Annotated in this window: 35 protein-coding genes and 1 tRNA gene (2 of these 36 only partly in view); 20 read left to right on the top strand and 16 right to left on the bottom strand. The window is 43.1% G+C overall.

Annotation, left to right across the window (positions count from 1 at the left end):
• Window positions 1–558, top strand: the 3' portion of a protein-coding gene (locus GS399_RS12755) for a hypothetical protein (RefSeq protein ID WP_160845023.1). Its footprint begins 819 nt before the window's first position; only the last 558 of its 1377 coding nucleotides appear in the window; its start codon lies beyond the left edge, outside the window; it ends in the stop codon at window positions 556–558.
• Window positions 559–592: 34 nt separating this feature from the next.
• Here GS399_RS12755 and trxA read toward each other — a convergent pair whose 3' ends face one another.
• Complete coding sequence (gene trxA, locus GS399_RS12750) at window positions 593–892, bottom strand: thioredoxin (protein ID WP_160845022.1); 300 nt, start codon at window positions 890–892, stop codon at window positions 593–595.
• Window positions 893–994: 102 nt separating this feature from the next.
• Between trxA and GS399_RS12745 the strand changes: the two genes are divergently transcribed.
• The 7 genes from GS399_RS12745 to GS399_RS12715 all read left to right on the top strand — a co-directional run bounded on the left by GS399_RS12745 (window position 995) and on the right by GS399_RS12715 (window position 13556).
• Window positions 995–1085, top strand: a tRNA-Ser gene (locus tag GS399_RS12745).
• A 357-nt stretch (window positions 1086–1442) separates the two neighbouring features.
• Window positions 1443–2024, top strand: a complete 582-nt coding sequence (locus tag GS399_RS12740; protein ID WP_160845021.1) for an RNA polymerase sigma factor — start codon at window positions 1443–1445, stop codon at window positions 2022–2024.
• Window positions 2025–2119: 95 nt separating this feature from the next.
• Window positions 2120–3202, top strand: coding sequence for a FecR family protein (locus tag GS399_RS12735; protein WP_160845020.1), 1083 nt, complete (start codon window positions 2120–2122; stop codon window positions 3200–3202).
• Between the two features lie 162 nt (window positions 3203–3364).
• The gene (locus GS399_RS12730; RefSeq protein WP_202409448.1) at window positions 3365–6811 is read left to right on the top strand and encodes a TonB-dependent receptor; all 3447 of its coding nucleotides are present in this window, start codon (window positions 3365–3367) and stop codon (window positions 6809–6811) included.
• Window positions 6812–6830: 19 nt separating this feature from the next.
• On the top strand, window positions 6831–8363 hold the full coding sequence (locus GS399_RS12725) for a RagB/SusD family nutrient uptake outer membrane protein (RefSeq protein WP_160845019.1): 1533 nt from the start codon (window positions 6831–6833) through the stop codon (window positions 8361–8363).
• 65 nt (window positions 8364–8428) lie between these two features.
• Entirely contained in the window at window positions 8429–12004 is a 3576-nt protein-coding gene (locus tag GS399_RS12720; RefSeq protein WP_160845018.1) for a VCBS repeat-containing protein, read from the top strand.
• Window position 12005: 1 nt separating this feature from the next.
• Entirely contained in the window at window positions 12006–13556 is a 1551-nt protein-coding gene (locus GS399_RS12715) for an alpha/beta hydrolase family protein (RefSeq protein WP_202409447.1), read from the top strand.
• Window positions 13557–13628: 72 nt separating this feature from the next.
• Here GS399_RS12715 and GS399_RS12710 read toward each other — a convergent pair whose 3' ends face one another.
• From GS399_RS12710 to GS399_RS12670, 9 genes are all read right to left on the bottom strand, one after another.
• Window positions 13629–15554, bottom strand: a complete 1926-nt coding sequence (locus GS399_RS12710; RefSeq protein WP_160845017.1) for a sialate O-acetylesterase — start codon at window positions 15552–15554, stop codon at window positions 13629–13631.
• Between the two features lie 109 nt (window positions 15555–15663).
• Window positions 15664–16812 carry an endo-1,4-beta-xylanase gene (locus GS399_RS12705; protein WP_160845016.1) on the bottom strand — a complete coding sequence of 383 codons (1149 nt, stop codon included), beginning with the start codon at window positions 16810–16812 and terminating at the stop codon, window positions 15664–15666.
• The gene (locus GS399_RS12700) at window positions 16802–19330 is read right to left on the bottom strand and encodes a glycosyl hydrolase 115 family protein (protein WP_160845015.1); all 2529 of its coding nucleotides are present in this window, start codon (window positions 19328–19330) and stop codon (window positions 16802–16804) included. The genes GS399_RS12705 and GS399_RS12700 overlap by 11 nt, the downstream gene beginning before the upstream one ends.
• A gap of 39 nt (window positions 19331–19369) precedes the next feature.
• Window positions 19370–20128: an SDR family NAD(P)-dependent oxidoreductase gene (locus GS399_RS12695; RefSeq protein ID WP_160845014.1), complete on the bottom strand. Its 759-nt coding sequence runs from the start codon at window positions 20126–20128 to the stop codon at window positions 19370–19372.
• Between the two features lie 266 nt (window positions 20129–20394).
• On the bottom strand, window positions 20395–21630 hold the full coding sequence (locus GS399_RS12690; RefSeq protein ID WP_160845013.1) for a family 8 glycosyl hydrolase: 1236 nt from the start codon (window positions 21628–21630) through the stop codon (window positions 20395–20397).
• A gap of 12 nt (window positions 21631–21642) precedes the next feature.
• Entirely contained in the window at window positions 21643–23694 is a 2052-nt protein-coding gene (locus GS399_RS12685) for an alpha-glucuronidase (protein ID WP_160845012.1), read from the bottom strand.
• Between the two features lie 61 nt (window positions 23695–23755).
• On the bottom strand, window positions 23756–26542 hold the full coding sequence (gene galB, locus GS399_RS12680) for a beta-galactosidase GalB (protein WP_160845011.1): 2787 nt from the start codon (window positions 26540–26542) through the stop codon (window positions 23756–23758).
• Between the two features lie 98 nt (window positions 26543–26640).
• On the bottom strand, window positions 26641–28620 hold the full coding sequence (locus tag GS399_RS12675) for a RagB/SusD family nutrient uptake outer membrane protein (RefSeq protein WP_160845010.1): 1980 nt from the start codon (window positions 28618–28620) through the stop codon (window positions 26641–26643).
• 10 nt (window positions 28621–28630) lie between these two features.
• Window positions 28631–31765, bottom strand: coding sequence for a SusC/RagA family TonB-linked outer membrane protein (locus GS399_RS12670; RefSeq protein WP_160845009.1), 3135 nt, complete (start codon window positions 31763–31765; stop codon window positions 28631–28633).
• A gap of 183 nt (window positions 31766–31948) precedes the next feature.
• On the opposite strand from GS399_RS12670, the gene GS399_RS12665 reads away from it, so the two are divergent.
• From GS399_RS12665 to GS399_RS12620, 10 genes are all read left to right on the top strand, one after another.
• Window positions 31949–32980 carry a LacI family DNA-binding transcriptional regulator gene (locus tag GS399_RS12665; protein ID WP_160845008.1) on the top strand — a complete coding sequence of 344 codons (1032 nt, stop codon included), beginning with the start codon at window positions 31949–31951 and terminating at the stop codon, window positions 32978–32980.
• Between the two features lie 113 nt (window positions 32981–33093).
• Window positions 33094–33726, top strand: coding sequence for a hypothetical protein (locus GS399_RS12660; protein ID WP_160845007.1), 633 nt, complete (start codon window positions 33094–33096; stop codon window positions 33724–33726).
• Window positions 33707–34009, top strand: coding sequence for a winged helix-turn-helix domain-containing protein (locus GS399_RS20840; protein WP_160845006.1), 303 nt, complete (start codon window positions 33707–33709; stop codon window positions 34007–34009). The genes GS399_RS12660 and GS399_RS20840 overlap by 20 nt, the downstream gene beginning before the upstream one ends.
• Before the next feature lie 75 nt (window positions 34010–34084).
• A complete protein-coding gene (locus tag GS399_RS12650; protein ID WP_160845005.1) occupies window positions 34085–34582 on the top strand; it encodes a hypothetical protein in 498 nt (165 codons plus the stop codon).
• The gene (locus GS399_RS12645) at window positions 34575–34976 is read left to right on the top strand and encodes a ribosomal maturation YjgA family protein (RefSeq protein WP_160845004.1); all 402 of its coding nucleotides are present in this window, start codon (window positions 34575–34577) and stop codon (window positions 34974–34976) included. Before GS399_RS12650 ends, GS399_RS12645 begins: the two co-directional genes overlap by 8 nt.
• Window positions 34973–35797: an oxygenase MpaB family protein gene (locus GS399_RS12640; protein WP_160845003.1), complete on the top strand. Its 825-nt coding sequence runs from the start codon at window positions 34973–34975 to the stop codon at window positions 35795–35797. Before GS399_RS12645 ends, GS399_RS12640 begins: the two co-directional genes overlap by 4 nt.
• A 196-nt stretch (window positions 35798–35993) precedes the next feature.
• Window positions 35994–38330 carry a TonB-dependent receptor gene (locus GS399_RS12635; protein ID WP_160845002.1) on the top strand — a complete coding sequence of 779 codons (2337 nt, stop codon included), beginning with the start codon at window positions 35994–35996 and terminating at the stop codon, window positions 38328–38330.
• Between the two features lie 3 nt (window positions 38331–38333).
• Window positions 38334–39545: a DUF4374 domain-containing protein gene (locus tag GS399_RS12630; protein WP_160845001.1), complete on the top strand. Its 1212-nt coding sequence runs from the start codon at window positions 38334–38336 to the stop codon at window positions 39543–39545.
• Between the two features lie 26 nt (window positions 39546–39571).
• Window positions 39572–40846, top strand: a complete 1275-nt coding sequence (locus GS399_RS12625; protein ID WP_160845000.1) for a PepSY-associated TM helix domain-containing protein — start codon at window positions 39572–39574, stop codon at window positions 40844–40846.
• A gap of 165 nt (window positions 40847–41011) precedes the next feature.
• Window positions 41012–43345 carry a S9 family peptidase gene (locus GS399_RS12620; RefSeq protein WP_160844999.1) on the top strand — a complete coding sequence of 778 codons (2334 nt, stop codon included), beginning with the start codon at window positions 41012–41014 and terminating at the stop codon, window positions 43343–43345.
• 94 nt (window positions 43346–43439) lie between these two features.
• On the opposite strand, the gene GS399_RS12615 is transcribed toward GS399_RS12620, so the two are convergent.
• On the bottom strand, window positions 43440–44216 hold the full coding sequence (locus tag GS399_RS12615; protein ID WP_160844998.1) for a 3-keto-disaccharide hydrolase: 777 nt from the start codon (window positions 44214–44216) through the stop codon (window positions 43440–43442).
• 361 nt (window positions 44217–44577) lie between these two features.
• Between GS399_RS12615 and GS399_RS12610 the strand changes: the two genes are divergently transcribed.
• Window positions 44578–45003, top strand: a complete 426-nt coding sequence (locus tag GS399_RS12610; RefSeq protein WP_160844997.1) for an SRPBCC family protein — start codon at window positions 44578–44580, stop codon at window positions 45001–45003.
• A gap of 86 nt (window positions 45004–45089) precedes the next feature.
• On the opposite strand, the gene GS399_RS12605 is transcribed toward GS399_RS12610, so the two are convergent.
• The 3 genes from GS399_RS12605 to GS399_RS12595 all read right to left on the bottom strand — a co-directional run bounded on the left by GS399_RS12605 (window position 45090) and on the right by GS399_RS12595 (window position 54569).
• On the bottom strand, window positions 45090–49259 hold the full coding sequence (locus GS399_RS12605) for a hybrid sensor histidine kinase/response regulator transcription factor (protein WP_160844996.1): 4170 nt from the start codon (window positions 49257–49259) through the stop codon (window positions 45090–45092).
• Window positions 49260–49371: 112 nt separating this feature from the next.
• Window positions 49372–50982, bottom strand: a complete 1611-nt coding sequence (locus GS399_RS12600) for a GH35 family beta-galactosidase (RefSeq protein ID WP_160844995.1) — start codon at window positions 50980–50982, stop codon at window positions 49372–49374.
• A 14-nt stretch (window positions 50983–50996) separates the two neighbouring features.
• Entirely contained in the window at window positions 50997–54569 is a 3573-nt protein-coding gene (locus GS399_RS12595) for a VCBS repeat-containing protein (RefSeq protein ID WP_160844994.1), read from the bottom strand.
• Between the two features lie 342 nt (window positions 54570–54911).
• On the opposite strand from GS399_RS12595, the gene GS399_RS12590 reads away from it, so the two are divergent.
• Complete coding sequence (locus tag GS399_RS12590; protein WP_160844993.1) at window positions 54912–55637, top strand: hypothetical protein; 726 nt, start codon at window positions 54912–54914, stop codon at window positions 55635–55637.
• A 62-nt stretch (window positions 55638–55699) separates the two neighbouring features.
• Here GS399_RS12590 and GS399_RS12585 read toward each other — a convergent pair whose 3' ends face one another.
• On the bottom strand, window positions 55700–57466 hold the full coding sequence (locus GS399_RS12585) for a RagB/SusD family nutrient uptake outer membrane protein (RefSeq protein ID WP_160844992.1): 1767 nt from the start codon (window positions 57464–57466) through the stop codon (window positions 55700–55702).
• Between the two features lie 21 nt (window positions 57467–57487).
• Window positions 57488–57671, bottom strand: the 3' end of a protein-coding gene (locus GS399_RS12580) for a SusC/RagA family TonB-linked outer membrane protein (protein WP_160844991.1). The gene runs 3026 nt beyond the window's last position; 184 of the gene's 3210 nt are visible here — the last part of the coding sequence; its start codon lies beyond the right edge, outside the window — the gene reads right to left on this strand; it ends in the stop codon at window positions 57488–57490.

Here is a 57671-nt window from a genome sequence, read left to right as displayed (position 1 = left end):
ATTAATTTGAACGACGGAGCAAAATTTGATTTTATCGCTAATCATTGGTATAATAGCGACGAGTACTTTACAGATAATTCTCATAACACATCGCCCGATTCCGTGCCAATGGAAGGGCAGGCAGTGGATAGAGTAAGGTTAAAATTTACCGAAGCGGAGCGTACTACATTGGCAGGCTTTTCCGAAATTGGATTTTACGATACCAGGGCGAACCCGGACAATTTAACTGACGCCGAATTTAGGCAACTAATGTATGATAATTATTGGAATGACGCAGACTTTTATATTGAGTATGAGCTATTTAATGAGAAGAAAGCAAGAGCAAGTACGCCATCAGAGGCTACTTTAGGATTGATAGATTCTGATGCTACTGAATATAATGACATCGTTAACAGTTTTATAGCAAGGACACCCTTTCCTAAAACGCCGCAAGTCAAAGGTACACCAAGGATTGATCCTTGTATAGAATGGAGGAGGAATCATCCTTTCCTTAGCAATCTGGGACGTCATCATCATCACCACCATCCTCATCGAAGAAATGATGATGCATGCTTCTAAATTTAAAAAGTTAAAGCCTCCAATTATAGAGGCTTTAACTTTGATATTGATTAATGATTTGCCTCAATAAGTTGGCTTGCACAACACCCGACTGACGCCATTTTACCTGACCGTCTTTGAACAGCACCAATGTTGGCACGCCCTGTACATTTAGTGACGAAGCTGCTTGCGGGTTTTTATCGACATCGACTTTCAAAATGACAACTTCATCGCCCACCTCTTTTTTAAGGCTATCTAAAATTGGTGACATTGTCTTACAGGGCCCGCACCATGTTGCAAAAAAATCAACGAGGACGGGTTTCCCAGAGTTTATGATCTCTTTAAAATTTGCCATTAGAATTTTCTCCTTTTAACCAACCTAACCGAATTTAGTTTAGTTATTTTTACATTGTACGAAGCAATATTAAACTTTTTAATACTTTTGCAGCCTTTAATTGGAGAGTTGTCCGAGTGGTTGAAGGAGCACGCCTGGAAAGTGTGTATACGCCAAAAGTGTATCGAGAGTTCGAATCTCTCACTCTCCGCCAAAAACATTTAAACATACAAAGAGCCTTTTTAATTATTAAGGCCTTTTTTTGCATACCCCAAGATATGCATTTATACCAACTTACTATTGAGTAACACTCAAACTCACCGTACACCCCGCAACACAGCTGGTTTTTTGATTATTACAATAGGCGAATAGCCTACAGGAGAACCGAAAAGGATCGTCCGTTTCCTCAGTTTCAGCTTTTCATTTAATTGTAGCCGATGCCTTTGAATCACCTTCAGTCGCTAATGCAAATTAATTTATGCAATCGATTGCGGAATTGAAATATTTTTATAGATTTGTTTAAAGGACTGTAACGCCAATTTTACAATCCACCGTAACCAAATTTAAACCATTGCGAAAAAACTCTTTTATATCCAGTGAAAGTGCTCTTCAACTATGGAGTGATTTGCGTGCAGGAAACGATGTCTCTTATGGCATTTTAATCCGAACATTCGCCAGTCCTTTGTATAAATATGGCATCCGATTTATTGACGATCCGGGATTTGTAGAAGACTGTATACAAGACGTTTTTTTTGAACTTTGGAACAGAAGAGGAAAGATCAAACAGGCAGAATCTGTTAAGTCGTATTTATTTAAGGCACTACGCTTGCGAATTTTCCACGAAAGACCGAAGTGGAAGAAAATTATACCTATCGATGATAACCCTGACTTCCTAGTTGAGTTTAACGTGGAATCTGCTATTATCCATGAAGAGTTGTCGCAGGAGATATGCGCCAAACTTAAATCGATTTTAATGAACCTTCCTAAGAGACAAAAAGAAATTCTGTACTTAAGGTTTTACGAAGGTATGTCACAGGAGAAAATAGCCGAAGTCATGAACCTAAACCGGCAATCAGTATATAACCTGCTGCATGAATCTATTTTAAGCATGCGCAAGTATTGGGCAAAAAGCCCCGTGTACAACAGCTTATAGCAGTTGGCCTGTTGCTAAAAATATTTTCAATTTATACAGTAGATTTCTGTCTTTTCTGAATATATAATAGTAGAAACCAATTATACCCTTACTTCATGACAAACAATAACTTTCAAGAGGTTGAAGATTATCTATTGGATGATTCATTTATTGAATGGGTATTGGGAAACTCGAGACCGAACGAATTCTGGAATGACTACCTTAAAGCGTTTCCACAGAATGAAGAAAAGTTCCATCAGGCCTGTATAATCGCCAAATCACTCAAAATAAAACCCGAAAAGGATTTATCACAGTCGGCAATTGACAGAATGGTTTCAAATTTCGAAGCAAAAACATCTAAAAAAAATTTTGGTGACCTAATCAATTTTTGGAATTTTCGGCCCTTCCGTATTGCTGCGGCTATTATACTATTTTGTTCAGCTGGCTATATTAGTTATGTATTATTACAGCCGGCCAACGAACAGAAGTCACAAACAGCCTTTCAGCGGATAAAAAATAACCAAAATAAATCCGCCATCATTAAGCTGCCGGATGGAAGTTTGGCTGTCTTACAACCAAATGCACAAATTATTTATCCAAAAACATTTGATTCGCGGCAGCGGGAAGTGAATTTAATCGGAGAAGCGTTCTTCGAGGTGACTAAAAATCCCAACAAGCCTTTTTACGTCTTTTCAAAGGAGATGACCGTTCGGGTTGTGGGAACGAGCTTTAATGTTAAGGCTAACGAGGACACTCATTCATTCGAGGTATTGGTGAGTACCGGAAGAGTTGAAGTTTTTGCGGGCAACCTGAAAAATCGGCAAGCCAACACTTTGATAATGGTTTTAATGCCTAATCAACACGCAGTTCTGGACCGTCGGGAATTGAGGCTGAAGAAAGATGTTCTGGCTAAGCCTGTACTGCTTTCCGAAGTATCTACCGCAATTCATTTTAAATTTTCACAAACGCCTTTTCCAACAGTTATCTCAACCATTGAAAAGGCTTATGGCATACATATTTTATACGACGAAGCTGTAATGAAAAACTGCCAGGTAACCGCATCTCTGGTCAGGCAATCACTCGACGAACGCTTAAAACTTATTTGTAAGGCTATTGAAGCAGATTACAAATATGTAAACGGACAGGTTATAATTGAAGGGAAAGGCTGCGGCAATGAACAGATTGACAACACTAATTAAACTCAGAAAAATATGTAGAAAACTCAACCAAGTCAGAAATAATCATCAGCAGTGCTGATCACACTGCCGATGAAGTCGGTTTCTTCCTTTACTCAGTAGCAAACAGTAGAAAAGGAAGTCAGGTATGGAATTTTATCAAAACCAATTAACCATTTCAAATTTATGAAAAAAAAATCTTCATTAACTGCTATAATGCGTATAACGGTTATTCACATGGCTCTTAGTCTTACCCTGATCAGCGGAGCTCTGGCCGGCAATTCCAGCGCCCAGGTACTTGATCAAAAGATTAGTCTGGATGCGAAGAATCTGGAGATCAGCCAGATTTTGGTAAGCATCGAAAAAATCGCAGATGTAACGTTTGTTTATAGTCCGGTATTAATACCAGCATCTAACAAGGTATCTGTAAACTTTAAAAATATTCCATTGGCACAAGTCCTGTCAAAGTTGCTAACCTCCAGAAATATCAAATATGAAGTTTCCGGTAACGCGATAGTGCTGAACCGAATGGTTTCACCCGACGAAATCAACCTTGCAGAATCAGCTACTATTGATCCAAGGCAGGATATAACTATAACCGGAACGGTCACCGACGAAAATTCCGAGCCTATGCTTGGAGTGAGCGTCCTAGTTAAGGGTGGTTCTGTCGCAGTTGCCACTGGCATAAACGGAACCTTTCGTATAAATGTACCGAACGAAAATGCGGTACTGATTTTCAGATCAGTAAACTATGTATCACAGGAAATACCAGTAGGCCGCAATACAGTTCTTAATGTTCAGCTAAAAAGCGACACAAAGGCACTTAACGAGGTTGTTGTGGTAGGTTACGGATCCCAGAAAAAAAGTACATTAACCGGCGCCATTGCTTCTGTAAGTTCAGCTAAAATTAACGCTTTGCCTGTAGCGAGCGTCGAACAAGCCTTACAGGGCCGTGTAGCCGGATTAAACGTAACCAATAACGGATCGCCCGGCACACAACCAATTGTAACTATCCGCGGTATCAGTTCAATAAACTTTGCGTCTGATCCGCTATATGTGATAGACGGCTTTCCGACAGGCAACCTCTCAAGTTTCGACTCAAGAGATATCCAGTCTGTTGAAGTTTTGAAAGATGCGAGTGCTGCAGCGATCTATGGATCCAGGGCAACCAACGGCGTCATACTCATTACAACGAAAAAAGGAAATTCAAATAACAAACTGCAGGTAGCTCTTGACTCTTACGCCGGCATTCAAAGTCCATCTAACCGGTTAGATTTGCTGAACACGGAACAATACGTACAGTATGCCACCGCATTAAATGGAGCTAATAATTTGCCGCCGCGCTTTAGTCCGGCTAATTTTAACAGCCCTATCTACGCAGGCGCAACCCAAACTTATGCGCAAACCTATACCGACTGGCAAGACGCCTATTTTAAAACGAATGCCTTTTTAACTTCAAACAATCTTTCATTAAGCGGAGGAAATGCAATGTCAAAGTTCTATGCCTCGGGAGGTTACTTTTACCAGGATGGCATTGCGCAGGGATTAAGCTATGATCGATATAATTTCAGAATAAACTCAGAACACAAAATCAGCAAGGTGTTTACGTTCGGCGAAAACTTTTACACCGCGGTGGGAAATCAGCATTACGATGCTACACAAGGCAACCGGACTCCACTGACTAACGTTATCCGCATGACGCCATACATCCCGCTTCATGACCCCACAACGAACGGTGGTTACCAGGGCCCGATAAGCAGTTTTGATGGCTCTGACCCAACCAACCCAGTTGAAGCAGCTTTGATTGGCTCCAATACTGTTAAAACGAATAAAACGTTGGGAACCGCTTACCTGGATATAAATTTTACGTCCTGGCTAAGATTTCGTTCAACGTTCGGCATTGATTACACCAACGGCTATACCCAAAACTATACCCCGATTTACAATGACGGTGGAACACTCAGTGCAACGTCCGCAAACATTGCCAACCAACGGGTATCATCAACTACCAAGTTATTTACTGAACAGCTTACGTTTGACAAATCATTCGGTTCACACCACGTTTCTGCCACAGCGGTATATGAACAGCAGGGATACAAAGTTATCACCGAAACATCTTCGGGTAACCAGTCTACTAATCTGATAAAAACGCTTAACGGCGCGTCAAATGTGGCCGCTAACAATACCAACGAGAGCAATCTTTTGCAATCGCTCGTAGGGCGCGTTAACTATGACTTTGAAGGAAAGTATCTCGTGAGCGCATCAATTCGTCGCGATGGATTTTCAATATGGGCCCCTGACCACAAGTTTGCCAACTTCCCCTCAGCATCTGTTGGCTGGAAAATTGACCAGGAAAACTTCCTTAAAAACAGCAAAGTCATATCAGAACTTAAATTGCGGGCTGGATACGGTTTAACGGGCATTCCTCCCGGCGGGCTGGGCAATTACCCGTACCTGTCTCCGGTTAACTCAAACAAGGCATTTTATCCTATCGGCAACGTTGCTCCAGGAGGCGGGAACGCTTCTTACACCAATGGCCTTACCAACCTGGACCTGAGCTGGGAAAAAACAAAACAGCTGAATATTGGCCTCGACCTGGGTTTCAGCGACAACAAATTCACCGTAGTAGCCGAGTATTTTAAACGTAAAACTGATAACCTGATCCTAACCGTACCCACAGCTCCAAGCCAGGGTTTCCTTGGCGTAGGAACATACGCTAACGTCGGCGCTATGCAAAATATAGGCGGCGAGCTTCAGTTAGGTTACCACAAAAGATCTGGTGATTTCACGTTTGACATTGAAGGCCTTTTCAGTGTAATCCGCAATAAAGTACTAAGTTTAAATACGCCCAATGCTTCGATTTTTTCAGGCAGCGATGCGGATTTCGGTGGCGGTGATCCATTCACAAACACTGTGGCCGGCAGATCTGTTCAGTCATTTTACGGATGGATAGCTGACGGCATTTTTAAAAATGCCCAGGAAGTTGCAAACAGCCCTAAACAGGACAATGCAGCCGCCGGTGATATTAAATTCAGAGATATCGGTGGCCCGAACGGTGCTCCCGACGGTGTGATCGATTCTTATGACCGTACGTTTATAGGCAGCTTTCTTCCGGAATTCACATACTCGTTGAACTATTCGGCGAATTACAAAAATTTTGATCTAACCTTATTCTTCCAGGGCGTACAGGGAAATGACGTTTTAAACGCGGAAAACATCATTGTTGAAGGTATGCCAAGGCTGTTTAACTCCGGCATAAACGTTCTTAACGCATGGACACCGGAAAACTCAAGCTCGACAATTCCAAGAGCAATCGCAGGAGATCCAAACCGAAACGGAAGGCTGTCCACACGCTGGGTAGAAGATGGCTCATACCTGCGAATGAAAAATGTGCTTATTGGCTACACAATGTCGCCTACGGTTTTAAGATCATTTGCAAAAAACACAATCAGCCGCCTGAAATTCTATGTGTCTGCACAAAACCTTTTCACATTTACAAAATACAATGGCTTTGATCCGGAAGTCGGCAATAAAAACCAGAACACTTCCGGAGGTACGCTGACCAATGGGGTAGATTTCGGTCAGTATCCGGCAGCACGATCATTTCAATTTGGCATTCAGGCTGGTTTTTAAACAACGTTAACGTAACATCATGAAAAGTAAAACAATATATAAATGCCTCACCATTTTAACGATAATGGGTGCAGGAGTTTTTTCGTGTAAGAAAGATCTAGACATCAGCAATCCGAATGTGGTACCCACTGAAAACTACTTCATAAACACCAGTGAGCTAACTGCGGGTACTTTTGCCATCTACTCCGCATGGCATAGCGTAAATTTGGTGGGCAGGGAATGGTTTTTCCTGCACGACCTTCGGAGCGACGACGTAGTATCAGGAGGAAGCCAGTTGGAGGCACCCCGTAATCAAATTCTTATTGGGGTAGTGGATCCGGCGAATCCGGTAATGAACTCCGTTTGGAATGGCCTTTATGTTATGATTCATCGTGCAAACACGGTAACTGACGCCGCCCCTAACGTAACCGACAACCCCGCAGAAAGAGATAAGCTTGTTGGAGAAGCGAAATTTGCAAGAGCCTGGGCTTATTTTGAACTGGCAAGTATGTGGGGAAGCGTTCCTGTTTACACAACAACAGTAAAAAGCCCCACGGATTCCCATCCCCGGGCAAAAATCGAAGATGTGTACGCGCAAATAGTAAAGGATCTGAGCGAAGCTGCAAGCGTACTTCCCGGAAAATCAGCAACGGACAAGGGCCGCGCGACAGCCGCTGCCGCTTATGCTTTGCTGGGCAGGGTTTATATGCAGTCGGGCGATTATCAAGGTGCGAAAGACGCGTTGCTGAAAATCCCGACTTCAGGAGCTGACGGTTACTCGCTGACATCACGATTCCTGGATAATTTCGAAGAAGAAACCGAGTTTAATAATGAGTCCATTTTTGAGATGGTTTACTCTGACAAAGGCGACAATGGTTTTAATTGGGGAGCTGTAGGCGATGGTGTTTCCGCTGCACAGTCAACTGTACGTAACCAGGAATATAACCCGATTGCCTGGAGAAACCTTATCCCTTCGGACAAAGTGCTAAATGAGTTTGAAAATACCGCCACTGGCGCTGCAAAAACGGATCCCCGTTATGCCTACAGCTTTTATCAAAGCGGAGACACTTATAATAACGGACAATCGACTCTTGTAGAAACCGATCAAAACGGTAATTCATCAACAGTGAATGGCAAGACATTGAAAGTTGGCTTCCGCAAATTTCAGCTGATTTACAAAGAAGATAAAGCGTTTGCCTCCTTTCATCCGGGAAGTAATAATCAGCGTTTGATGCGCTATGCGGAAGTACTGATCAATCTTGCTGAATGCGAAAATGAACTTGGAAATATTCCGGCAGCTGTAGCCTATCTGAACCAGGTTAGGGCACGGCCAAGCGTAGCGATGCCGTCATACCCGACCGCACAATATCCGGTATCCTCAAAAGCAGATGTTGCAAAAGCTATTATGCATGAAAAGACCGCGGAAATGAGCAACGAGGAAGTCAGAAACATTGACATTTTAAGATGGAGAAGAAAAGGCTATTTCGCTGTAGAACCATTGTCATGGTATACGGCAGCGAAGGAATACCTGCCTATTCCCCAGGCAGAAGTTGATAACAATCCTAATCTCTAAAACCAGAGAAAAAACAATGGCAGCTGTTAAATTACAGAGGCCATTGTTTTTTTACGATACAATCTATGCGGTTTAAACTGTTTTTGGTAGCCTCTTTGTTCGTCGTTATATATAGCTCTTGTAACAGGCCTACCCTGTTTGAACAGATCCCTTCTTCGCATTCGAATATTCATTTCAATAATATTATAACTGAGAACGACTCCATCAACCCAATCGACAATGCTTACACGTACAATGGCGGCGGTGTTGGTGTAGGCGATTTTAACAACGACGGATTGCTGGATATTTATTTCACAGGCAATATGGTCGCGAATAAATTATACCTGAACCGGGGTGACTTCACTTTTGAAGATGTTACCGATGTAGCCGGCGTTGAGGGAAAAGGGAGATGGGCCCGCGGTATCAGCGTTATTGACATTAATAACGACGGCATGCTGGACCTGTATATAAGCAACTCCTTCGTGAACGATTCCCTCAGGCGTACTAACCTGCTTTATATTAACATGGGTGTCGACAAAAAGGGTATTCCTCATTTCGTAGATAAGGCCGGTGAATATGGACTAGACCTTCATGCACATTCAACAATGGCCGCTTTTTTTGATTACGACAATGACGGTGACCTCGACATGTACCAGGCGGTTAACTGGCCAAATTCAAACTCTTATGCTAACAACTTCCGGCCGATTATCACCAACGGATCTTATCCCAGCACGGGAAAACTATACCGTAACGACTGGAATGAACATCTTAAGCATGCTGTATTCACAAACGTTTCGGCAGAAGCAGGCATTACAATTGAAGGTTACAGCCACGGCGTCTCGATAGCTGACATCAACCGAGACGGATGGAAGGATATTTACGTAACGAACGATTTCCTGTCTAATAATCTACTGTACATTAATAACCATGACGGCACTTTTACTGACAAGGCGAAAGAGTATTTCAAACACACTTCGTTCAATGCCATGGGCCAGGATATTATCGACATAAACAACGATGGCCTCGCCGATATTTTCGAGCTAGACATGAATCCTGAAGATAACTATCGCAAGAAAATGATGAGCATGGCCGGCAGCTATCAAACCTTTCAAAACTTTGATCATTATGGATATCAATATCAGTATGTAAGAAACACCCTTCAATTAAATCAAGGTACCAGGTTGGGCGAAAACGACTCGATCGGTGATCCGATATTCAGCGAAACAGCGTTTATGAGCGGTGTGGCTCAAACAGACTGGAGCTGGGCGCCGTTAATTACAGATTTTGACAATGACGGCCTCCGGGATATAATCGTAACCAACGGTTATCCAAAGGATGTTACGGACCACGACTTTATCGTTTTTCGAAACAATCCGTATCTGTCGGCTTCTAAAATGGAAATCCTGAAACAGATTCCTGAGGTTAAGATTCACAATTACGCTTTTAAAAACTCTGGCGGCGCCCAATTTACCGATGTCAGCAACGACTGGGGACTTTCTACTCCCACTTTTTCGAACGGCGCGGTTTACGCAGACTTGAACAACGATGGCGCAATGGATCTGATCATCAACAATATCAATGATGAGGCTCTGATCTATAAAAACAATGCCCGAAACGAGGATAAAAACGCTAATCATTTTTTGCAGATAAAATTCGGAGGCGGCAAGGAAAATGTAAACGGAATTGGTGCCTGGGCCGACATCTATTATGCCAATGGCAGGCACCAGGTTTACGAAAACAATCCTTATCGAGGCTACCTCTCTACAATAGAAAATGCTGCACACTTCGGGCTGAATACTACAAAGATGATTGACTCTGTTATCATCTGTTGGCCTGGTAATAAGAAGCAAATCCTACGAAACATACCTGCGGATCAGGTGCTTCATGTAAACGAAAAAGAGGCGCACGATAGCTTTAACTGGCAGATAGCGCAAACATCCGCTAAAGCGATATTCAGGGAAGCAACAAAACAAACTGGAATAAATTACAAAGACACCGAAGAGGATTTCATCGATTTCAACATTCAGAAACTTCTTCCCCATAAACTGTCGGAATACAGCCCGGCACTGGCCACTGCTGATTTAAATGCTGACGGACGAGACGATATTATTATTGGCGGCAACAGCCAGTCTCCGGCAAAGATTTTCCTGCAAACAACGGATGGAAAATTCAAACAGCGGAATTTATTTTTGGAAAATAGCCAGTCTGCGGAACCGGGTAAAGATGGAGGTGTATTAATATTTGACGCTAATGGTGACAACAAGCCTGACGTTTATATTGCAGGCAGTGGCTATCAGAACCCGCATAACTCGCCCTCGTATCAGGACAGGCTTTATCTGAATGACGGACAGGCTAATTTCAGGCTCGCAGAAGATGCGCTTCCAAAAAATCATACCAGTAAGCTGTGTGTTCGGGCAACTGATTTTAACAAAGATGGAAAACCTGACCTTTTTGTTTCGGGCCGTGTTGATCCCTGGAATTATCCTAAGCCGGTATCAAGCTTTTTATTCCGCAATGATTCACACGATGGTGTGGTAAAGTTTACTGATGTAACAAAACAATTCGCTCCTGTCCTGCAAAAAATCGGGATGGTTTGCGACGCGCTGTTTTCGGATTTCGACAATGATGGATGGCCAGATCTCATACTTGCAGGAGAATGGATGCCCATCAAGTTTTTACGGAATGATCACGGGTCTTTTAAAGATGTTTCGACAGGCACGGGTTTACAAAATAAAACTGGTTGGTGGACAAGCATCGTTGCCGGAGATTTCAGGCATACCGGACAAATGGATTACATTATCGGCAACACCGGGCTCAACACGTTATACCAGGTTAGCGATCAATATCCCGCTTATATCACTGCAAACGACTTTGATAACAGGGGATATTTTGATGCATTCCCATCTCTTTATCTGCCCGACCAGAATGGCACCAAAAAAGAATTTCCAGCCAACGTTCGCGACGATGCGGTTAAACAAATGATAAGCTTGCGCAAAAAGTTCACAAACTATAAATCATACGCGCTGACAACTATGCCCGAGATGTTCACACCTGCTCAAATGAAGGGATCTATCAGGCTTCATGCCAATGAACTAAGAAGCTGCTACCTGCGGAATGAAGGAAATGGAAAGTTTTCGATGATTCCGTTGAATCCGGAAGCGCAGGTTTCAGTAATCAATGGAATGGTGGTTGATGATTTTGATGGCGACAGCAATCTTGATGTCGTGATAAACGGCAACGATTTCGGAACCGATGTTTCTATCGGCCGATATGATGCGCTTAATGGATTGTTTCTGAAAGGCGATGGACACGGGCACTTTAAGGCATTATCTATTGCACAAAGCGGTATCTACATTCCCGGAGATGGTAAAGCCCTCGTAAAACTCCGGAAAAGTGATGGATCACTACTACTGGCGGCTAGCCAGCGGAACGACAAGCTAAAAATATTCGAATCAACTATGAATACTAAATGCTTACCGCTGACAACAAAGGACCAAAGCGCGATCGTAAAATATAAAAACGGAACATCCAATAAACAGGAGTTTTACTACGGTTCATCGTTCCTTTCACAATCAGGCCGGTTCATTTCAGCCGGACCAAACACAGCTGACATAACCATATTTAATACAAACGGCCAAAGCCGAAAAATCAAATTAAACTAGCATGATCCTATTTAATAAGCCGATAAAAAAGATAGCGACATTATACCTTGTATTGATTTTTAGTTTTCCTTTATATGCTCAGCAACTAGCTGAAAAATCGGGCTCTTATCCACCGCCAGTAACGTTTACGGCCGAACAGGATCAGGCTAATATGATGAACCAATTAGGCATTAAGGCGCTTCGTCCAGGCCCTAGCGGCGATGAAAAAGCTCCTAATCATGCAAACTATGACGAAGCTCTTGCTAATCCATACCCAAGGCTTCCGGATGTGTTGACATTAAAAAATGGGGGAAAAGTTACGACCGCCAAGCAATGGATTAATCAAAGACGTCCGGAGCTGATAGAGGATTTTGAATGTGAAGTCTATGGCCGTATACCAGCAAATGTGCCGAAAGTAACCTGGTCTGTAAAAGTTGCCGAAAGGGAATTCGTGGGATTTTTCCCGGTAGTTGCCAAACAACTTATTGGACACGTCGATAATTCAGCCTACCCGCTGATTGACGTAAACATCAAAATGACCTTAGTTCTGCCGGCGAATGCAAAAGGTCCGGTTCCTGTATTGATGATGTTTGGCCGTAGCACGCTGCCTGCACCGGCTCAGCCACTGGCAGAAGATCTTGAAAAGATCAACTCGGCAATCAAGGAACTTCTAATTAAAGAGCATCCCGAACTAAAAGCCGTTTTTGAACGCTATCCGGCTTACAACCCTATCCAGGAAAAGGAATTTCCCGGATTCGGCGCACCACGAGATCCGGGAGATCCGCCCACAAACCAGCAACTCATAGCCGCTGGATGGGGCTATGTACTTATCGACCCGGCGAGTATCCAGGCGGATAACGGAGCAGGACTAACCCGGGGAATTATCGGTTTGGTTAACAAGGGTCAACCTCGTAAACCAGATGATTGGGGTGCTTTACGTGCTTGGTCGTGGGGAGCTGCGCGTGCACTGGATTACCTGGAAACTGAGCCCGCCGTCAATTCAAAAAATGTAGGAATCGAAGGCGTATCACGTTACGGCAAGGCGGCATTGGTAACCCTGGCATTTGAACCGCGTTTTAAAATGGGGCTGATAGGTTCCTCCGGCGAAGGCGGTGCAAAGCTCCACAGGCGTAACTTTGGTGAGTCGGTTGAAAACCTTACCGGGGGTGGTTATTACTGGATGGCCGGCAATTTTTTGAAATACGGTGCCTTAGAAGCTACGTTTGGAGCCAAAACTGCGAATGATATTCCTGTTGACGCCCATGAGCTAATTGCTTTATGTGCGCCGAGACTGACTTTTATCAGTTACGGCATTCCCGAACAAGGAGATGCTAAATGGCTGGATCAGCAGGGAAGTTATATGGCAACCGTAGCCGCCGGCCCGGTATTTAAGCTTTTAGGCGCAAAAGACCTTGGCGTGTCAAATGATTACAACAAAGAGAACATGCCGCCGATAAATACCGGCCTTCTTGACGGTGAACTAGCCTGGCGCCAGCATGACGGTGGACATACCGATGCCCCCAACGTTAAATATTTTATTCAATGGGCTGATAAGTTTATTGCCCATAAGTGATTGGATGTTGAAGTAATATTTGTCGGTTCCAAACGTCCCTGAAACTGGCTTAGTTAAGACTTTATCGGTTTATCATTTGTCTGTTCTGAATGGAGAAGCGGGCAATCCTTCTTTATTGTACAAATTAGGATTAACAGGATTATCAGCCCAGGCATAGCGAACATATAAAGGTTGCTTTATCTCGTCACTCCAAACAATCACCTTTTCTCCTTCAATTTTGGCTTTAGCCCAAACAAATTTTTTATCTGCACCGGCAATTGCAAATTCACTCAGGGCTTCTCCATCATTACTGATCAAACCGCTGCCTATGTGATCAAATGAAAGAATTATCTGGTTGTCTTTAACTTGGGCGTATTGAAACACAGGGCCCGAATATTCTATTTTTTTTCCATAAACTTTGACCAGCGCTGCAAGAGCCAGGCGTTCACCAACAGCTTTTTTATTGTCCGGGTGAATGTCATTCCATTCTCCGGCGTCAATGGCTACCGCCATCGCAGTTTGAGGGATGCTTAACGCTTTCAATTGCGCTTCCCTTAACCTGGCCCACTGACTTTCTGAAGGCAGGTAATTGTAATCCATAAACCCCGGCAACTGCACATAAAAAAATGGCAAGTTCTGGTCCTGGTACTGATTACGCCAGTCCTTGATTAATGCGGGTAACAGCTTATCGTAAAGCTCCGGCTGATTCGCGTTGGCTTCCCCTTGGTACCATGCGGCACCTTTAATGGCGTATCGGGTAACAGGCGCTATCATAGCATTATACAGCGCCGACGGCTGGTTTTGAACATTAATGCCGTCTCCCAGGCTGCCGGCAAAGGGACGATTTACCAATCCAACTTTATAATCCCAGTAACCTTTAAGGTCTACCGTATCCTGACCTGCGAAAATACAATAAGGCTTATCAGGAACGAAGCCACCTTTACCGGAGTTATTTGTCACCCGGATAACGAACAGATTTTTGCCTTCCTTAAGCAGATCTGCCGGCACAGGATATCTTCTTTGAGGATACAGATAGGTAGTATTACCTACTTTCGCCCCGTTGATGTACAATTCGTCGGCATCTACTATTCTTCCCAGAAATACTTTCGCAGGTTTGCCCGTCATAGATTTAGGGATAGCAATTTCCCTGCGATACCATACGATACCATTGAGATCTTTGACACCCTGGTCTTCCCAGTAACCAGGAATATTAATTCTGTGCCAGCCTCTTGGCTGGTAAGCGGGATCAAACCATTTAAGTGCCGCTGACATTCCAGCGTCAACAGGAGGAGTAATGACAGGATTGGATGCCGGCCGTTGCGATTTTTTTTGCAGGCTTATATCCCTGTTTCTTTCAATCGTTTTTTCTATATTTTGAAAATCTTTAAGCCCTGTCTCGCTTATCCAGGCTTCGATCGGTGTGCCGCCCACACTGGCATTGATAATGCCAATCGGCACCTTGGTTTGTTCATACACTTTACGGGCAAAGAAAAATCCTACAGCAGTAAACGGCCTTACCTGATCGCCAACAGCAACCTGCCATTTTCCCTGCAGGTCTTCGGCTGGCCCCTGCATATTCGTTAAAGTAGGAATTAAAAATTGCCTGATCTGCGGGTAATTGGCTTCCTTAATGTCGTTGGCATAGGTAATATCATGGATATTCATCTGGTGTACCATATTAGACTGCCCGCTAAACAGCCACATATCTCCGAAAAGAATATTGCTCAAAAGAATGGTATTTTTTTTACCGCTAAACTTCATGGTATATGGCCCGCTGGCTTTAACCGCTGGCAATGTCAGCTGCCATTTACCGTCAGTGCTGGTATTGGCGCTATACCTTTTTCCTTTGAAATCGAGTGTAACCTTTTCCGCCGGGCTCGCCCATCCCCAAACCTTAATTTTTTGATCGCGCTGAAGAATCATGCTATCGCGAATGATTCCCGGAAGTTTAATTTGCGCTTGCAGCGAAAAACAACCTATTGTAAACCAAAGGAAATACAGGTATTTAAGTTTCTTCATTCCATTCAAGTTTACCGCCATTTCAATATAGTTACCTGTTGTATCAGTTGTCTTCTGGGTTGTGCAAAAAGCTTTTGCAAAGTGTAGTTCATATCGAATCGAAGATATTTCAATTGGTTTGAGCTTTTAAGCTCATTATTTTATCATAAGCAGGCTTAGGCTTGTATTGCCTGTCAAAAATTAAAGGATAATTGGTTCTTCCCATTATCGGCCAATTATTCAGCCAGCTTTGCCCATCATTCACGCCCCAGAAGGTTACCCGGCTAAGCTTATCTCTATGCTTCAGGAACAGTTTAAACAGGTTCTCATAGTCTGATGCCAGCTGTTGCTGCACGCTATCCGGCAATCTTTTTGTATATGGATTTGTATCTGGTGTGCTTCGCATCCGCTGGTTTACATCGGCTTCTGAAGAGTTCCTGGGCAATACTTCAATATCCAGCTCCGTGACCATCACCTTAATACCCAACGCGGCAAACTGTAAAATGCTTTCCTCGATATCTTTAAACGGTACCTTACCTACATGCCAATGCCCTTGTATACCCACACCGTCTATCCGGGCTCCGGTCTCCTGTATCTTTTTTATCAGCGTAATGGCTCCGGCCCTTTTTGCCGGCTGCTCAATATTGTAATCGTTGTAATATAGTTCTGCCCCAGGTGCGGCCAGCTCGGCTAATTTGAAGGCGTAAGGAATATAATCAAACCCCAAGATCCTGTAGAAAACAGAGTTTCTGTATGTGCCGTCTTCATTCAACGCCTCGTTCAGTACATCCCATCCATTAATCCTTCCCTTGTATCTGCCAGCCACCGCGTTAATATGCGTTTTCATGAACAAATTCAGCGAATCTTTCGTACGGATCCGGTGCACAAAACCGGGAAGCTGACGATGCCAGATGAGCGTATGCCCTACGATAAACATATGGTGGCGTTCGCCGTAGTCTACATATTTGTCGCCTAAAGTAAAGTTGTATCGATCCCACTGCGGGTGTACTATTACAGCCTTGAGAATATTTTCGGAAGTGATAGCGTTAAATTGCTGACTTATGAGCTGTTCGGCCCGACTGTCTTTTTCTTCTATCTGAGCGGCATTGAGCGCTGTGCCTATTAAAAAATCTGCGTGATAAGCCTGTTTAAGACTTATGCTATTATTTTGCTTCTCCTGTGCAGAGCTTACCCATATTATGCTGATAGAAATGGATATCGCACCAAAAAATCCTCTTACTTTAGATTTAATGGCACCCGGTTGAGTTCTATTTTCCATTTGTCTCCTCCGCTCCGAGATAACTGGGTTTTAATCCCCCCAGATCCACGACCAGCTTTTGCAATACAATTCCGGGATCGATCATCCAGTATTTCAGTGTATGTTCGCCTGCCTTACTGATCGTGTGATTTGTTGTTTTGATGATGATGTTTTCAGCCGCCCATTTATTCCATACTTCGGTATTGTCCTCTTTATTTAAACTTATGATCTGAGGTTTGTCATCATCAACAGATATGGCGAATTGCAATCCATCAGGATTGTGAAGAAAATTCAAGGTAGGTGAAAAATAACCCTGAATTTTTATTTCGCCCGGCTGACTGGTTTTGAAAGTATAAGTTAAGTAGGGCGATGTAACGGACAATGGTATAGAAGAGCTGTTTACCGGCCAGCTGGTCACTGCGTTTCCTGTTCTACCCAGGTCCGGAAGAATCTTCCATGAAACTCCTTTACTGCCATGAGAGGAAGAAAAATGATCAGCTTCTATTGCAATATATCCTGCCCGCTCTCTGGAAATATCTGCGTTGTTTAATGAAGAAGTAGCAGATTCATTCTTCCCAGTTTTTAGTGTTCCGGCGCCGCCGGTATCTATATAATTTACGGCCGGCATTTTCTGTTTTTCCGGCTGCTGCCAGTAAGTGTAACCTATATGTGTCTGACTCATCATATGATTCCATTTGCCTCCGTTAATCTCATGGTACTGCCGGGTGATCACCGAGTCCATTCCATAAGCAGCCTTTACACTATCTGCATAGGCATTCGCCTGCGTATATTTGTTATTATATGCCTCTTTATTTAGGGTAGTATAATAATACATTTTATACAAATTGGCACATGCCATAACAGGATGCAAAACCAGCTGAAAGTAAGCATCGCGGCTGGCTGATGGTATTTGTTCTTTTAAGACATTTGCCTCTAACCACAAGTCCTGATATTCGTTAAAAACCCGTTCCCACTCATGGTAATTGGTTAAGCTATAAGTGCCGTCGTCCAGCAATTCAGGTTTTCTCCGCGAATTATATTTGGAATAAAGGCCGATAATACGGGCAATTTCTGCAGCATGCTTGCTTCCAAACTGCTCAGCAGCCCATTTTAGGATATAAGGCTGAACATCGTCAGGCCCGATTGCTTCGGGGTTCCAGGCATAATCCAGGAAAAAAGAAATAGGCGCTTCCATCGGCTTCAGGTCGCCCACGTTTACAATCCAGATATCTTTTACTCCGTATTCGTACGCGAGGTGCATTTGCTCCCATATCCGCGGAAACTGATTGGTATTAAGCCATTTATAATTCCGGGGGCCACCAACATAGTCAAAATGGTAATAGATACCGTAGCCGCCTTTTCGTGCAGGGTCAGTTAATTTAGGCAGCTTACGAATGTTTCCCCAATTGTCATCACATAATAAAAGGGTTACATCGTCTGGCACACGCATACCTTTATCATAATAATCCTGCACTTCTTTATACAGCGCCCATAATTGCGGAGTTTGTGAAGCCGGCTTGCCGGTTACTTTATTAATGATCACACGTTGATCGTCAACAATTTTTTCCAGCAAGGCTGTCGCAGTCTCCCGGCTCATAGGCTCGTCGCCATCCCCTCTCATTCCGATACTTACAATTTTTTCATTCCATGCCCTCTCCATCCCCTTTTTCCAAAAGTCCTGCAAGCGGTCTTTATTCTTTTCATAATCCCAGGGCCCTGAACCGTAACGTCGCCATTCGTCATGCGCACGCATCAGCGGTTCATGGTGTGAGGTGCCTACAACGATGCCATACGCATCTGCCGTTTTTATATTTTCGGGATCATCATCATAAAAAGCGTTACCCCACATTGCCGGCCAGATATAATTGCCTTTCAATCTGAGAACCAGTTCGAAAACTTTTTCATAAAACAGGTGATTAAACCCGCCGAATTTTTCCTTGCTCCACCCGCTTAAAGCAGGCGCTTCATCATTCAGGAAAATGCCACGGTATTTCACTTTTGGTGCGTTCGTTTGATTCAAACCGGCTTTAACGAACAGCCGTTCAGATTTTTTAACCGGAACATCTGCCCACCAGTACCAGGGCGAAACCCCTATTTCCCTGGAAAGATCGAAAACCCCATAAGCCGTGCCCCGACGGTCTTCGCCGGCGATGATCAGCGCATTGCTTATACCATTTGAATTCAGTTTAATATTTTGTAGCTGATACGCCTCCCACTTTCCCGGATTCTGATTTTTAATCTTTTGGCCGGCAACAAGTCTCTGCAGTAGTACAGAATTGCTAAATGAACCTATAATAATCAGATTCTCATGTTTCTGATTCAGGCCATGAACTATCGCAGGCCTGTAGCCAGTCACTGCTTCAATATCCTTTTGAAATAATTCAGCCGATTTCTGCACTAACGCCTGCTCTTTCAGATCTACGTAAATGGCAGATTTATGAATTGGGAAAGCACCGGTGGATGACTTTTCACTTACCCATTGTCCAAAAGCATTTACGGCAAATGCCAAAAAAATCAGTAGCAGAAATGGTCTTCTCATCGAATTAAACTGGGCTATCGTTTGCTTTAAATTAGTTAATTAAAATCCTATAGCATTACCTCCATCAACCCGGAGAATTATACCAGTTACATATTTTGCACCTACTCCCGCGAGGAAAAGAGCTGCGCTCCCGATGTCTTCAGGCTGACCCATCTCGCCCATAGGTGTTCTGCCAAAAACTTTTGCTTTTCGTTCGGGATCATCATCCAGCGCCTTGGCAGACATGGCTGAGTAGATAAAGCCCGGCGCTATAGCATTCACTCTGATTCCCTTAGGTGACAATTCTACGGCCATGGCTTTCGTCATGCCCTCGATTGCACTTTTGCTGGCTGTATAGGCTATCACTTTCGGAATTCCGTACTGCGCGGCCATCGAACTTATGTTGATGATACAGCCTGATTTCCTGGGGAGCATGTGCCTTACAATTTCTCGGCTCAGGGAAAAAACAGCATGAACATTAGTGAGCATGACGTCGCTAAAGTCAGCATCTGTAACTTCCTCGAAATCCTTTTTCATGTTGACCCCGGCGTTATTCACCAGAATGTCCACTGGGCCGAATTGCCCTACGATATCATCCGCCAGCTTAGGGATAGCATCCAGCTTAACGAGATCGGCAACGAGAAATGCACAATTTTCACCCAGCGTTTCGGCAGCAGCCTTTAACTTATCCCCGCTCCTGCCAATAATGATCGTAAAAATGTCGTTTTCGGTAAATTTTTGCGCAATTGCAAATCCTAAGCCAGAGCCTCCTCCGGTTACTACAGCTATCTGTCTACGGTTTAAATCTGTTCGGTTCAATGGATATATTTTATAAGTTTCGATAAAAAAGAGTGTAACTCATTCTTTAATTCTAAATATCTATTTGACTATCAATATTTTATTACTCTCTCAAGTTGTTGTCAAACTGCATTGCTTTAAATAAATAAGTCGGTGATTTATATCGGTTGGGCTAGTATAATTTTTAAAAAAGTTTATTGCAACCGATTGCATAACAATGACGCAACCAGGTTGCGCTGGCGATGTATTGAAGATCGGTTGAGAATATGTCACTATGCAATCTTTCATTACTTCTGAGGCGTTATCAATTGATATTTGCCGCTAAGATGCATCAGACTAAAAAGATATAGCAATCCATCGTAATAGGGATCGAAATATCCATCCTCATAAGGTTCCAATTTTGCATTCCAGAGGGCATTCACAAAATCAAAGTCCTTATTCCGGTTATAGATCATTTCCGTTGTTGCCGCGGTGGAAACCAGCCCCAAAGAATGCCGCAGTTTTTTAAACCCACCTGCTTCTAATATCCAATCCGGCTTTGTACCATCCGGGTTATACTGATCATCAAAAGTGCTGATACCTTTTGATCTTAAAAATCCCTGAATTCTTTTCGCATAACCGCTTTGCCATGCTTTATCCTTTTTAAACCAGGCATAATCCATTGAAATGTTCATTGGCACCCGCCACGAATCATAACGAAAAGCTACAGGCATCCAGCGCGCGTTGTGCGGTGCGCCGCTGAACTCCGAATAATCAGGAGTAAGGCCGGTAACAGGGTGTGTCGCTCTTTTTAGATACGCTCTGGATGTATCGGCGCAAGCCTTATAAAAATCCTCATGACCGTCTTTGGCATACATCGCCCACACTTCATAAAATGCCGGAAGATGATAAGACGGATCGGTCCAGTTATAATTATCGCCCTCAGGTACAAACGTGATTTGCTTATGCCCGGTATTGATTAGATTATAAATATTACCTGTGCCGTCCTTTTTCCACATCGCATCCAGGATATACCTGGCTTCGGCGTAATAATTTATCCCGGTATTGTTCCCCCATTTATTACTCGCGAAGAGTAAGTCTGTAATATAATATAATTCGCCATCAGAAGCCGAACCTTCAGAATTCTTTTTCATGGTTTCAGGGTTGATACTCCAGGCAAAATATCCCTTCCTGGGGCCGTCCTGGTGCTGCAAGTATTTTTTCGACCATCTCCAGATTCTGTCAAACACCTCTTTTTTATTCAACTGCACAGCCACCATCATTCCATACGACAGTCCTTCTGTCCGGGCATCATGATTCTTTATATCGGACACATAAGCCATGGAATCGCCAACTTCAAAATAAATTTTGTTGGGCCCTTCGAAAAGCGCCGTATATGCCCGGGCAACTTTCTTATCGATATCCTTTTCTTTATATCCGGCTTCTTTAAAGTAGTTCCGGTACTTTAATTTTGCCGGATCTGTTTGCGCAAAACTTTGCAATCCTACTGTGATGAAAACGATGAATGTGATAGTTGCTTTCATATGGTTTCTTTTTTACTTGCTGTATTTATCATTAGCTATGATCTCATCCAGATTATTGACCGGACGTTCCAAATCATAAGGAATAGGCATATGGCTAAATTTCTGGAAGTAAAGCAAACAAGCGTCCTTCCAAAGAATAGCGTTCGTAGCCTGCTTTCTAAGCTTTCGCTGAACCTCTGTAAATCTTGTTTGGTCAACATAAGGCTCAACCTCGTCCCAAACTTTTTGAAAATTCCGTACCTGGCTGACACCTTTATCGTAATGGAGACAAAGCTCATTCCATAAAGTCTTCCCGCTTTTCATTTGATAGTTCCAGGGTATATGATGAAACCAGAGCAGTAACTCCTCCGGGCAGGTTTTCGGATCATTGTATTGCCCGGCCAGGGGTTCATGATACTGACTTACGGCATCACTTCCCTTATGCGTTCTGTCGAAACCAACGCCGTCTTCTCCAGCTTTGTGATAATATAACGGCGTCCAATCCGCACGCACGCCTTTGGGGCCCCACCAGGGTCCAGGACCGTAATGCTCATTAGCCGCCATAATATGATGCAATCCAAGCGGCGTCATATAATTTACAGCGGCTTCCCGACTATCCATCATCATCTGTTTTACAGGTGCTAAGAATTTGCTTTCCCATTCCTGCTTTTTTTCTTTCCCGGCAATTGACAGAGAATTATAAAACGTAAGTTTCAGCCATTCATCCGCTATTTGCTCGCTGCTTAGGTTATTATTCCAGGCCAGTCTGCCAAACGCGTACCAGTTTGCCTGTCCGAATTGGTGGCCTGTCCAATTGGTATCTAAACCGATATTTGAAACACCCGCAATGGCTGTAAGAGCTTGCTTAAAAACACTTCCATCAGTCACTTTTGCTACGGTACTTCCTTTTCCCGCCTGGTAAGTATCCGCCTTAAGACATTCCTCCCACATCGTTGACAGGTAAACCAGGTAAACGGAGTGCCCAAGATATTCCTGGGTGATCTGAAACTCCGGCATAACCGCGTTCTTTTTCATTGCTCCAAATAATGGGCTAAACGGCTCACGAGGCTGAAAGTCGATGGGCCCGTTCTTCACCTGGACTATGACATTGCTTCTGAACTTACCATCCAAAGGCATAAACTCGTTATAGGCTTGCTTAGCCCTGTCCATGTCGTGCGGGCTATATACAAAGGCCCTCCACATAATGATACCACCGTAAGGCTTTACCGCATCGGCAAGCATATTGGCACCGTCTGCATGCGTGCGTCCAAAATCCTGGGGTCCGGGCTGGCCTTCACTGCTTGCTTTAACCAGAAATCCGCCAAAATCGGGAATCACAGTATATATCTTTTTTACTTTTTCATTCCACCATCTAATGACTTCAGGATTTAACGGGTCTGATGTTTTTAGTTTCCCTAATAGTGCCGGAGAGGAAAATTTGACCGACAGGTACGTTTTAATCCCGTAAGGGCGAAGTTGTGCAGCGATAGCCTTAACCCGTTGCAAGTATTCCGGAGTAAGTATTAATGGCGATGCATTAACATTATTCAGTACCGCAGCATTTATGCCTATTGAAGCGTTTGCCCTCGCATATTCCTTCCAAAGCTTTAAGTCGTTTTCGGTTACGTTAACGTCATTATTTCGCCAGAATATAGAGTTTCCGGCATAACCACGTTCTACTGATCCGTCGGGATTGTCCCAGTGGTTCAGTATCCTTACCTGGTAAGAAGGATTTTCTTTTATATCGGATATAGTTTCGCCCGTATTTTGGCGGCGCAGCAGATCAAATACGCCATATAAAATTCCTTTATCCGTGTTTGCTGTTATAACATTACTGTTGATCGTAAATCCATCTGCAGCCAGGCTTTTATCTTTTTTAAGAACAAATTTCACAGTCGCATTTGGGTTTCCTTTCCAGCCCTGCGTGAGCTCTTGTTTTGCGGTTGCCAAAATAACCGAATGGTGGGAAGACAAAATTTTAACCGGATTTGGATTGTATCGATACAACCACAGATCATGGCCATCCTGTGCAAACGTAAAGGTGTTAAGCAACATGAATAAAATCGATAAATAACTTATTTTCATAGATAGAATATTGCTATAACTGTAAATTTCATATCCCTAACCTGCTAGCAGTTCTTTGTTATCATTTACCGGATAATTCGAGCTTCGCCGGAACGAGATTTTTCGCGGCAGCCGTTATGGTAAATTTACCCGGCTGCTTATCTTTCGATCTGACGATCACCAGCGCCATACCGCTAAGTGCCTTACGCTCTCTGGACGGAAAAGCAACCAAATCCGCAGGATCACCATTATCTGTCGCAACGATTTCTCCTGGACCGGCTATGGAAAATGCAATATTATTATTAGCCTGCGGTACCATATTACCATTTTTATCCAAAACTCTCACGGTGATAAACGAAAGGTCAGAGCCATTGGCTGCGATCTCATTTCGGTCGGCCTTAAGTTCTAATTTAACGGGTTCACCAGCAGTTTTCACCGTTTCCGTTGCCCAATCCCTGCCATTTTTATAAGTTACTACCTTAAGTTCACCGGGTTCGTATTTTACATTGTCCCAGCGGAAACGGTATTCATACTCACCCCGTTTTTTTCGCCCCGCTGATTTGCCGTTAATAAATAGTTCGGCCTCATCCGCCGACGAGAAAACATGAACCGGCGTAATTTCTCCTTCCCTGCCGGGCCAGGTCCAGTGCGGCAGAATATGTGCAAACTGGAGATCAGGCCGCCAGCGTGATTGATACAGATAAAACCGGTCTTTTTTAAATCCTGCAAGGTCAATGATCCCCGAATAGGAACTGCGAGCACCGTAATAAGGTGTCGGTTCCCCCAGGTAATCCCAGCCAGACCAGACAAACTCACCAGCCACAAAAGGATGTTTGTCCTGTGAGGCAAAAACTTTGTCCGGCGAAGCGCCGAACTGAGCTGTATATAATTCGTACCCGCTTACATATTGATTTTTAGGATCACCGCCGGTAGAATCGCTTACCGGCGCGCTGTATCCATTAACTACCGGAAAAATATATGTTCCGCGTGTACTTAGTGTCGATGCCGTTTCGCTGCTGACAATTAACTTTTCTGGAAATTTCTCTTGGAAGGCGGGATATAACGGCGATGTTCTGATTCCTTTCAAATGGGCATATGCCGTCGCATCCCGGATACCTTCGCCCTGGTAATTGAGTGAAAGAATATCCATGACCGCCGGAAATGGCATATTGGGTTTAGCGAAGTTCATCGAAGCAGTTGCAGGTCTGTCAGGATCTTCATCTTTTACTATCGCACTTAATTTAGAAGCCAGTTTCGCTCCTGCTTCAGCCGTGTATTGTTCGCCTACCTCATTGCCGAAACTCCATGCAATAACGGAAGGATGATTTTTATCGCGTCTGATAAATGACCGGATATCTGCCTCGTACCAATCAGGAAAGATCAGGTGAAAATCTAACGGTGTCTTGCCCTGCTCCCAGCAATCAAAAATTTCGTCGATCACCAAAAATCCCATTCTATCCGTAAGATCCAACAATTCAGGTGCGGGCGGATTATGGGACAAGCGAATGGCATTGCAGCCAAGTTCCTGTAACATTTCGAGCTGTCGTTCAGCGGCTCTGTAATTAAAAGCTGCTCCGAGAGCGCCGAGATCGTGATGCTGGTTAACACCCTGTATTTTAACCGGCTCGCCGTTAACCATCACTCCTTTAACAGGATCAAACCTAATATCCCGGACACCGAATGGTGTTTCATAAGTATCAACCTCATGTCCACCCAGAAATAATCGGGTTACCGCTACATACAGGTTAGGTTTTTGTTTAGGCAAAGGCCCCCATAGAGCCGGATTAGTCAGCTGAATTTGGCCTTTAACTGAATGCTTTGTGTGTTTATCAAGATTTGCGGTTAACGGAGTGAAACTGCTGATCTTTCTTACTTTTTCAAATTTCTCGTTCAGGCTATAAATATCTGTAAGTACCTTCACTTGTCGGCTGGTAGTGCCTTTATTCTCAACAGTAACATCCAGATCTACGGTTGCAGATGATTTGGAAACAGCTGACGTTCGAATACAAGTGCCCCACTGCGCTATCTGCACAGGATTAGTTTTTGTAAGCCAGACATTCCTGTACAATCCGCTGCCTGGATACCACCTTGATGAATTCGTCGGATTATCTAAACGAATGGCAATTTGATTGTCTTTGCCAAATTTAACATACGGGGTAAGATCGAGTCGGAAAGAGTTATAACCGTACGGCCAACCACCCACCAGACTTCCGTTTAACCACACCATTGCATAAGACATGGCGCCGTCTATTTCCAGGTAGATAGATTTGCCTTGGTCTGCCGCCGGAATATCAATTCTCTTCCGGTACCAGGCCACACCCTGAATTGGCAGTCTTCCCATCCCTCCGCCAACAATAGCATCGGCTTCTTTATAGAAAGGGCCTTTGGCGGCCCAGTCATGAGGGAGGTTTATGTGCTCCCAGTTCTTGTCATCAAAGTCTGGCCCGACAAATGGAAATTTACTGCCAGGGTTTCCCTGGGGCCTTACAAAATGCTTCGCGGGATCTTTAATAAAATCATTTGCCGCAGGCAATATCCATTTTTTGAGCACATTCTCTGATGTGCCTTCGAATGCGGTTTGAGATGGTCTACTATCGGCTACAATGTCATCTTTCCGGTTGGTGACAGCGGGTCGTTCGTCATACATCAAATCATCAGCTTTGCCATCGTAACGCATGAACATCCAGCCTTTATTTATATTAATCCTTTCCCTGGCATGAGGTTGATCGGTTCCTTTTCTTTGTGCGGCACATGAAAAGTGAACTAACAGTATAATTAACGATAACAATTTCAATCTGCCTTTATATCGTTGATAAAGTTCTTTAAAAAGAATTAGTTGTTTTAAAAATAAAGGGATTGACTGTTTCATATAAGATAGTAATGATTTCGCCAGGTATTAAAAATAAAGGAGAGATGAGACATCTCTCCTTAGAGTAATCCCAAAGATTACGGCAAACACCTAACCAATTAGTATCCAGGATTTTGATAAGATTTCTTTTCTTCAGCGGTCATATCCATTCCGTCCAGCTGAGATGTCGGGATTGGGCGGAGATAATAATTCGCTGAAATAGTGCGGGTAACCGTTCCGACGGTATGATCCTTCCAGTCGTTAGGATTTGTTTTACCTGCTATCACGAATGAGCTGCTCAACTCAACCCACTTTTGCGTACGAACCAGATCTGTCCAGCGATAACCTTCACCAAAGTATTCACGTGATCTTTCTGCTAAAATGTAATTGATATCAATTGCAGCAGGCGTAGCAGCGATCATTGCAGCGCTGTTATCCTGTATTTTGGCTACGTTTCCGCCATTATCCCAACGCCATTTACCTGCACGCGCACGGATAACATTAATTAATCCTCTGGCGCTGCCGTCGTTTGCATACGCACCGGCAATACCTCTTGTAGGAGCGCCCTTAACAGCTGCTTCGGCCGCGATGAAAAATAACTCAGAAAACTTAGCTACAGGGAAGGGACGGGTAAGACTTGCATTAGGCTGTCCTAAACCACCGTTATTATCGGTGCGGTAAGGGCCTAATTTCCAGTTACCCGGATAACAAATGCGGCTATAGGCGCTTGGCTCAACAACAAAATCTGCTCTTCCAGGCAAAACTCCTGCGCCGACGTTACTATTGAATTTTGAATTTGAATAGTCTACGCCAGCCACATCTTGGTCTAAAAAGCTAAGAATCGGATCACCATTGGCCACTGGCAGAAAATTGGCATTGAACATTGTTTCGACCTTCATTCCGGCTTCTTTCCAGTTGCTGCGGTAGCGTGTTACGAACGTGCCATCATAACGCGAATCGTTCGTTTTGTCTGCGAAGGTATTTTTAAATATGCCTTGAGGCGGCGCCAGCATAGTCCATGGGCGGCCCAATGACTGGACTGCTGCACGCTGCACAGTGCTTACTGCAGCCCAGCTTGAATTAGAACTGCTGCTTCTGATATTTGTATAGTTCCATTGCTCAAACCACTGGGCAAAGCTATCGGTACCAAAACCGCCGCCGCTATAACTCAGATCTCCACCATTGTAAATACTGCTTTTTTCTGTGTGATCAGCATATAACAGCACTTCATTATTACGGTCGTTGGTGGCGATACTCACATCATAAAATGTAGGCTGAAGGCCTGCCGAACCAGGGCTTTCAATAGCAGTTGCTGCAACATTATAAGCTTCCTTGAAATACCATGCCGCATCGTGCCCGGCCGGGTCAGTTCTTGGCGCCTCCGGGTAAGTTGGGATGTTATTTGGATTTTGTAACCACCAGCCGTAAGTTAAATAAGCTTTCGCAAGATACAGGCTTGCAACTGTTTTGGTAACACCGCCTACAACGCGTCCTGCAGTTGGTAATTTGTCAATTGCGATTAATAAATCAGGAAAGATTGCCTTGGTGTATACATCCGGCACCGTATTACGTTTTGACGTCCGCACGGTAGAAGTATTGAATTTTAACTCGCCGGCACCCAGATCCAATGGCACGCCACCGAAAGTTTGAACCAGCAAAAAATAATCAAACGCCCGGAAAAACCTGGCTTCAGCGACAAGTGATTCGGCAACGCCAACCGCCGCTCCGTTTTCAATTACACCGCTGGCCGTATTGATATTGGGAAATGCCGCTCCCCAAAGTATACCTGTATTGCTGCTTGCAGGGTCGATATTTCCTACCCCTGAAAAATCCAGGTTTTTTACATTTCCATCAGAGTTTTGTCCCCAGGTAGACTCATCCGTACTGATCTGGTTGGAATTGATGAAATAGCCGTTACCGAACATTAAGCGCAGGTGAGCATAACATGATGTGATACCGCCCTGGACGCCTGCTTCCGTTTTGAAATACTCCGGGGTAAAAATGCTTCGCGGCTCTTCATCCAATATTTTGGTGCATCCTGTAAGGAACAATGCAGCCAGAACTGAAAGTCTTAATGATTGTGTGAGAATTCGCTTCATTGTCTTATGTCTAAAATGTTACATTAATACCTAATAAATAATTGCGGGTTGTAGGCGTGTTATATCCTACAGTCAGCAACCTTCTTTGTCCATATCCATAAGCAACGGCCATATTTGCACTGTCGTTAGCATATGAATTACTTTCAGGATCCATGCCCGACCCTTTATAATATGGAGAGAACAGAACGAATGGATTTTGCGCCGTTGCGTACAAGCGCAATCTCTTTATTCCTGTAGAACCCATCCATTTTCCTGAAAAATTATAACCAAGTGAGATGGTACGTATTTTCGTAAATGACCCGTCGAAGTAGCCTAATGTGGAACCATATTTTGGATTGTTACTGTTTTTAGGCCCTAATGGATCCGGGTATTTGGCGCCAGGATTCTCCGGGGTCCAGTAGTCAATATCAATCTGTCCGCGACGGCCATCTTCAAGATTCAGATAACCGTTTGATCCATAAAGCGTGCTGTTTAAAAGACCACCGCTCTGGAAAGTTCCTACAATGCTAAGATCAAAAGACTTATATCCAACGCGGGTATTGAATCCACCCTGAAAGTCAGGATCAGCATTCAAAATTTGCCTGTCATCGGATCCAATAACACGGGTAGGCGAGCCATCGGCATTGTAACCACCCGTATAAAGTACTTTTATCATACCAACCTGGCCACCGCTGCCTTCATATTGCTTTACAGCCGTAGCCTCATCAGCCTGCCAGATACCTACTTTTTTATAGTCGAATATCACGTTCAAAGGCTGCCCAACAAAAAGCCAGTTACCCTCATCACGTGTTTGTCCTGAAGCCAGACTGACAATTTTATTTACGTTGCGATAGACATTTACACCAGCTTCCAATGTCCAGCCGTTCAGATTGTTTAATATTACACCATTAAGCGAAAGCTCCCACCCTTTATTTTGAGTGGATCCAACGTTCCCGGTATAACTGCTTACGCCTGATGTAGGCGGAAGGCCCACGGCAAGTAAAAGATCTTCGGTTTTGGTGTCGTAATATTCTGCCGTACCCGAAAGCCTGTTTTGGAATAAAGAGAAGTCAACTCCAAAGTTTTTTGTTTTAGAATACTCCCACCCCAAATTCGGGTTAGGCAACTCAGTTACATAGTAACCGTTCGCGTTTGTGGCTCCATAATTATACGGCCTTACACTTAAACGTCCCAACGTAGCGTATGGTGCTACCGACTGGTTGGAAGTTTGTCCGTAACCTGCACGTAGCTTCAAAGAGTTTAACCATGTTACATTCTCCATGAACGACTCTCTGTGAAGGTTCCATCCCACAGAAACTGCCGGATAGCTGTGCCATTTATGCCCCTCGGCCAGGCGCGAAGAAGCATCACTACGGAAAGTAGCACTGATCATGTAACGGTCGTCATAAGAATACATAACACGTCCCATGAACGACATCAGGCCACTAACCCAGTAATTCTGATTGTTAGGATCTAACGAGATATCATCGTTGCTGCCTGTTGATGTCTGTCCCAGGTTAAAGTATTGGAAGTTATCCCCCGCGATATTTCTTCTGCCTATAGACGAGCTATTGAATCTTATTTGTTCTGATGAGTACAGACCCACTACGTTAAGTGTATGTTTTTTCGCAAAAGTCTTATCGTAAAATAACAAGTTTTCGATGGCCCATTGGGTGGTAAGAGAATTATTAACCGAAGCGGTGTTAGGATTCGCCGCATCCGCACTGAAAACTCCGATTCCGGTATAGCTTCCGGTATTACCTGTACGATAGTTCGCTCCAAGATTTAAACGATATTTCAAGCCGTCAACTCCTGGAATTTTCATCTCGCCATAAGCTGAATTGTATGTACCGAATTCCTTTGTTTTATTGACGTATTTATCTCCCAACGCATTCATCGTTTGTTCGGTATAAACCCACTGATTATCCTGCGGCATGCTCACCACCCTCTTAAACGTTCCGTCAGCAGCATAAGGATTTGCCAGCGGAGACATGCTTAAAACCCCATACATTCCCAGGTTTGCGCCATTGGTAATATTGAAATTGTTATTTGTGGTAAATCCTATGCGAAACAGTTTACCTACTTCCTGATCAAGGGATGCGCGTAAAGAAAGACGGCTATAATCAGACAATGGTATCGGAGCCTCATCTTTATAGTAGCCGGCACCAACCTTATAGGTATTGTTAGCTCCGCTTCCGGTTAAACTTATGTCGTGGTTTTGTACGTTAGCCGATCTGTAAAACAAATCCTGCCAGTCTGTATTCGTCGCTCCCGAGATGTCTTCATCAGCTCCCGGATTCATATTTAAACCTGCTCTTTTTCTTAACGCGATGTACTTATCGGTGGTCATCATCGGATATTTCATTACATCCTTTGCGCCGTAGTAACCGCTGTAAGATAACTGTGACGCTTGTCCTTTGTTACCTTTTTTTGTTGTGACAAGTATAACTCCATTGGCTCCGCGTGATCCGTATATAGCAGTTGCAGAAGCATCTTTGAGTATATCCAGGCTCTTTATATCGTCCGGGCTGATATCCGCGATTGTTCCGGCAAATGGAATACCGTCCAACACAATCAGCGGATCGTTTTCAGCATTTATTGATCGTGTTCCGCGGATGCGGATCTGCATGGTAGCTCCAGGTTTTGTTGAAGTTTGTGCCAATTGCACGCCTGCTACACGGCCTTGCAGAGCTTGCGAGATATTGGCCGATGGAACTTCGTTTAGCGTAGCTCCGCTGATAGAAGCCACAGAACCCGTCACCGCTTCTCTGCGACGGCTGCCGTATCCCACTACCACCACATCCTGCAATGTCTGGCTGTCTGCCAATAACTTAATAGTAATATTGGTACGGTTGTTTATCGACATTTCCTGTTTGGCCAACCCCACTGACGATATCTCTAATGTGGCATTTCCGGGAGCCGAGATCTGGAAACTTCCATTAGCATCGGCAGAAACGCCATTCTGTGTACCTTTTACCTTGACGGTAGCGCCCGGTACTGGCTGACCGGAAGAGTCGACAACTTTTCCGCGGATTGCAAGGTTTTGTGCATAAAGCGACACGGAAAAAAGAGTTAACAGGGCTACAAACGCAACAGTAATTGCTCGCTTGACAAGAAACCCGCTAAATCCGATTACCTTCTCTCTTGAGTAAACAGTAATTCGCATAAGATTACTTTTAATTGGTTAATAAAAGGTTAAAAAAGATTTTGGCTATCAAACCAGATATTTCTTCTGGCCGGTTTATAATTTAAGACCAAAGTAAAAAGATTTGTTAAATAATGCAACCGATTGCAAAAAATTTTATTTTTATCAGATCGGTAGATCTATAGCTAGAAATTAAACCTTTTTATGGCGATCAAAGGAAGAGAGATAACTATTTATGACCTTGCAAATGAGCTTAATGTATCAACAGCGACGATCAGTAGGGCTTTAAATGATGATTCGGTTGTTAGTAAAAAAACGCGAAAAAAGGTTTTTGACCTTGCAGAAAAACTAGGCTATCGCTCAAATCACTTCGCCAGGAACCTCAGAACACGGGAAACAAATACAATCGGTTTCATGGTTCATGAGTTACATAGTAACTTTATTAATTCTGTATTGGCCGGGGTTGAAAAGGTTGCTGCCGAAACGGGCTACAATATTATTATTGCCCACTCTTCCGAACAATACATTAAGGAAGCAGCCAACGCTAAAAATCTTTTTCACCGCCGAGTGGATGGTATTATTGCTTCTCTTTCATTCGACTCCCAAAACCTCGATCATTTTAAACCCTTCATTGACAAAGGTGTTCCAGTGATCTTCTTTGATCGTGTAGAAAAAAGCTTTGGCAACACAACAGTGGTTATTGACAACTACCGATGCGGATACCAGGCAACCCGGCATTTAATTGAGCAGGGATGCAAACGAATTGCACATGTCACCTCGAGCCTCGAGCGTAATGTGTATTCGGAAAGATTTCGTGGTTACCGTGATGCACTGTCTGACAACAAAATACCCATCGAAGACAACATGCTCATTATTAACGACCTGAGCGAGAATGCTGGAATAGAATCCGCATGGAAAATACTTAAGATGAATCCCCGCCCGGACGGCGTATTTATTACTAATGATTTTGTTGCCGCAGTGTGCATGCGAACGTTGAAAGAAAACGGAATCAGGATCCCTAAAGATATTGCTGTGGTGGGTTTCAATAATGATGCTATAGGAAATCTGATAGAGCCTTCGTTAACGACAATCAATTACCCGGGTAAACATATGGGTGAAGTAGCTGCGAGAAGTCTTACTGATCATCTCAAGGGAATCAGTGATATACAAAACATCAATACAATAGTTATCAGCGCTGACCTGGTTATTCGTAAGTCGTCGCTTAGAAAGGGGTAACATTTTAAGTAACTTCCGGATAGAGATAATGAAGTTAAAGCGTAAAACATTATTTTAAAAGATTTGGATATTTGACATAATTCCGCTTACTTTGAACTACAAAGTACTTTAAAATGGAAGAAAAAGATTTGTACGCTGAAATAAGTTCGATCAGAACGCTGATGGAGCGTTCGACGAAATTTATTTCTTTAAGCGGTTTATCGGGCGTTTTGGCAGGAATTTATGCGCTGATCGGCGCCGTTATAGCATACAATCTAATTACTATAAACAATGATTTCAAGCCATTTTCTGATCCGGATTATGGGCAGGCTTTACTAATTAAACTTGTTATACTCGCCCTTGTTGTTTTAGTTCTGGCAATCTCGACCGGCGTTTTACTTACTATTCGCAAGGCCAGAGCAAAAGGCGAAAACGCATGGAATCAAAGCAGCAAATTATTACTGAGGAACGGAATACTCCCGCTAATCACCGGCGGCATTTTCGTGATAATTTTATTGATCAAAGGTTTCATTGGCGTAATCGCTCCGGGTTGCCTTATCTTTTATGGTCTCTCGCTGGTGGCGGCAAGCAATTATACTTACGGCGATGTAAAGTGGCTTGGCATCTTTGAAATAGTCCTCGGACTTATTGCTGCACTGCTTCCGGGATATGGTTTATTTTTTTGGGCGGCGGGCTTTGGTGTATTACACATCATCTACGGTGCTGTTATGTACTTTAAATACGATCGTGAAAATAGCGCTGGTTAATTTTGATAAGGCATTCGAAAACAGGATTCGCTTACAAGTTATGAGCGTTCTGGTTGCAAACGAAAGCTACGATTTCAATTCTTTGAAAGAACTCCTGGAAGTAACGGACGGCAATCTTGCATCGCACTTAAAAGCTTTGGAAAAGGATGAATATATTACAGTCAGTAAATCGTTTGTCGGCCGGAAACCTAACACCCGTTACCAGGCATCAAAAAAAGGTATATCCGCATTTAAAAAACATTTAGAAGCCCTTGAAAATTTAATCAAACAACAAAAATTATAAATTTTTTTAATAAGATACTTTGATTTTCAAAGTACTTTTAAAAAAAATCGAAAAACTTTAAAACTGGCTTTGTACATGAAAATCGAAAATCGCCTGCTGCTAAGAATAAGGATTTGCATCAGTATCATGATAGTTGGCTTGCTGATCAGTGGCCTTACAGCCTTTCCAATTGAAACCGAATTAAAATGGCTGGTTAATCATTCAACAAGTTTTCCCTTTGTGGTGGCAGAATGGTTCGAAACTGTTTATCATGCTATTGTTTCGACTAATAATATATATCCGTACCTAAGTTATGGAACCGACTGGTTAGCATTTGCACACTTGAATTTAGCGGTATTGTTTATCGGGCCATTAAAAGACCCTGTAAAAAATATCTGGGTAATTGAATTTGGCATCCTTGCTTGTCTGCTTGTTGTTCCGTTCGTTATCATTGCGGGTCAGGCCCGGCACATCCCCATGTTCTGGCGGCTTATTGACTGCTCTTTCGGCATTTTAGGTCTAATTCCTTTGCTGATCGCATATCGAGCGACTGTTGATCTGAGAGATTTACAAAATCGCACCCTTTATGTTTAAGCTTCGATCAACTTACTTAATCTCCGCGTCCATCCTTTTGGCGATCGAAATTTTAATCGCGCTATTTTGCCACGATTCAATAATACGCCCCTTCGTAGGCGACTTCCTCGTCGTGATCCTGCTTTATTGCCTTGTAAAAAGCTTTGTTCAAACTGATGACTACATCGCGGCGCTCGGTGTGCTGTTGTTCTCGTATCTCATTGAGATCCTGCAACTTTTTGATATATTAAACATACTTGGTTTAAAAAATTCGCCCACGGCAAGGATCCTGATGGAAACGTCGTTTTCATGGATTGATATGCTGATGTACACTTGGGGTATGTTGGTGATCTGGTCTGCCGAAAGGATGCTATATAATTTAAACTCTAACCGAACCAATACAACGACATTATGAACAGGAACTTTTTCGTTAATGAGAATTCGATTGTACGGCAGGTTTGGAGCAAGGCGGACACAATCCTGTTTATATTCGCCGGCGCCGCTGCAGAATTTGCCTTAAACAAGGCAGTGGACTGGCTTTATTTTACCGGCAAACTTCCTGCGGATCCAATCGGCCGATTATTTTCGACGGTTGCCTATGCAAAAAAAATCATCTTTTCACCTTACGAAGATGCCCTTGCATCCATTGACCAGATTACATTTATACATAAACACGTTGAACAGTCGCGGGGAAAATCAATTCCAGACTGGGCATATCGCGATGTGTTATTTATGCTGATTGATTATTCTATCCGCTCGTACGAACTCCTGGAACGCAAACTGACCGATGAACAGAAGGAAGAAATTTTTGCGACGTTTCACGACGTCGGTATACGCATGCAGGTTAAAGATCTACCTGAAAACTTTCAAGCCTGGAAATTTGCCAGGGATAATCATTTGCAAACCAATCTCGCGTTAAGCGACTATTCTATTCACCTTTTTAAGCAATATAAAAAGCATTTGGGAACCGCCAGGTATCTTCTGTTAAGATTGGTGCAAGCTACGTTATGCCCGGAAATTGTACAGAAAAAATTATCGCTCGGCAACGGAACGCTGTTGCTGCCCCTACTTCGCATATATAGAATATTAAATAACCTCCAGCTGCAGAAGCAAGTAAGAGACTGCCTTCTGCCAGCTCAATATAAAAAGCAATTCAAAAATCTCGACATAGCCGAGCAGCCATTCCACCAGTCGAGAAAGTGCCCTTTCAGTATACCAAAGCCACTTTTTAGCTAGCAGCAAACCGTTATCTCCGAGATTTAAAGCTATTACGACCGATAAACCTGACAGGCCTATTCAGACAAATTGAAACATTATTTGTAATAAGTCTAAATAAAGATATATTTGCATCATTAAAAAATAGCCGCACAGCGGGAACTGTACGGCTTGCCCAATTACTTGGGTTGCTCCTCAAAGTGTTATTTAAAAAGCAATGCAAATTAAACAAATTTTGCTACTAGGACTTCTATGTGCCTGTAGTATTTTTTCAAACGCACAAACTACCGGATCCCTGAAGGGGTACGTAAAAAATGAAGCCGGAGAACCGGTTGAATCAGCGACAGTCAAACTTTTAAATACTGCATTCGGCACGGTTTCGGATAACGCAGGTTTGTTCGCAATCAGGAACATTGCCCCCGGTAAATACACCCTCACAATAACCGGTATCGGGATTAAACCACTGCAACGGGCGATTACAATCACTACCGGAAATGAAACGGAGTTGCTCATAGCTGTCAAAAGCGCTATCGTTAACATGGAAACGGTTACAGTAACCGGTCGTTCGGCGGCACAGGAAAGCAACCGGCAAGCTTTTAATGTTACAGCCGTTGACGCTAAAAAACTTTACAATACAACACTTGATCTGGCTGGCGCATTAGACCGGGTATCAGGCATTCGCGTCCGTGAATCCGGCGGCGTAGGATCAAACTTTAATCTTTCTCTTAACGGTTTTTCAGGTAATCACGTAAGGTATTTTATTGATGGGATCCCCATGGACAATTTCGGATCCTCCTTCCAGATCAATAACATACCGATAAACGTTGCTGAACGGCTCGAAGTGTATAAAGGCGTTGTACCTATCTGGCTTGGCTCCGATGCGCTTGGCGGAGCAATCAATATTGTGACCGGCGACAGCTACCGTAATTACATCGACGCATCGTATTCATACGGGTCATTCAATACCCACAGAACCGTAATCAATACCGCGCTTACCAACAAAAGAGGCTTAACAGTTCAATTGAATGCATTTCAAAATTATTCGGATAACAGCTACCGTGTAAAAGTGGACGCCGCCGACATTAATACAGGAGCTTACGCTCCCAACACCTTGTTAAATCGCTTTCATGATACATATCATAATGAAAACCTGATCGTCAATGTTGGCGTAGTCGACAAGTCCTGGGCAGATAAGCTTCTGCTGGGAATTACGCTCGGAAAAAACTACAAGGAAATACAGACCGGCGCCCGCATGGTATCAGTTTTCGGCGGATGGCACCGCAAAGGTGATATTATCATGCCAACCCTGAAATACAAAAAGGCGAATCTCATAAAGAATCTTGATGTCACGCTTAACGCGAATTACAACCTCGGAAGTGAACAAAACATCGACACGATGAACGTAAGGTATGATTGGTATGGCAACAGCAAGCCGAATGGGTCTAATGGTGAGCGGTCCAAAAGCATGTATAAATACAAAAACAACAACGGCATCGCTACATCCGTAGTGAACTATCGCATTGGCGAACATCAGTCAGTGGCCCTGAGTGACGTGTTTACCACCTTTAACAGAAAAGGCAACGATGCGATAAATCCGTCAAGTGCCGATAACGAGCTTACAAAAAAGACACAAAAAAATGTATTGGGCCTCGGCTACAGCTACGACGTACGAGACAATTGGAGTGTATCTGTTTTCGGAAAATATATCTATCAGAATAATATAAACGGAAGCGCGGCAAATGCGGCAGCTACAAACAAGTTTGGTTACGGAATTGCAGCGACCTATTTCTTGTTGCCTGCCCTTCAAATAAAATCTTCGTATGAATTGACGAACCGGATGCCCGAAGCTCAGGAAATATTTGGCGACGTAGAAAACCAGGAAGGTAACCCGAATTTAAGGCCGGAGCAGAGCAATAACTTCAACATCGGAGTTAGCTACGCCTTTTCCGCGAACAGCAACAGTAAATTTCTGGTAAACGCCAACGCCATTTACCGCAGGTCGGATAATTTCATTTACAACAGGCTAAATAACAACCAGTCGAAGTTAGTTGCCGATAACAGGGACGGAGTCAGGACAGTCGGTGGAGACGGAGAAATCAGGTACTCTTACAAAAACTGGCTAACGCTGGGAACCACGATCACCTATCAATATCTGCAAAACCTGCAAAAATACGAACCCGAATACACAGGTGTAAGTCCGGTTTATAAAGATCAGATGCCAAATATTCCTTACTTCTTCGGGAATGGCGACGTATCAGTATCGCTCAGAAATGTCGGCCGCAAAGGCAACAATCTTAATATCGGGTATAATCTGCTTTACGTCCACGCTTTTTACCTGTATTGGCCAAGCCGGGGCGGCGACAAGCTTGACATTCCTCAGCAACTGAGCCACGATATTAACCTGGTTTACAGTGTTGCAAGCGGCAAATATAATGTGGGGTTAGAATGCAGAAATATTACAGATGCGTTGCTTTACGACAACTTTAGTCTACAAAAGCCCGGGAGAGCCTTTTACCTAAATCTCCGCTATTTTTTAAACAACATAAACAAGTAAAATATGAATATCAAAACTACCTTAGCGACGCTCGCTGTAATGGCCGTTCTGGCATCCTGCTCAAAAGACAATGACGGAACCGTTACTCCAGAAAATCCAGGCAATTATATTTTAACAGTAACGCCGGCTGCTTCTACAGGTGTAGCTGATTATCTGCTAACAGCAGGAAGCCTTGAAACGGGTGCTGTTTCTACTGCCGGAAATGGCGTGGAGCAGGATGGAACCTATCGATATTACGTTACATATAACGACAAATTCTTCAGCATGCTTTACGGACAGGGTAACCCGGGTGCCGTAACTGCTTATAACGTCAAAGACGGCAAATTAAATAAGCTTACCAACTTCCAAACCGAAACGGTGCAGGCGTTTGCTCCTGTTAAGGACGACCTGTTGCTGTTTAAAATAAGCCGCAATCCCGCGACGCCCTTGTCAACATGGTATAAAGTTAACACAAACAGCCTGCTTATTACTTCGGAGGGCACTACCAATACATTAGCATTGACCGGCAACGGTGAGCTTGCTCACTTCAGCTGGATCAAACAAGTTGGCGATAAGGTTTATGCGCCTTATTTCACTATCATCAACAACAGCTTTGCCACAAATTACCCCGACAGCGCTTGGGTTGCTGTGTTCAACTATTCCGACATGAAACTGGAAAAAGTTATAAAAGACGACCGTACCAGCTTTATAGGGAGATACTTTACTGATGGCCTTGCTCTGACAGAAAATAATGATGTATACGCGTTCTCGGCATCCGTTGCTGCTAACGGTGGAAAATTAACTTCAACAAAACCCTCGGCAATTACCCGTATTAAAGCCGGCACCTCAGAGTTTGACAAAACCTACTATTTCAATTTTGAAGAGGTAAGCGGTGGTATGAATATCACGAACTGGATCTACCTGGGCAACAACACTTTTGTTGTTAATGCAACCGCAAAAGCTGAAAAAGGCGCCTATGTGGTAGGAACAACCGTCGGCATTGTAAATGTAGCGGACAAAACCTTTAAGAAGGTTAGCGGATTACCTAATGCCACTGATATTAAAAGTCTTACAACGAACAACTATACACCCAAAGACGGTAAAACCAGCTATATCGGCGTAAATCTGAAAGACGGCACCAGCTACGTGTATAAAGTTGATGCTTCAACCCTAACAGCTACACAAGGCTTGAAAGTAGATGGCGGAACCATTACAGCTATTCAGTATTTAAAATAATTCTGAAATTCTTATCAGCAGACACAATGGAACCCGAAAAGAGAGTAAATAAAAAACAAAAAGACACCCTATTTAAACGGATCAATAACTGGCTGCATTTGTGGCTGGGCCTTGCGTCGGGTATCATTGTGTTTATTGTATGCTTAACAGGCTGCATATGGGTGTTCAACGAAGAAATTACCAGCATTTTGGAACCGGAATCTAAAGTCGCTTATCAGGCTAAGCCGGTGTTAACGCCTGCGGCATTAATGGGAATTGCAAACGTTGCTTATCCGGATATGATCCCATCGTATGCTAATTATCAGCAAGGAAAAGTAATCAATTTAGCACTGCGGAAGCCCGGAAAATTCGTTCGTGGTGGTGGTGGCGTGTTGCTTAAAATCCACCCTTATAGCGGAGAAATCATTTCAAAAGAAGTTACTAAAAGAGGCAAACCAGATTTTTTTCGCTTTATCCTGAACGGACACCGGGCCCTTTGGCTGCCTTACGACATTGGTCGGCCTATAGTTAACTATGCCACGCTAATTTTCGTATTTCTGCTGATCACCGGCCTGATTTGGTGGTATCCAAAAAAGTGGAACAAATCAACACGCGAGAAAAGTTTTAAAATCAAGTGGGGCGCTTCTTTTAAACGCGTCAACCTGGACCTACACAATGTCCTTGGATTTTATTCACTACTGTTTCTACTCGCTGTCGCACTCACCGGTATGGTATTCGGCATAAGCTGGTTTAGCAACGGACTATACTGGGTAACAACCGGCGGCGAAAAAGCGGCCGAGTTCAGAAGGCTTAGCTCTGATAGTTTACAGCGCGCTAATGCCAAAGATCCGAAGGTTGCGATGGACCTGTTGTGGAAAAAAGTGATTGCAGAAAATCCTCGCTCAATGGGCTTTTATTGCAACTTCCCCGACACTGCAACTGCAGCTGCCACAATCGGAATTACGGTGTATCCAACTGCCGGGCAATTCTATAACAGCAGGAGTTATACATTTGACCAGTACACACTTAAGCCAATAATTCGTAAAGACCCATATTCTGTGCCTTATGAGAAAGCCGGATTTGGTCAGAAATTGCGAAAAATGAATTACGACATTCACATTGGTGCAATACTCGGTTTGCCCGGGAAGATGCTGGCTTTCCTGGCGTCGCTGATCGGAGCAAGTTTGCCTATTACAGGTTTTTTAGTATGGTGGGGCAAACGAAATAAAAAAAATAGGAAAAAAACAGAAGGCTGTCCCGAAAAGCAAACAACTGACCGAAAACAGCCCTGGGCCAAGGCTCCGGCAATATCAGTCCAATAATTATTACTGCAACTCTTTACTAGAACTATGAAATCAAAAAGTGCCTTTTACAGGCACTTTTTCGTTTAAACGATTTTGAATGCCAGTATTCTTGTAACTATTTGATCACAAGTTCGCATCTCCGGATTTTATTTGCATTTTCAGCCCTAAAATTTGCGTCAAAGCATGAAAAAAATATTACTTACAGGAATCTTTATCACCGTCGCCGGTAGTTTGGCAGCACAGAGTCGGGCCGCTCTAACGGAAGATGACTACAAACAAGCTACCCGTTTTCTGGGATCTAACACAGAACAACTCGTTGATTTCTCTAATGTCAGCCCCAACTGGCTGCCGGGAGAAACCTTCTGGTACCGCAATTTATCCGCCAAAGGCAGCGATTTTGTTTTGATTGATCCGACAAAGGCAAGCCGGAAACCTGCTTTTGATCAGGCAAAATTAGCGGAAGCTTTATCTAAACAAACCGGAAAAATCTATAACAGCAATCAACTCCCGTTCCAGTCTTTCAGTTATGCAGATGGAATGAAGTCGATTGAATTCAAGGTATTAGGAAAAAGCTGGAAATATGATTTAAGCAATTACACATTATCAGAAGTCAGTAAATCAGACAATTCCGGTTCCGCAGAAATGCCCGGTCGCAGGCAACGGAAAATGGAAATAACATCCCCTGATGGAAAGAAGGCGGCTTTTATAAAAGATTATAATTTATGGCTTAAAGACCTGCAAACGCAAAAGCTGACACAGCTAACTAAAGATGGCGTTAAAGATTTCGGCTATGCCACTGATAATGCGGGTTGGAAATCCAGTGATGGTCCGATTTTACTATGGTCTCCGGATTCAAAAAAAATCGCGACGTTTAAACAGGATCAGCGCAATTCAAGCGACATGTACCTGGTAACAACAAATGTTGGTAAGCCTGTACTTAAACAATGGAAATATCCTTTACCCGGCGACAGCATTGTAACCACCATTCAACGTGTGATAATTAACGTAGATGATTCGAAAGTCATTGTCTTGAACATCCCGCCAGATCAGCACCGCGCTACATTAAGTGATGATATTGCCAGCAGCGGAACTTTCGACGATGTCAACTGGAATCAGGATGCTACTAAACTGGCGTTTGTATCAACGTCCCGGGATCATAAAGAGGAAAAAGTACGAATTGCGGATGCGCAGACTGGCGAGGTTAGAGAAATATTTGAAGAAAAGGTAGCAACACAATACGAATCCGGCTGGGGCAGTATAAACTGGCGATTTGTTGATAAAAGTAACGAGATCATCTGGTTTTCGGAACGGGACAACTGGGGACATCTGTATTTGTATGATGCAAAAACCGGTAAACTGAAAAACCAGATTACCAAAGGCCAGTGGCTGGTATCTAAACTCCTGAAGGTGGATGAAAAAAATCGCCAGCTTTATTTTATTGCTAACGGGCGTCAAAACGTTAATCCTTATTTCGGACAGTTATGCCGCGTAGATTTTTCCGGCAAAAATCTTACGGTGCTGACCCCGGAAACCGGAAATCATCAAATTACATTCTCGCCATCAGGTGATTATTTCATCGACAGCTATTCGCAGCCCGATGTTCCGGCGACGATAGTGCTTCGTAAACTTGATGGGAGATTGGTAATGAATCTGGAAAAAACAGATGTCTCCAGGTTAAAAGCAATCGGATGGCAGGCGCCGATGCCATTCACCGTTAAAGCGGGAGATGGCAAAACTGATATTTATGGACTGGTTTATAAACCATCAAAGCTCGACCCTAACCGTAAATATCCCGTGGTTGATTATATTTATCCCGGACCGCAGGGTGGAAGCGTTGGAAGCTGGTCGTTTTCCGCAGCTCGCGGAGATAACCAGGCACTTGCCGAACTTGGATTTATTGTTGTTCAATTAGAAGGCACCAGCAATCCGCTGCGTTCCAAAAGTTTTCATGATATGAGTTATGGCAACATGGCCATCAATACTTTGCCAGACCAGATCAGCGCAATTAAACAACTCGCTGCAAAGTACACCTACATGGATACCGCAAAAGTTGGCATTTGGGGCCATTCTGGTGGTGGTTTTGCTACAGCAGCTGCAATGTTCCGTTTCCCGGATTTCTTTAAGGTTGGCATATCCGAATCTGGGAACCATGATAACCGGAACTACGAGGACGACTGGGGCGAACGTTACAACGGCTTAGCACAAAATGCAGATTATGAATCACAGGCCAACCAAAATTATGCGAAGAATCTGAAAGGAAAATTAATGCTTGCCCATGGCATGATGGATGACAATGTGCCGCCATACAATACCTTGTTGGTAGTGGAAGCTCTTGAAAAAGCGAATAAGGACTACGACCTTGTGATCTTCCCAAACAGCGCTCACGGCTATGGGGCTTATAGTCCTTACATGATGCGTCGCCGATGGGATTACTTCGTAAAAAACCTGGCGGGATTGGAAACGCCGAAAGAGTTTAATATCCAATTAAAACCAGACCCGAGAAACTCGACGAATTAAAATAAAAAAACCGGCAGATAAATTTATCTGCCGGTTTTTTTAATCTCACTAACCTTGTAGTATAAATAAATACCAAAGGTTGGTTCAAATTTGATTACAACTCTCTTACCCAAATATTCCGAAAGCTAATCGGCTCACTTGGATCACCGTGTGCCTGTAATTTTATTGGCGCAGGACCGTGTTTTGCCTCGTACGATGGTTTGCCGATATATCTGGTTGGGCCTAGCAATGCCATATTGTTCTGAACCAACACACCGTTAAAGAAAACAGTTACCCTCGCCGGTGATTTCACAGAGCCATCTTCGTTAAACACAGGAGCCGTCCAGGCAACATCGTATACATTCCACTCCCCTGCCTTCCTGGAAGGATTTGCCAACGGGATAAGCTGTTTGTAAATGCTACCGGCCATTCCATTTACATAGGTTTTGTTGTCGTATGAATCCAGTACCTGGAGTTCGTATCCGGGATCACCTTTACCTAACGATGCCAGGAAAACGCCGCTGTTGCCTCTTGCCTGACCGGTTCCGGCGATCGTAGCCGGCACACGCCATTCAATATGAAGCTGGTAGCTGCCGAACTCCTTTTTAGTTTCGATGTTACCTGCTTTTTTATTTACGGTTAATATGCCATTTTTTACCGTCCAGTCGGCCGGCTTGGTGCGGTCGGCGTTCGATACCCATTGGTCCAAATTTTTACCATCAAACAGAATAATTGCGTCAGATGGCGGAGCTTGTTCAACAAGCTTGCTTGGTGTAACTTTAACTGGTACCGGCTCCCAAACTTCAGTGTCTTCTGGTTTACCAGACTGCTGCGCCTGAGCGATGTAAGAACCTCCGATAATTAAAGTAGTTAACAAAAATTTTGCTTTCATATGTTTAAATTAAATTGAGTACAATGAATAATTCACTGTTTGATCAAATGATAAATAATTGGTTTAAATGCCAACTGATATGTTTTACAGATCCGCGTATTGAATGGTAAATTACAATAATTTTTTATTTGGGGCGGCGCCTGCTAACTTAAAACTACAGCTTCCGATTTTAAACATCTCATTTCAACAGAATAACGGGCTTATTTTAATTCTGGTTAAGGTGTCTGCGATATTCCAGTGAACGCGTATTCAAACTATTTGAAGTTCAACAAACAGCGTAAATGACCCCTAAATTGTCTTTATCGTACATATATTTATCACAAGCATTTACTAGGTTTGTCTTGATCAAATAAAAACTTAAATGGAAACATCTGGCATTAACCCCATTACAATTAAGGCTGAAGTACAGGCACCCATAGAAAAAGTCTGGAAATTTTGGAACGAACCCGAGCATATTAAAAATTGGGCATTTGCTTTAGACACCTGGCACAGCCCTCATGCAGAAAACGATTTACAGAAGGGTGGAAAATTCAGCACAACAATGGCCGCCAAGGATGGCAGTGTAAGCTTTGATTTTGCAGGCGTGTACACGACAGTAGAGCAGCATCAATTGATTGAGTACACACTTAATGACGGCAGAAAGGTGAGCGTTTCGTTTTCGGAGGAGAATGGAACCGTTAAAATTTCAGAATCATTTCAGCCGGAAGATGTTAATCCTATTGAAATGCAGGAAGCCGGCTGGCAAGCGATCTTAAACAATTTTAAAAATTATGTTGAAGAAAAATAGCTCGATTATTTTTCCTGTTTTATAAATCGGATCATACGATGACGGCACCCGATTTAAATCGCTAGCTCATTGACTGGCTGTATTGATCATCCGACAACATGCTCTTTTTCCCTGTTTCGCATTTCGACAACATACTCAGATGGCAACATGTTAAACTCTTCACGAAACACTTTAGCAAAATACGCCGCATTGTTGAATCCAACCTCATAGGCAACGTTCGCTATACTAAGCTGGTTTTTTTCTAATAATTGCGCGGCTCTCTGCAATCGTATAGTCCTTATACAGTCGACGGGTGTTTTGCCCGTGAGTGTGAGCAGTTTCTTGTAGAGCGATACTCTGCTTAAATTCAAATTCCTGCTTAGTTCTTCTACTGAAAAATTTGGATTAGTAATATTCTTTTCAATACAATCAAACGCATTCTTTATGAACTTTTCGTCTTCTGACACGATAACAATGTCATTTGCGACAACGTCGATTTGCTTTTTGAAGGTGTTTTTAAATGTTTGCTGTAATTGTAGCAGGTTATTGATCTTCGACAGTAATATTTCAAAATTGAAAGGTTTGGCGATGTAGTCATTGGCTCCGCTATCCAGGCCAGCCAGCTGGTCCGCATCTGAAATTAGCGCAGTTAGTAAAATAAGCGGTATTTGTGCCGTACGGCTATCCGCTTTAATTTTTCTGCATAAATCGAGTCCGTTCATTTCCGGCATACTGATATCGCTTACGATAAGTTTCGGATGCAAAGCCAAAGCCTTTTGCCAGCCCTCTTTTCCGTTTGCCGCTTCAATTACATGGAAACTGTTCTTTAAATTGTCTTTGAGATAAAAACGCAGGTCGTAGTCGTCTTCTACCAATAAAATAACCGGCTTCTTAGCTGAGCCTAACACATCTTCTGTTTTACTCAAAACCGGCTGCAGGACGATTTGGTTCTGCACAGGCACTACCAACTCGTACGACTGGCTGCATAATGGAATTTTAATCGTAATACATGTTCCATAGCCCGGCTCGCTTTCGATCCCGACAGAACCACCATGCATTTTAGTAAATTCTTTTGTGATAGAAAGCCCAATGCCACTTCCTTGATTCAATAAGTTTTCCGGTATATTATCCTGGAAAAACCGGTCAAATACCTTTTCGTGTTTTTCCGCAGGTATCCCGATACCTGTATCAATAACCTTAATTTCGAGCGTTTTAAGGTCGGTTTGAAATACATCAGCCGATGTTAAATTTAAAATAACGCTGATATGGCCGCCGGCAGATGTGAATTTAAACGAATTGGAAAGCAGGTTGAAAAGTATGCGTTCGATCTTGTCATGATCGAAATTTGTGATGAATGAACAAGTCTCACTCTCAAAAATGTACTGGATTTGCTTTTGACCAGCGACATCTGTAAATGACGCGGCGACATCTTTTATGAATTGGATAATATCACCTTTCGTTAAATGAAGCTTTAGTTCGTTGTATTCCATTTTGCGGAAGTCCAGCAACTGGTTGACCAGGTTAAGTAGCCGTTTGCCGTTCCTCTTAATCATCTGAAGGTGTTGTTTCTCTTCATTTTTATCAGCTGTGTTTATCAGATGATCAATTGGCGATAAGATGAGCGACAATGGAGTTCTAAACTCGTGGCTCAGATTGGTAAAGAATTTGATCTTCATTAAATCGAGCTGGTGCATACGGTGCGCTTCTGCACGCTCATTATTAACGCGGCGCTCTGTTTCGAGTTTTTCTTGTTTCTGTTCAAATTCTTTTTTCAGCTTTACGATACCACGGCGACGCATGTATAATAAGATTCCCATTGCTAATAAAACGTAAGCCGCATAAGCAAATGGCGACTTCCAAAACGGCGGTAGTACCTTTATTTTGAGCGTTATTAAGCTGCTCTTGGTAATATTATTTTCATTTTGTGCTCTTACTTTGAAAATATAATCGCCCGCATCCAGATTTGTATATGTCGCTCTTCGCTCGTCAGCCGGCGATGTTATCCAGCCTTTGTCAAATCCTTCAAGCAAATACTGGTAGTGAATTTTTTCGGGATTGAAATAATCACAGGCTGCAAATTCTATACTGAACACATTTTGATTGTGATCTAATGTGAGGGAGCGGGTTTCCGAAATAGACCTGTTTAAAATCACGTTTCCGTTGACTGAATCACCGACAACAACACTTTTATTGAACAATTGAAAATCTGTAAAAACAAGATTTTTCTTCGACTTAACGGTGTTTATGTGTTGTGGGTCAAATAAATTAAACCCATGCCCGCCTCCAAATACGAGTTCGCCGTTTTTAAGCTTATAAGCTGCATTTACATTGAAGCTTCGCCCCTGCAGGCCGTCTAATTCGTTAAAATTGTTTACACTGAACAGATACTTGCTGCCATTTTTAACCAGCTTAATAGTCGATAAGCCATTATTAGTACTTAGCCATATCTGGCCCCTGCTGTCTTCCAGAATATTAGAGATATTACCTGGGGGATATCTGAAACCGTCGGAATCAGTAAAAAACTTGTTAGTACGAGGATCTAATATGCTTACGCCGTCTTTTGTGCCAATCCAGATAAAACCCCGGCTATCTTGCAAAATAGTATTTACATCATTCGCAACTAGACTGCTCTGATTATTGGGCTCGTTAAAATAATGGTTTATACGTCCCGATCCCTTTTGTATGACGTCAACTCCTTCATCGCGCCCTATCCAAATGTTCTTCTGCCGGTCTTCATAAACAGTAGATGTATACTCAGAACTTAATGGCAGACGCGGATGTGAAAATGAATCATTTTTGCGGTCATATATGTTGAGTCCCCCAGAAAAGGTGCCGACCCATAAATTTTTATCCGAATCTTCCAGAATGCTATATACCCGGTCGTCCGTTAAGCTATTGGGGTTCTTGTCATTATGACGGTAATGCACGAATTTTCCATTTTCCATCCGGTCCAGCCCGCCAAAGTACATACCAATCCACAGCTTGTTTTCATGATCAATACATAATCTTACGACAACATCATTGGCTAAACTATTAGGATCTGCGGGGTCGTGCCTGTACCGGGTGAAAGTTTTCGCCTGTCTGTCAAAATAGATCAACCCGCCTCCATTTGTTCCAATCCACAGATTTCCGGTTCTGTCCTCAGCAAAGCAGTCAACGTCGTCAAATGGGATACTATTTTTATCGCTGATATAATGTTTGTTAAGTGGAAATTGAATAATTCCGCTGTGGTAGTAGTCGGCACCTTGTTTAAACGTTCCAATCCAGATAATGCCCGAATTATCCTTATATAAATTGACACTATTTCCGCTAAGTGATTTTGGATCATCCTCTTTGCTTACCACATATGTCACCTTGTAAGTGGACGGATCAACAATATTAATTCCCCCGTGATCGGTACCGATCCAGATGTTGTTGTCATCGGCTTGAACAACGTTATTAATTACGTTTGAGTTAAGGCGGTGTGCAGGCGAATCTTTCGCGAAATGTACCAGAGAACCTGTAAGCGGATTATAACAGAACGCACCTACGGGACCGGCATTTGAAAATATCCATAAGTTGCTCTTATTATCCACTGTGATATCGTACGACTGGCCTTTATTGCCATTAGCTTTGGCTATACCATGATACCGTATTACAATTTTATTTGACCGGAGGTCTAATTTATCAAGAACGCCATCATCATAAACCAGCCATACATTGTTTACACCCTCATTTGCAATACCTGTAACATTATTCGAATTTATCCTGGCCGCTGATTTTGCCGAGGTATTATAAAAAAAAGTATTCCCAGTTTTTGGCTGATAGCAATACAGGCCCCTTTTATCTGTAAGAAACCAGAAATTGCCGGCGGCATCTTTTTTAACCGATTTTATTTGATTTGTTAATATCTTATACTTAACGAGTAAGTCTGTGGTATAATTAGAAAAGCTTTCGGTAGCAGGATCGTAGACGCTGATGGCACTATGAGTAAATATCCACAATTTATTTTCCGGGCCTTCATTCATTGAAATTACATTGTTTTCGCCCAATGAATGGGGATCCTTATCATTGTGTTTAAAAACTTTGAACTTATACCCATCGTATCGGCTAAGGCCTGATATAGTACCAAACCACATAAAGCCCTTTTGATCTTTAAGAATGCAATTAACCTGGTTGTCTGAAAGGCCGTTCGTGGTATTTAAATGCGAGAAATTATAGCGGTTGTTTTGGCCATATAAATTTTGCCTGATTAAAAAAACCAATAACAGAAACGTAAAGGACTTTAAATAGGTCATAATTGGTTGTCAGATTTAATTAACTCCCTGCTTCTGAAGCAGTAATAAATGTAATTTTAACAATTAAAATTTTTGCAAAACGCTTACCTTGAACCCTGGCTTTAATAGTTATTTATCTCACAACTAAAGCCACACGCAATACTTTTGGCGCTTGTCCAAAGCCTGGTCCGCCCCAATCCGTTTCATCACCATTAAGCACCCGAAGCGGTTTAAACACTGCACTTTCATAATCACCTTCTTCAACGCTCAAATACTGCCAGGCCTTACCACGATTATTTCCAATCGGTTTAAACTTTATATGACAGCGTGACCCAATTGCCAGGAAGTTATTTTCATCAAGCTTCACGATCATTAATTTTCCTGTTGAGCCGTCGTAAACTGGTGCTGCATTCCCGCGGCCGTCACCTCCAAAAGATACAGTTACCTCCCATTGGCCGAGATCGATCGTTTGGTCCGCATGATCCTCATGCTCTACTACCGCATTGATCTTTCCTTCATAAGCCCATTTTGCAATTTCAGCCGCCATTGGTGAAATTGTCGCATAATCTTGTGCAAAAGGTTCAATACGCGTAACGGCTTCTTCAGAAACGGTTTTACCATCATTATCAATTCCGAACGGCGAAAAGCCGATACCGCCACGAGCGATTACCTCATAAAGATATTTGGAGTTCTCCAGCTTAAAACCCGCTTCGGGGACAAACAGTGCATTATCTGGACGGCTATATAAATCAAGAACTTTCAACACCTTATCGCTTCCGGACAAGTAAATATCAGGAGCCAGCAAGTCGACCTCAGGAGCAGCTGCCTTCCAAATTGGAATAACATTATCGGTCGGTCCGCCACTTTCGTATTCGTTTGCCATCGGATTTGTAAGCGGATCGCGCAGCGCGGCATTTACGTACAGCGGCAAGGGATAGATAGCTTTGCCGGCCGCGGCAACCTGCCCGATAAAATGAGCGATGGACCATGCCTGGAAATACTCGTCGGCCCTTTCTCCGAACACCTGTTTCCAGGTACCACTTGACATTACCGGTACGTTCAATGCCTTAAGCACATCGGGCTTTAATAGTGCAGCCGGAACCGAACTTTCAAATAACTTTTGCGCGACAGGTGAGTAATCCCGGACAGTATCCCACGAACCTGGCTCATTTTCTACCTGCACCATGATTACCGTCCGCTGTTTATCAGCACCTTTCAAGTAGGTCATCACCGCGGTAAAAGCTTTCGCATCTGCTGCAAGAGTGGCTTCGCTATGTGGCGAGGGTGAATCAATAGGCTGCCCTTTCTTTCCGGTTATGTTAGGATATTTAACAGCATCCTTCTTCATCCAAGCCGGCATGTAATGATTGCTTCCGTTTTTCCAGGTCGCAAACCACAACAATACTAAACGAACATTGTGCTGCCTTGATTGGGTAATTAGGGTGTTGATTAAGGAAAAGTCATACTTACCAGGCTGCGGCTCTACCTGTTCCCAATAAATAGGTATTTCAACCGTGTTTGCATGAATTTGTTGAACAGCTTTCCATACTTGTGGCATCATTGCAGGCCAGGCGCTAGAATTATGCACCTGGGCACCTAGCATGAAATAAGGCTTTCCATCCACAATAAGAGAATGCCTGCCATTACTTGTAACAAGCTTAGGTATAGGTGCTACAGGCACCTGACAAAAAGCGATTTTTGCCGTAAGAAGGAAAGCAAGGTTCAATAAAATACTTTTGATCATCCTTTTTGCGAAGCTTAATTAAAAGATACCATCCTGGTTTGTCCCTGGTTATTCGTTATCCGGACGTTCTTAGCGGAACTGGCTACAGACATAAATCTCGCCGACTGCGATAAGAACGATGCTCCGTAATAAAATTCCTGTTTCTCCTTTGCTCCATTTTTACAAATTGTTACGGCACTTGCGTCATTCGGCAGCAGCTTTATCATTTTCACGTTTCTTTTCAATTCGAACATCTTTAAGGCGCCGCGGTTCTGGCTTGCCGCCATCAGGTAATTACCCGATGCGGTTTGAAATTTCACCAGCGCTTTACCATCACCGGGAATGTATAAGCCGCTTTGAAGGATAGATTGCGGTATAAAGTCCCCTTTTCCATCGCCTTTAAGCATCAATCCGTTTAACGCATCATAACGGCCGATACCAACTTCAGTTCCGTAATCGTTGCCATTTATGACTACATCCAAATTGCCGTCGCCGTCAAAATCATCAACCACCATTCCATTGATTGCTGATATTTGAGCGAGATTCGGCAAAGGTATCATCGTAAATTTTCCGTTTCCCTCATTCCGCAGGTAACAGGATTGAGAAGTATTTGAGCTCAGTCTCAAGGCACCTTCTCTTTGAGCGGCCGGTACTACTTCATCCATAGTAGCAATGGCGTATGATTTGTAGTTCGTAAATTTCTTCTTCATACTAATCATCTCTTTTAGCATATCTTCCCTGCCGATCGCCGGAAATTCTTTTTTTTCACCGTTCAGGTCCGGTAAAAAGATGGAAGGTATTGCATTATAGCTGCCGATATTGTCAAAATCTTTTGCTGTGATGTAAACCGGATACTGCTCGCTGGCCCGGTATAGAGTGTTTTGGCCGACATTTCCGATGATATAATCCATTCTGCCTGTGTGACGAAAATCGCCGGCCACGATGCTGTTCCACCAGCCGATCTTGCCAGCTATCCCTGATGATTGCGTAAGATTTTTGTAAACACCATGATCATTTCTCAAGAATGTCAACGGCATCCACTCGCCCGCGAGAATCAGATCGGGCCAGCCGTCATTGTCGTAATCACTGAAAAGTGCGTCACAAACCAGCCCGATGTTTTTCAAGGCTGGCGCTACTTCATTCGTTACATCAGTAAACTTTGCAATTCCGTTTTTACTGTCATTTCTAAATATAAAACTGGAGACGGCTTTTGGATATTTCCAGGGATCAACTCTACCAGAAACAAACAGGTCGAGCTTGCCATCCCTGTTATAATCAAAACCCCGCACACATAATTTACTGGTGTGATTTACCGGTAGAGCATTTTCAGATAATTTAAAATTACCGCGGCCATCGTTGATGTATAGTTTGTCCTGGTAAGTTGTGTCTCCGGACGCGCTTTTATAACCTCCCCGCGATATATAAACGTCGGCTTTATTATCTCCGTTAGCATCGAACAATAATATACCCTCGTCCTTATAATCCTGGAATGCATTAATATTTCCAACAATAAGACTTCGCTGTTTGAATTTTCCATCTTCCTGCTGTAAAAAGGCTTGCGCCGGAAGAAGCGAATTTCCGCCAATAACTACGTCATCAAGTCCGTTACCATCAATATCGGCAACGGCCAGCGCCGGATTATAATCAGAAAGTTTATGAGGCATTAACTTCTGAATCTCAAAATCAACAAAATCACGTTCTGTGTGGTTGTATTTGATATTTCGCTCTTTTGTTACCTCTTTAAATAAAGTGTGTGTTGCAGTTTTTGGCTGATTCCATGAATACAAAACATTTGCGCCGCTCAGGTTAACAGTCAACAGCTGATCCGCTTTAACATGGGTTAACACTTGTTTTTTTCCGTTAGGCCAACGCACGACGACTGAATCCAGCGATCCGGTATTTCCCAAGCCAAAGTGCGCTATGTTTTGGTTCGACGAAAGATATCCCCGGTAAGGATTGTTTTCGACAACCTGGTGCTTATTGCGATCATAAAAAATATCAACCCACGCTCCTAAACCGTTCAGATTATCACCGCTCCCTTTGAACTTTACCTGCAGGTAATGGCTGCCGGCCGGATTCTTATCCCGCGAAGTGTTTTTATAAATCATCGCCTCATCATCGATATTGTTGATGATCAGGTCCATAGCACCATCGTTATTCAGATCAGCATAAACAGCGCCGTTTGAAAAATCATTGACGGACAATCCCCAGTCTTTTGTTTTGTCATCAAATGTGAGGTCGCCTTTATTCATATACGCGTAGTTACTGATCTTCACAGACGGTATCTGGTCTAACACCTTTTGCTTTGATCCTACAGAAAAAGCGTTTTTCCGGTAGGTCATAAAGTCATGATCGGTGATGTCTTTTGGAAAGCCATTAGTAACGATGATATCGCGATAGCCGTCGTTGTTAAAATCTGTGATCACGGGAGTCCAGCTCCAATCAGTTTGGGCGATACCGCTTAAAAAACCAATCTCGCTAAATGCCGGGCTACCGATCGTATCATTCTCTAAAACCCTCGGCCCCTGGTTTAGCTGAAGTGTGTTACGTACATACTGATACTGGTAACCAAAAAGATCAAAACTTTGCACAGACTGATAACTGTTTGCGCCGAGCATCATTTTTTTGCGATAATTGTCTTCAGGACTCATATCGAGCTCAAAAACATCCGCCAGTCCATCGTTATTAATATCTACAATATCCTGCCCCATTGCATTGAACGAGGTATGCTTAAAATACTCTTTCGACCTGTCTGTGAATGTACCGTCGTGATTATTGATGTAAAGCAGATTAGATGACAAAAAATCATTACTTACGTAAATGTCTTTCCAGCCGTCGCGATTTATATCAACAATAGTTGCCGCATGCCCGAAACCTTCGTATTTAATGCCCGCCTTTGCTGAAACGTCACTAAAAACAGGATGATTTAATTCCGAATTCCAGGTGTTGTGATATAACCGACCAAGGCTCGCGACGTGATTCTGATCCTTTGATCCGAAGACATTCGGATAGTAATGCTCATTGGCTTCGTTAACTGTTAAATACATGTCGAGCCGTCCGTCGTTATCATAGTCAAAAAAAGCGGCCATAGTCGACTGGACATTGATATCAAGCCCGTATTCTTTTGCCATGTTTTTGAAGCGTGGGATTCCTTGCTTATCAGTACCCTGGTTTATGTACAAAAGATTGCAGCGCCGTGTAGAATCTTGATAAATCGTATTGCAAACGTATAAATCCAGCAAACCATCGTTATTGATATCGATGACTGAAACACCACGTCCCCATCTTCCCATGCCGCCAACTCCAGCCTTTTCGGTTATATCCTCAAACTTAAAATCGCCTTTATTAATATATAAACGATTAGAAACAACATTCCCGGTAAAATAGAGATCCTGTAAACCATCGTTATTAAAATCGCCGACGCCAACGCCGCCGCCATTGTATATGTTTACAATGTCCAACGGATTAATTGTATCATTTTCAGTGATCTTATTATTGAAATGGATACCCGAATGCGAGGAAGACACCTGCTGAAAGAGAGCAGGGCGCTTGCATGAAAAAAGAATTGTGGCTGCTAACAGCAAAAAAAAAGAGTTTAATAATTTCATTCTTTTAACAAGCTTCATAAAGCAATAAGTAACAAAACATTCCGATACGATGCTTGAACTTATTTATCTCTGAGTTGACAGAAAATCGTTCAATATTTCTCTGTAAACGGGTTTATTAATTAGTTATATCAAATCAGACGTAGCCTGAACAACCAAATCTAATACAGAGCCGGTTTTCCGTAGTAATACTATTTTTCCATTCTCTACTCAATTTTGCATCAAATTATAATTGAATATGCTGAAGCCAGTAAGTTTAATTTTTAAATTCAGTGGTCGAAAGGCAATTGGAACGATGACTCTAAGAGAGATATAATGGATATACTAACTAAACAGCGATTAAACATGAGAAGTGTACTCAACTTTTCTTTATTAACCATTTCATTACTGCTATTTTCAGAATGCAAAAATTCAACCGACACACAGGCTTTTTATGTCGAGGGTAATTTTGTAGGAATCCGGCAGGGGCAAATAATTAAATTTTACGACGGGAAAGATACAAAGGCGTGGGTTTACAATGACGACAAGGACTTTAAAAGCACTACCCCGATCGATGAAGCTATTTACTTTGGAGGAAGCTTTATAGGTGTGAGGCAAGACAAAACGGTTAAATTTTATTGGACCAACAGGCAGGGACAATGGAAATACAGCCCGGGCAAAGACTTGACAATTCCGGATGGTGTTGATGGCATATTTTATTTTAAAGGAAATTCGATCGGAGCCTGGAATGGTAAAACAATTAAGTTTTTTGAAACAAACAAACAAGGAACATGGAGATATCGGGCCGATGAAGATTTTATTAATGATCAGAACATCGACGGTGCATTTTATCTTAATGGCTCTTTCATTGGCGTAAGGAAAGATAGAACTGTAAAGTTTTATACTTTAAATCCACAAGGAAGTTGGGAATATCAGTCTGGCATAGATTTTACGAGCAATGACAAAGTTGACGGTATGTTCTACCTCGATACAGGCTTATTGGGAGTTATAGAGGGCCGAAAGATTGTATTCTACTCAATAGATCAGCAGCGAAAATGGACTCATGTTGTAGGCAGAAACCTGAACTTTTAAAAACATACTAAAAAAAGCCGCCTTTTATCTCAAAAGGCGGCTTACCAAATACAATTAACCAATTAATAACCAGGATTCTGCGTAAGGTTTGGATTAAGACCTATTTGCGGTTTAGGAATTGGACAGATGTCCTTCCCTGCTGGCAAGGAAGTAAACCAAACTCCGTGCAATTGACCATCGGCCGTTGGACCATATGGGTAGGCTTGAGGCAGCAAAGATTCGTTTGTATTATAGGCGGCTTTAATAAATGCCGAAGCGACACCAGGTCCAGCTCTGCGAAGATTATAAAACAGCGAATAATCCGCAGTTAGCTCATGACGATATTCGCTCAGTACCATTTGAAGCGGATCAGTTATAGGTTGCGTCGGCTTGCCATCATAAGTCAGTCCGTCTTGCATTACCGCAGGAGCCGCTGTGCCGCCGGAATTTGCTCCCCAGGCTCTATCTCTCACCAATTTAATATCCGCCATTGCTCCGGCTACATCTCCAGTACGAACTTTGCATTCAGCCCGGTCAAGCAGAATTTCAGCATAACGTAACAAAACCTGGTTTTGCGAACCGAAGATTGTTGAATTGCCGTTTGCACCGGTAAGATTAGGATCGCGCCATTTCTTTGCACAGTAGTATCCGGAGCGGGTGCCGTCATTTCCGTACCATGGCTGCCTGAAGGAACCGCAAGTGTTAATAATCTTATCGTCATCACCGGCGTATGACGGATATTTCTGATTAGTATTATCCTTTACATTGTTTTCAAAGCCCGCCTTTACAACGGCGTAGCCTTTTATTCCGCCCCATTTTTCTATAATACCCGGACTAACCAATTCATCTCCCGGACCAACGACTGTAGCAAGTTTACGGGTATCGCCTGACTGATATGAATACCAAAGCCCTGGATTCGCGTAATCGTAGCCAAAGCCACTGATTTCGTGCGGCCAGCTGAAATCGTCAATCCATGCCACCTCACCGCCGTTTTGCCAGCCGCCGTCCCAGCTTTGTGATCCCTGGATGTCAAACTGAATTTCAAATAACGATTCATCATTATTTTGATTGCTAAATTCGTTTACGTCAACGAAACGCGGCAAAAGATGATAATTGTTCGTGATCTCAGGATTATTAAAAGCGGCCAGCGCACCGGTGTAATTCTTTAACCACATTTGTGCGGCACCTTCATAACCGTATGCTGCGCCTTTGGTCGCCCGCCCCAATTCGGCTGCAGGTAATGTTGTTTTTGATTCAAGAAGTTTCTCCGCCAGCTGCATATCTGCAACAACCTGTTGAAATACTTCATCCTGCGAATTTCTGGGAAGCAGCGGATCGCCACCCTTGTATTCTTTCAGCACAAGCGGTACGCCGCCAAAAGTTCCTGCCAGGTAATAATAGCTTATGCCTCTTAAAAAGTAGGCTTCACCCAATAAACGATCACCAAGCTGCGGCGTAACCACTCCATTCTCCTTGGCAGTAGCTATAATTCTTAACGCCGCGTTTGCTCGGCCGATTGCTATGTAAGCATTGTTCCAGAAAACATTAATGGCGCCAAAATTAGGACTGATGGTATAGGAGTTCCAGGCAATGTCAGCACCATTGTTATACCAGTCGTGACTGAAAAAGTTAGCGTAATACCAGATAGACTTTTTCAAAAGATCGCTGCTCTGATAGGCATCATAAATTGAATTCACGAGTGCCACTACATCCTGTGATTTCTGAAAACTGGCATCGGCGGTCGAATTTTGCTGATTTGTTTGCTCCAGGAAACTCTTTTTACAACCCGGTGGAATCAGCACCATCGTTATTAGAGTCAATATTAAAGCACTATATTTTATTAATTTCATTTTCTTACTATTTAGCGTTTGTTAAAACGTTACGTTTAAACCCATGGTGTAAAATCTGGAAGACGGATAGGTACCGTTATCAACTCCGTTCTGCGTAGCATTGCCGCCCTGTAAACCAATTTCCGGATCAAGCCCTGTGTAATTGGTGATTGTAAACAGGTTTTGCGAAGAAACGTAGACCCGCACTCTCGACATCGCTATCTTC

The organism is Hufsiella arboris, from assembly GCF_009834875.1.
Classification (GTDB): Bacteria; Bacteroidota; Bacteroidia; order Sphingobacteriales; family Sphingobacteriaceae; genus Hufsiella_A; species Hufsiella_A arboris.
The sequence above is the reverse complement of the archived record's forward strand: the minus strand, read 5'-3'. Positions and strand labels throughout refer to the sequence as shown.

What these genes read in the sequence shown, in the direction of transcription:
- GS399_RS12635 (WP_160845002.1), top strand. Translation starts at nt 35,994, where the DNA reads ATGCAAATTAAACAAATTTTGCTACTAGGACTTCTATGTGCCTGTAGT.
- GS399_RS12610 (WP_160844997.1), top strand. Translation starts at nt 44,578, where the DNA reads ATGGAAACATCTGGCATTAACCCCATTACAATTAAGGCTGAAGTACAG.
- GS399_RS12615 (WP_160844998.1), bottom strand. Translation starts at nt 44,216, where the DNA reads ATGAAAGCAAAATTTTTGTTAACTACTTTAATTATCGGAGGTTCTTAC.
- GS399_RS12725 (WP_160845019.1), top strand. Translation starts at nt 6,831, where the DNA reads ATGAAAAGTAAAACAATATATAAATGCCTCACCATTTTAACGATAATG.
- GS399_RS12650 (WP_160845005.1), top strand. Translation starts at nt 34,085, where the DNA reads ATGAAAATCGAAAATCGCCTGCTGCTAAGAATAAGGATTTGCATCAGT.
- GS399_RS12600 (WP_160844995.1), bottom strand. Translation starts at nt 50,982, where the DNA reads ATGATCAAAAGTATTTTATTGAACCTTGCTTTCCTTCTTACGGCAAAA.
- GS399_RS12685 (WP_160845012.1), bottom strand. Translation starts at nt 23,694, where the DNA reads ATGAAAATAAGTTATTTATCGATTTTATTCATGTTGCTTAACACCTTT.
- trxA (WP_160845022.1), bottom strand. Translation starts at nt 892, where the DNA reads ATGGCAAATTTTAAAGAGATCATAAACTCTGGGAAACCCGTCCTCGTT.
- GS399_RS12620 (WP_160844999.1), top strand. Translation starts at nt 41,012, where the DNA reads ATGAAAAAAATATTACTTACAGGAATCTTTATCACCGTCGCCGGTAGT.
- GS399_RS12690 (WP_160845013.1), bottom strand. Translation starts at nt 21,630, where the DNA reads ATGAAAGCAACTATCACATTCATCGTTTTCATCACAGTAGGATTGCAA.
- GS399_RS12675 (WP_160845010.1), bottom strand. Translation starts at nt 28,620, where the DNA reads ATGAAGCGAATTCTCACACAATCATTAAGACTTTCAGTTCTGGCTGCA.
- GS399_RS12645 (WP_160845004.1), top strand. Translation starts at nt 34,575, where the DNA reads ATGTTTAAGCTTCGATCAACTTACTTAATCTCCGCGTCCATCCTTTTG.
- GS399_RS12715 (WP_202409447.1), top strand. Translation starts at nt 12,006, where the DNA reads ATGATCCTATTTAATAAGCCGATAAAAAAGATAGCGACATTATACCTT.
- GS399_RS12735 (WP_160845020.1), top strand. Translation starts at nt 2,120, where the DNA reads ATGACAAACAATAACTTTCAAGAGGTTGAAGATTATCTATTGGATGAT.
- GS399_RS12605 (WP_160844996.1), bottom strand. Translation starts at nt 49,259, where the DNA reads ATGACCTATTTAAAGTCCTTTACGTTTCTGTTATTGGTTTTTTTAATC.
- GS399_RS12670 (WP_160845009.1), bottom strand. Translation starts at nt 31,765, where the DNA reads ATGCGAATTACTGTTTACTCAAGAGAGAAGGTAATCGGATTTAGCGGG.
- GS399_RS12700 (WP_160845015.1), bottom strand. Translation starts at nt 19,330, where the DNA reads ATGAGAAGACCATTTCTGCTACTGATTTTTTTGGCATTTGCCGTAAAT.
- GS399_RS12730 (WP_202409448.1), top strand. Translation starts at nt 3,365, where the DNA reads ATGAAAAAAAAATCTTCATTAACTGCTATAATGCGTATAACGGTTATT.
- GS399_RS12585 (WP_160844992.1), bottom strand. Translation starts at nt 57,466, where the DNA reads ATGAAATTAATAAAATATAGTGCTTTAATATTGACTCTAATAACGATG.
- GS399_RS12710 (WP_160845017.1), bottom strand. Translation starts at nt 15,554, where the DNA reads ATGAAGAAACTTAAATACCTGTATTTCCTTTGGTTTACAATAGGTTGT.
- GS399_RS12705 (WP_160845016.1), bottom strand. Translation starts at nt 16,812, where the DNA reads ATGGAAAATAGAACTCAACCGGGTGCCATTAAATCTAAAGTAAGAGGA.
- GS399_RS12590 (WP_160844993.1), top strand. Translation starts at nt 54,912, where the DNA reads ATGAGAAGTGTACTCAACTTTTCTTTATTAACCATTTCATTACTGCTA.
- GS399_RS12595 (WP_160844994.1), bottom strand. Translation starts at nt 54,569, where the DNA reads ATGAAATTATTAAACTCTTTTTTTTTGCTGTTAGCAGCCACAATTCTT.
- GS399_RS12660 (WP_160845007.1), top strand. Translation starts at nt 33,094, where the DNA reads ATGGAAGAAAAAGATTTGTACGCTGAAATAAGTTCGATCAGAACGCTG.
- GS399_RS12640 (WP_160845003.1), top strand. Translation starts at nt 34,973, where the DNA reads ATGAACAGGAACTTTTTCGTTAATGAGAATTCGATTGTACGGCAGGTT.
- GS399_RS12665 (WP_160845008.1), top strand. Translation starts at nt 31,949, where the DNA reads ATGGCGATCAAAGGAAGAGAGATAACTATTTATGACCTTGCAAATGAG.
- galB (WP_160845011.1), bottom strand. Translation starts at nt 26,542, where the DNA reads ATGAAACAGTCAATCCCTTTATTTTTAAAACAACTAATTCTTTTTAAA.
- GS399_RS12630 (WP_160845001.1), top strand. Translation starts at nt 38,334, where the DNA reads ATGAATATCAAAACTACCTTAGCGACGCTCGCTGTAATGGCCGTTCTG.
- GS399_RS12720 (WP_160845018.1), top strand. Translation starts at nt 8,429, where the DNA reads ATGCGGTTTAAACTGTTTTTGGTAGCCTCTTTGTTCGTCGTTATATAT.
- GS399_RS12625 (WP_160845000.1), top strand. Translation starts at nt 39,572, where the DNA reads ATGGAACCCGAAAAGAGAGTAAATAAAAAACAAAAAGACACCCTATTT.